Below are 41,529 nucleotides of genomic sequence, written 5' to 3'. Positions count from 1 at the left end.
CGGATGAAATCTAGCGGGGGTCAAAATTGAATAAGTATTCGCCCGCTAGTGGGGTCAATATTCCACGCCGAAACACAGCTACGCGCCAACTCGCAAGCCGCGCCCGCCGCCGTGTGCAAGGTTTGCCGAAGGCGGACAGCGCCGACCGCGCCATGCGGTGGAAGCTCGTTGAAGCCTTTCTTGCCGCGGCGCGAGGCGGCAACTTCGAGGCGCTGGTATCCGTGCTGGATCCAGACGCCGTTTTCCGGGCCGATTGCGAAGCTACCCGCCAGGGTTCGCTTCCTGAGATCCGCGGCGCAAGGGCCGTGGCAGAGGCTTTCAAGGGCCGAGCGCACAGTGCGTTGCCGGCGGTTGTGGATGGGTGCCCTGGCCTCATCATAGCTCCTGACGAACATCGGCATTTTGTGCTACGCTTTTTCTTTAACGACAGAAAAATCATCGCAATTCGGGCGGTTGCGGACCCTGAGTGCCTCGCACGCCTCGACCTGAAACTGTCGCCGGGTTGATAATTGGTAACTAGTCCCCTCAGCCACTTCATTAGAGGAAATGGCGCATGGTGGAAGGGATCTGTACTTTTATTTCACGATTGGAATACCGGGCCTGCTACACTGAATGCCAACGGGCTCACCAATCGCAGTATACTCATCCGAAAAACCTTCATTTTTCGCAACGGCAGCGGCAGCAACGAGGTCGCTAGCCGTGGGAGCGCTAGCACCTTCGTTCCAGACATTGGTGTAACAGTCAAACGATTTCCAAAGTGATAGTTTCACTTTTCATGCTTCAACCACGGCTGATAGGCGGTAACCGGTCGGTCGGCTTGCGGGCGGAGAGAGGGTCGAAGTGGTCTGCAAAAATCTGTCGTGTAAGTCGGGCTTTGACACCCGACCATTGCGACAGGAATTCCCGTGAGAATTTAAAGACAGTTCTTCCTAATGCAACATTGAGGAATTTCGAGACAAATAGCCGAATAACAAACAGAGTTCGGCGATTGTGCGAGTGCGAAACGATCCATCAAATGCAGGGATCAAATACCTAATTTCTTGGCGAACGGAGCAGGCAGAACTCTTCGCCCCGGAAGCGAAGTGCAACATAGCTACATTGGTTCATGTGATCGATCAAACAGGCTTGCTCGGGAGTTGACATTTCTTCCATCGTGCAGCGCTCTGCCGCACATATCTGACTATAAATCTGACCGGTAGGAACATGCGCGACGAAAAGCGAGGTCTTCGGTCCTTTCGGGTTGAGAGTTTCATATGCGGCTATCAACCTCTCGAAAGCCTCGCGATCGTGCCCCACAGGGTCAAGGTCGATCCCCATCTCGCCAACCTCGCCCACCATTTTCATGTAGCGCAGATGTTTTGATTCAGAACAAATAAGTCGATCAGCCTTTGCGGGGATCGAAAACGTCAAGATAGTGGCACTGAAGATAACTGCCATCTTCTGCATTAATTCTCTTTCCATAGGCGATTAAGGGCCGTGTAAAGTTTTGGCTTTGCTGTCAATTCCGGCCATCTTAACGTCTGCGTCAGGGAAAGTCATTCATAACGACAAACGGCCACAATGAGGTCGGGAACAGACTGTCCGATTTTGCCGACCATGAATAAAATAGCCGCCATAGAACGTGACCCATCGCCAAGACCGTTATCGGCCCCATACCAGTCATGGCTATCGAGCAGGGATTAGGAGAGCCTGCTCGTAGCCCTGGACTTAAAGATATAAACATTTCTTTATGTGCTATTGACATTATGTGGCCGATGCAGGAAGGTTGCAGTGCCTAGGTTCTCCGGCTGTCGTGTTCGATACGTCGGAGCTAAGAGGGAAGTCCGTGCCCCGTCTCATTCGGGAAAGTCGGCGCTGCCCCCGCAACTGTAAGCGGCAAGCCGACGTCCAGAATGTCACTGGGGTTCTCCTTGGGAAGACGGACGATAGCAATGACCCGCTAGCCAGGAGACCTGCCTTGGCAAAGTAACGTCCACGGGCGGGGTGTCCTGGTGTGCCGTAGCAAAGACCGTGTAACGGTCTGTGTTGCTATGTGTCCGCTGACCCATGCCCCCAACTTATTGGGGTAGGTTATGTCTCAAACCGCAATTCCAGTCGCCGCCAAGGGCGAGCCGGTCGTAGATCGGTCGCATATCACGACGCATCACGACTTTACGTTCCGCGTCATGAGCCATCGTTTTGATGAGAACTATCACCCTTTGGACAATACGCGTATCACGACGAATTTTGCTAATTTGGCCAGAGGAGAGAACCGCCAGGACAACCTCCGTAACGCCTTGAGAATGATTGACAATCGTTTCAACGCGCTGGCGCATTGGGATAACCCGGGAGGCGATCGCTATTCCGTTAAACTCGAAATCATTTCGGTTGAAATGAAAATCGGTCCTGAAGGCAAAAACGATGCCTTCCCACTGATTGAGATACTGAAGACGAATATCGTGGATCGAAATACCAACGAGCGTATTGAGGGTATCGTCGGAAACAATTTCTCTTCTTACGTGCGGGATTATGACTTCAGCGTATTGCTGCCAGAGTACAATAAGAACCGATCCGAATTCGCAACGCCGGACAATTTCGGCGATCTGCATGGAAATCTGTTCAAATGTTTCCTCAATTCAGCTGCTTACAAAGAAAATTTCAATAAACCACCCGTCATATGCCTGAGTGCATCAAGTAGCAAAATCTATCATCGGACAGACAACCAACATCCTATACTTGGTGTCGAGTACCGGCAGAACGAGTTCTCGCCGACCGATGAATACTTCAGAAAAATGGGGTTGAAGGTTCGATTTTTCATGCCTCGATATAGCGTTGCACCTTTGGCTTTCTATTTTATCGGAGATTTGCCGGGTGATTACACGAATCTTGAGCTTATCAGCACTATCAGTACGATGGAGACCTTCCAAAAGATTTACCGACCAGAGATCTATAACTCCAATTCTCCAGCAGGTGCATGCTATCAACCGAACTTGAAGCAGCAGGACTATTCGCTGACCCGAATTGTCTACGACCGAGAAGAGCGTAGCAGGCTGGCTGTTGAGCAGGGAAAGTTCGCGGATGAGCACTTCATCAAACCATACAAAGAGATTCTTGAACAATGGTCTGCCAATTACGCTCATTGACGAACTAAAGATAAAAGGTCGCCCATCATGAAAAGACTATTGCCCACCTCAACGGCTGGAAGCTTACCGAAGCCCTCCTGGCTTGCACAACCTGAGAAACTTTGGTCACCCTGGAAATTACAGGATGAGGAGTTGATTGAAGGCAAGCGAGACGCTCTGCGTTTGTCCTTGGATGATCAACGACGTGCGGGTATCGATATCGTCAGCGACGGTGAGCAGACGCGCCAACATTTCGTCACGACGTTTATTGAGCACCTCAGCGGCGTTGACTTTGAGAAACGGGAAACCGTCAGAATTCGTAATCGCTATGATGCGAGTGTGCCGACAGTCGTTGGGGCTGTTTCTCGCTCAAAGCCAGTTTTTGTCGACGATGCAAAGTTTTTGCGTCAGCAGACCAAACATCCCATCAAATGGGCGCTGCCGGGTCCCATGACTATGATCGATACGCTCTATGATTCGCATTATAACAGTCGTGAAAAGCTGGCCTGGGAATTCGCCAAAGCTCTCAATGAAGAAGCCAAGGAGTTGGAGGCTGCTGGTGTCGATATCATCCAGTTCGACGAGCCTGCCTTCAATGTGTTTTTTGATGAGGTAAATGACTGGGGCGTTGCCACGCTGGAAAAGGCAATGGAAGGACTTCAGTGCGAAACTGCCGTCCATATTTGCTATGGTTACGGTATCAAGGCCAACACCGACTGGAAAAAGACCTTGGGATCGGAGTGGAGGCAGTATGAAGAAACCTTCCCAAAACTGCAGAAATCCAGTGTCGATCTGATCTCTCTCGAATGCCACAATTCGCATGTTCCCATCGATTTGATTGAACTCATTCGAGGTAAAAAGGTGATGGTAGGGGCCATTGACGTGGCAACCAACGCCGTGGAGACCCCGGAGAACGTCGCCAACACTTTGCGGAAAGCATTGCAATTCGCGGATGCCGACAAGCTCTATCCTTGCACAAACTGCGGCATGGCACCTCTGTCTCGTCAAGTAGCGGTCGGGAAGCTGCAGGCCCTGAGTGCAGGCGCGGAAATCGTCAGAAGAGAGCTTTCGGCTTAGTGTTGGAAAGCCGGGCTGCTCCATGTCACACAGCTGAAACCAAGACATTGTTGCGTGCTGAAGCCAGAAGGGTCGCAGGTCTCTTGCCCGTTTCAGCACCTGTTGCTTTTGGTCTAGCTGATGAGATCCGGTCGTCGTACACACCCTCAGATTGGGGAGGAGATAGCTTGTTCGCAGAGTTTTGCAAGTCTGTTTTATCACTTTCCCTGTATCGAGATCAGCTACTATTCGTACAAAGCTGTATTATCCGTTGGCTTCTGTTCCAGCCGTTTGGACCGATGTATGGAAACCATCTGACGCAGGTTTTCCTTCGCTTCACATCTGCGGTCGGGATAGCGGATCCGGCTTGCCGATGTTCTGCGCGATTGTCTCAACAACCGGTAAATCCGGTGCTGACACGCTTTCTCCGTCCAGTATCCTGCGGGCGCGATCCTTGTCGATATCACCTACCCAGGATGCGATGACCACGGTTGCCACGCAATTGCCGATATAGTTGCCGAGTGCACGCGCAATGCCCATGAACCAATCCACTGAGAGCACAAGGACCAGCCCGATAGCAGGAATGCTGGGGATGGCTGCCAGCGTCGCAGCGAGGATGACAATCGCCGAACCTGGCACCCCATGAGCACCTTTAGACGTTACCAAAGCGACACCAAGAATCGCCAGAAGATCACCTAACGCGAGAGGCGTATTCGTGGCTTGGGCGATGAAGACAGCAGCAAGTGTCAAATATATCGAGAATGCATCAAGGTTGAACGAATAGCCGGTTGGGATGACGAGACCGACCATGGTGTCTTTTATTCCAAGATGTTCAAGTTTGCGCATGGTCTGGGGTAAGACTGCGTCGCTCGAGGCTGTACCCGCAACAATACTGACTTCGGTGCGCAAATAGCGGAGCAGCTTCACGATGCTGAAACCGGCGGCCCTCAATATGGAGCCGAGTACGATGGCGACGAAAAGCGCAATTGTCAGGTAGAACAGAACCACGAGGTAGCCGAGTTGCGCCAATGATCCGATACCGTACCTGCCGACCGTGTAGGCTATGGCGCCGAATACGCCAAGCGGTGCCAGGCGAACGATAAATGCCATGATTTTGAAGACGACGTCGCCAGCCATCTCGATGATGTGAAGAAGCGGTCTGGCGCGCTCGCCAACTTGTGCAAGTGCGCAACCGAAGAGGATAGCCACCAGGAGTACCTGCAGGATATCACCCTGGACGAAACCACTCACGATCGTAGTGGGTATGAGCTTCATCAGGAACTCTACCGTGCCGCCGCTAGAGACTTCATGGGCCTTTTCAACGTAGGTGGAAAGGGCAGACGCATCGAGCTTGCTTACATCGATGTTCATGCCATGGCCCGGACCAAATACATAAGCAACAATGATGCCAAGCGCGAGCGCGATCGTGGTGACGACCTCGAAATAGATGAGAGCCCGGACGCCGACGCGCCCAACCTTGGTGAGGCTGCCAGCACCCGCAATTCCGTGTACAACCACGCAAAAGACAATCGCTGGGACCAACATCTTGATCAGCTTGATAAAACCATCGCCAAGCGGTTTCATTTGCATCGCCAGGTCAGGTATGAAGAAGCCAGCGGCGACACCAAGAACAAGCGCGATGCACACCTGTCCAAACAAGGACTTTGACCAACTCGGCATTTAGATTCCTCCCAATCAAAAAGGGGGAGTAATTTTCGCGAAAGCCCTCGAACAACGGCCTCCACCGTTTCCTCCATTCGCAGCATTCATCGTCAGTCCCCCTGACATGGCAATAGTTGCCGAATAAATTATCCGTGTCTAATATCAATTTATGAGAAATCTATAGGGTCACGCTATGAGAATGCGTCAGCTCCAGTGTTTCGTCGTTCTTGCGGAGGAATTGAGTTTCACTCGGGCTGCGCAACGTCTCAATATGTCCCAGCCGCCACTCAGTACCCAAATCCAAACGCTTGAACGTGAGTTGGGTGTGGAGCTCATCAACCGCACGAGCCGAAAAGTGGCATTGACCCGCGCCGGTAAGCTTTTTCGGCAATATGCAACCAATATGCTTGTGCAGTATGAGCGCAGCCTGCAGGAAATGCGCGAAATACATCACGGACAGGAAGGCTTGATCGAAATTGGGACGACAGGCTCAATCCTGCGCGGTGGCCTGTCGGAGTTGCTCTCCAACTTTGCCCAAGCTTATCCGCAGATCACCTTGCGCATACATGAACAGTCGCCCCAGACCCAGATTGATGAAGTTCGCCGGCGACGCACGGACGTCAGCTTCAATCGATCTATACCTCATGGAAGCGAACTTGCCTATGAGCATGCATGGCAGGAGGAATTGGTGGCGCTGGTGCGCAGCGACCACAAACTAGCTGGAAGAACCAGCATATCAATGACGGATTTGAAAGATGACCCGTTCGTAATACTACAGCCCGAGAGCTCGGACTTTGCGGCCTATGTCATGTCCTATGTCGTGGCATCCGGATACAGACCGCGTATTTCGCAACAAGTAATCGACGCACAGTCTATTCCGAGTCTGATTGCAGCTGGTTTTGGTGTCAGTATCGTTCCTGCCGGAATTGCCCATCTGACCTCGGGTCCTTTAGTTTTCCTGCCTATTCGTCCGGATCCACCAGTTTCGGATATTTACATGATCTACCATGCGGATGATCCGGCACCGGCATTGCAGTTATTCTTAACTAGAGTATGCCGGGAGCTCAACAGTACGTGTTCGGGCCGAAAAGTTAGATGATACCAGTTGTTGTTCTGTCCCTTGGTCACTCAGGGCACCAAGTAATTGTTTCCGCAGCGAAAATTATCGAATATTTACTAGAGAAAACTCCCAGGTTACCGATGACCTTGATCATAATTTGAGCAATTTTTGCAGTTGGAGCTTCCACGACGCCCATTTGTCTTTGGTGGCAAAAGAGACGTCATTGCCATGCCGACGGCTAGCAACACCAAATCATGGGCGAATGTCAACTAAGGTGTTGGAAGCAGCATGGCAAGCCTTTCCCCTTCGCGGCTCGCTTGTTCGTCCTGAAGCGTGCGTGATGTCACGGCACCCAGACCTGTAAGGCTGCATCAAGTGACCTGCGCCCATTGCCAGCAAGCCAGGACGCGAAAGTCAGCAACTCGGGATTAATTTCACGCATGGCCTCCAGATCGACCCGCTCGGCAAGCGGTCCATCTTCCAGGCTCTTTGCCATATGGGCGAGATCCGCGTTTGCGTCGAGAATGTCCTGGGAAAACCGTTCATAGGTTATCGGGCGACCGGCTGCTTCGCTAAGGGCGACCTCAAGCTCGCGCCCGGTCAGGCGGTCGCTCGCGATCTTAAGTGTTCTGGCACCAAAACGGGGTTTGTCGGCAAGTACGACAGCAACGATCTTGCCGATGTCTTCCACGGCGGTAAGCTGAATAGAGTGGTCCGGCCTGATGAGGGAAATCAGGCGGCCTTTGTCCAGACCGAAGCCAGGTCGCACGAGCATTTCCATGAAAATCATTGGCCGGATGATGGTCGTAGTCATGTCGAGCTGTCGAATATGGGCTTCAATGCGATGTTTGGCGTCGAAACGCGGAACGCCTGTCAGTTCATTCCCCACGCTGGCGCCCGACGAATAAACAAAATGACTAATGCCGGTTTCGGCAGCGATATCCGCAATCGAAATGCCATAACGAATTTCGTCCTCGGCGGCCAGGTTTCCCGGCAGTACGCTAAAGACGCCATAGGCGTCTTTAATCGCCGACCGGATAACATCGGTCTCTTCAAGTGCTCCCTGTACAAGATCTACCCCTGCATTCCGTAGTTGCTGAGATGCAGCTTTGCTGGAATCCTGAACGAGCGCGCGAACGGGCCATCCCGCCTTCAACAAGGCTTCGACGACAGATCCTCCCTGCCTTCCGGTAGCGCCAAAAACCAGAATGTGATGCTTGCTATTGGTCACTTGAAACCCTCGCGTTGGACAAGGACAGTCTATATATACAAATGTAGGTTTGCCGGAAGACGGCACATTTTTCAGCGTGAGGCACAAGGATGATACCCTTGAATGAACAGTTCGATGCCAGCACACCGCGTGGATCAGGCAACGACAGGCAATTCCGGCCCATTCCGTCAAATGGCGTTTGCAGCCTGCTGAGTGACAAATGGACAGTGCCGGTTCTTTGGCGTCTATCTCTCGCTGAAGATAATAGGCTCCGCTTTTCAGCATTGAGAAGAGAGGTCAGTGAAATCACCCAGCGCATGCTAACACATACGCTGCGCAATCTCGAGCGTGACGGCTTCGTTATACGACACTACTTCCCTGAAGTGCCGCCACGTGTCGAGTATGAGCTGACGGATATCGGCCATGGAGCCTTGCAAGCCCTGGAAGGGTTCAACTTCTGGGTTCACAACAATCTGGATGTCATCAAGGCGCGCCGACGCGTTTACGACCAGACGGAGTTGTAAATCCGGATTCCCATGCCGATCTCAATGCTCAGTGGTCGCTTCAGGTTAGTAGTGCTTGGCTACGACCGCTTTCCGCAATTTCGATTGGTTCCCTAAATAGCCGACTTTGGCTCGAATCGGTCGGACCGTTAATCGCCTCCATTTCAGTGATTAGCGTGGCATTCCCACAGTTTCCACAGCGGTAATGCCCTTTTCCTGTATTAACGCCTGAGAAGGGGTGGCATGTGGTCGGTCCGCTTTTGTGCCAGCCCATCCGATAGCAAGACCATGGGATTTGCGTCGAAAACGTACTGGACGAGTTTTCAAGCAGCCTTGGCCGTTCGTGCAACCTCTTCCGGGCCACGACGTAGGGGCGTGATTCATTGCCTTTGTTCGCGTGGCTTTCAGTGGCAAGAATGTCGAAGCCTGCACCGCATATATGCTCGCCCAGGTCCGCCGCCTGGAAGACGCCGGCGTGGGGTGCTTTGCCAATCGTGCGCATTGCGGACAGCAAGGCCAACCGAATAAATGGGTTCATATCTCCGACACACGGTGTCTTGGAGATGAACAAGCCGCCTGATGCAAGCAAGGCATGGATGCTGCGCAGCGTGCCGGGCAGGTCACGGACCAGATGGAGATAGTTGAATCCTAGGACTGCATCGAGCCCCGCTTCAGACATCAGCCAGGCCGTCTTAAAACTCGATGGGTTTGAGGTTCCTCAGGCGTTCCCTGTTATTCGATGCGGACTTGCAGGCATTTGGCTTATCGGCGATTTGGGCGGCATATGACATCAGCGGAGCACTTTTGGGTAAACTTCGTGCGGTTTATAAGGCGGATTTGTGCCGATCATGCCCTGACAGCTGCCATCAGGCCGGGCACGCCGACAAGGCTAATGGCCCTTTTGTTATTATTGGCGAGCGCCGTCAGGCTGAACGGTGAGGTTGCCTCCGGAACCGCTGTTGTCGCCAACGCGTTCCTCCTTGGCATCGCCGTTGTCAAGGCGCTTCATGTAGTCGGCTAGCTTCTCGTCGGCCTCGCGGATGAATTTCTACAGAGCACCACGCGTGAAGTTGCGGTCCTTGTTGTTGACCGCATTGATGCGCGTGCCGTCCATCGCCAGCAACTCCCGCCCGAACAGGCCGAACGGTCGATCCGCCGAAAGGTGGCGATTGTACGGAAATCCGGTTTCAGATGCCGCAGCAGCCAAATCACCTCGATGTTGTGATGACATTCCACCCCAGTCGTCGACTCGACCGAACGCGGTTGAGATAGCCGTATGTGTACAATCTGAGCAGATCGGCGGGATCGAAGCCCGACCGGTCGGTATCCTTCGCGTCAACCCGTAAAAAGCCGGCAGCCTTGAGATCGAGGCCGTCAACGAAGGCCTCGATGAAGCGGACCGGGTTGTCCGGTCTCACACAATCATCGACTGCTTCCGGCAGAAGCAGTAATTGCGAGCGGTCTGTTCCAGAAAGATGTGCCATAGTAAAGTATACCATCACCCGCTATCTGCAGGAATCCACAATGAGTTTTCAGACCGGGGAACCGCATGGGACATTTTAAGCTTGTTTATCAGAGCTATCCGCTCGACCTTCCAGTCGAAGAGCCACGCATCACCTTGCGGGCCTCAAGTGGATCTTGGCCTGGTCAGGAGCTGGAGAACTACGTCGTGCTGGATTTAGAAGTGAAATCTCCGAAATTCTTCTTCGATCCCAACAATGACCCCGAGGATGACGTCTCCCAGTGGTTGAACCCGGGTCTGGATACACAGTGGCTCAAAATACCATTGAAGCGCTTCGAGAACCGTGACTATCGCAGCCTCCAGGAAATCCGGGCCGACTTCCAGGGCGAAGGAACTCGAAACGCTTTGACGAGTGAAGATTGGTGGGAAGCCCAGGTCTTATCACCACCTACGGCGATGAGTTTTTCGCTCGTGCGGAAATTTCCATCCGTCACGACGGTGGTGGCATGTTTTCGGTTCAGCTTTCAGGCGCCACCCAGTTTGCCACTGCCTTTGACATAGCCTTTAGTGCTCCCCTGACCGTCAAGCTGGTCGGATATCGCAACTCGTCGACCAAAGATGATCTTTTAGGCTGGTTCAACAGCTTTCTCAGAAAAGACGACTTCATCTTCACGCCGCTGCAGCGAGGTGAAGACCTCTATCTCAATGGTGCGGTCAAGTAACAGCCGCGCCAATCGCGCTGAATGCTTCGAGAATGATCGTCACAGCACCGTCCCGCTTGTGGCTTCAATTCGGGTGTACCCGGCTTTATTGATCATCATCGCTTCTCTCCCTCGGGCTGGGGCCCTGTTGCGGCGGCACGCAGCCGCGAAGTCCTGGATAGCGATCAACGGGGATCGCCGGTTCACGATCGGAACGTCAGCCCCCTTCACGTAGCCCAGACCCTCGACGATCTTTCCGTCCCGCACGCGCATGATGTTGACGCCTCGAACCCGGTCCGCTTCGTGCTCGCTCCAGCAAAGCTGCCAGCGGATGATCCCGCGGTCATCTATCGCGGAGATCTCCTCAGCCTTAAAGACAAGGTTGGCCGACGACGCGACTCCCTTCCAGAAAGTGAGGCAAGCCTCGCGCCCCTCGTAGAGCGTGCCATCCGGGGCCGGCGCCGTATTTTCGAGAACACAGCCGTCGCCGATGAGATCATCGAGGTCTTCGGGGCGATGCTGCTCGAATGCGTTGTGGAAGCGTTCCACGATTTCGCGGGTAATTTTGCTGTCACTGGTCATCTTCTCACCTCATTGAGCGATGGAGCCGCGTCCATTCCGCGCAGACATGACGGACCACGGCTCGATTCGAACGGATATTGTCGGCTTGGTTCTCTCTCACGTGCCTTGCGACTGGCCACATGCGGCCGTTCATTCCGGCAGCGGCGCCGACTTACCAGGCGTCTTGGCGTAGGCCAGGGCTTCGATGACCCTCCCGTCACGAACACGTATCAGGGTGACGCCGCGGATCGAGCCGCCGTCGCCGAAATGGAACCGCCAACGGATGTTTGCGCGGTCACCCATGACGACAGTGTCTTCGACCTCGAAGCGGTTGACGCGGTCTGCAGCCATGGCCTGCCAGAACGCCAGGTTGACATCGTAGCCTTCGTAGCGCGTGCCGTTCGGTGCCGGCTGGATTGACTCCATGACGCAATCCGGCGCGACCAGTTCCTCGAAAATCTCGGGATCGTGCTCCTCAAACGCCTGGTTGAATCGGCGGATGACTTCGGCTGTGTCTTTCGTATGCATGGCCTCCTCCCATACAGACAGGTCTGTCTATGTGTTGTAATATACAGACCTGTCTGTTAGGGTCAAGCGATGAGGCAGAAAAAATCTGAAACCCAGTCCGAAGCGGGTTCCGCGCGTCGTCGATTGCTCGACACCGCGACCCGGCTTTTCTACGAAGGCGGCATCCATACCGTGGGCATCGACCGCATCATTGCGGAAGCCGGCGTGGCCAAGGCGACCTTCTACAATCACTTTCCATCGAAGGACGACCTCGTCGTCGCCTATCTCCAGGAGATCGATAGGGTCGGGCGGGCAGCGGTGGCCGCGCTTCCGAAGCAATCGCCCCGGAAAATGATCTCAGCGATCATGGAGCGCATCAGCGAGACTGTGACTGCGGGCCCCTGGCGGGGATGTCCGTTTCTGAACGCGGCAGCCGAATATCCAGATCCGGCCAGCGCCGTACGGCAGTCCATCGATGCGCGCCGCGCCTGGTATCACGATAGCCTCCAGAGCCTTCTCGCAAAGGACGGCGATCCGGCTCCTTCCGTCACCGCGTCCCTCCTCGTCGCGCTTTCGGACGGTCTCCTGGAAAGTGCCTATCTGGATGATGCCGAACGTGTCCCCGCCCTTGTCCGCGAGGCGGTAGCCAGACTGCTCGATCGCCGATGAACGCCACTCGCCAACAAAGCCGCACCGGTCTTCGCCAGTTCCTCGATTTCGAGCAACAGCGCGATTGGATGGAAGGCAAAACGATCCTGCGCGACGCCGACGAGCGCCTGGAATCCCTCGAACTGCGTTTCAAGTACGCCGCCCGGTTCGAGAAGCTGCTGCGTATGCCACAGGCTCCAGAGGTTCTGGAGATTCTTAGGCGCTACAGTCGCGACTGCATCCCGATCCCGCGCCGGACTGAGCGGCACTACTGGTCGGTCTCCTGCCTGCCGTCGACCCCTGGCAAGGCGCTCGTCCGCATCAATGCGAGCTGGATGGAATTGTTCTCGCTCTATGCGGATGGCGACGATATCCGTGCGCTGTTCGTGGTGCATCTTTCCGATTTCACCACCGACCATTCACGCGACCGCGGCCAGGTGGACGGCGCTTTCCTGGAACGTTGTGTCGTGGCCCCGGGAGACGTCAGCTATTTTTTTCCCCGCGGAGAGGACATGTTCGGCGTCAAGGTCCGCGGCTTTGCCTCCATCGGCAAATTCCTCGCGACGAGCCGGGCGTTGCGGGCCATCCGGGCATTCAATCTGAGGCACATGAACCGGGGCCGGAACGCCTATCAGGCGAGCCACTGCTACAGCCTGGCCGATCACATGCTGAGTGACGAGGGGCGCTGAAGCCGCGAACCGCCGTTGAAAACTGTAGTCTAAATGGCCAAGGAACCATTTCTAGCGACGCAGCCCAGTCTGAGCTAGCAGCGGTGGTATTGCAGCCTTATTTGCTTTATTCTTACATAAGGCGCAAGGTGGTCATCGATAGCAATTGAAACGGGTGCTGTCATTCGGGCTTCAAATGCCTGACCCGCAACAAAGGAGGACATAATGTCTTCCATCGCCTTGAATTCCAGAAACATTACTATGATTTCGCGCCTTCTTAGGGAGGCTCGCAAACCTGGCGACACGCAGGATTTGCGCACTGACGCTGCACGATATCTCGCACGCCGGTTTCAGGAGGGAACTCGTGATGAAGGTCGCCTGCAGATCGCCCTGAAACAGTTCATCCAGAAGCATAAAGCAATGGCAAAGTCCGCTGGTCGATATGATGACGGCGGCGGCGCGGTAAAAATGGAAAAATAATTTCCCTTTCATTTCCTAACCCTAGCAAAAAGTTTCGATGATTTTGACGTCGGAGTATGCTTTGTCGGCTACGATGCAATGACCTCGGTTCTGTTTCTAATCGATAAAACCGCACTGCAGCGACAGAATTATCGCTTCTTGCTGTCTTCGACGTCTCTCGGAATCTGATCTACAATGTTGCCCGCGACGTTCACTCCCAGGCTCCGCCAACCTCCTATCGGATCACTGTGGAGGACATGAAGTAGCTCCTTCTGCAAATCTTGAAGTAAAAGGTGAATCTATAAGCGGCCACATTTCTGCCTCAGTTGCTTTACTCGAATATAAGGCGCAAGGTACGTTTCTCGACAGCTTTTGAAACGGGCGCTGTCGGTTTTGAGTGTAGACTCAAGCCCCAATACAAGGAGGACGAAATGTCTTCCAAAATTATCCGACCATATTTTGGCCCGACTGATTTCCGCATGATGCGCGAAATATTGCGACGCGCTGGCTATCGGCTTTACGATACTGCAGAAAACCGGGCCGCTCACCTGGCCGCAGCAAAGTTGCTCATTCAAGAATTTCAATCTGGTCGCTCGCCATCGCGAGCGATGTCGAAGCTTTCTCGGCGGCATACAACTGAGAATAGGGACGAATCCCCAGCCGTGATTTGAACCATCAACGGATTGGCACAGTATGCAAGAAATAGTAAATTCCTCAAAACAGGAAGTTTTCAAAATGCCCCGTGGTCAGAAAAGAAGTAACCGAGAAATAAGAAAACCAAAGCAAGACAAGTCCAAGGCGAAAGTTACGTCAAATGAAGTTGTTGCAGGACGCTTCCCTACTCCTACCAATGACTTGGTCAAAACCAAACGGCATTAGTTATAGCTGTGCCGCTTTACCAAGAAAGACGAGGCGATAAGCTCCTCTGGAGAACCACTCAGTACGTTCATCTAGACCCTAAACAGGAGCCGAACTCGCTTTCCCTCGTATTCATGCTTAAACAGCAGAGCAAAAGACGTAATACCCTGCCGCTGCCTCGTACTTCGTTCAAACTTCGAAAGATGCGGATGGTCGGAATTTATAAATCTCAATGATCCAAGTCCAAATAATTTTGGATGCTTTGTTATATATTGATCTGATTGATTATTATTGGACATATCGCAACATCCGTTTGAGGATATAACTATGGCAACCTCTACTATTAGTTCAACAGGCGATCTGTATTGCGAAGGCAGGAATCTCGGATCTGTTCACTACAGCATTTCCCTGCTTACAGAAGGCGAAAAGACGTTCACAACAGGGACGATGTGGGCGAGCATGGAGATGCTCCGGCAAGCTTATTCAAGCGAGATTGTTCAGTTAACGTCGGAAAAAGGTGAAGGCTTGCTGAGCGTGGACGTACGAAACGTCAGCATCCATGGAAGTGCAGACTTCATTCTCGTGGGAAAGCATACGTTTTAGAGCTTCGCATGACTGCTTGGTAATTAATAGACGTAGGAGCCGAACACCCAGACGACCAGCCCGACATCGATGCATATTATGAGAAACGCGATCAGATACACGCTCACTTTACGATCCAACGATTTCCCAACTGACATTTTCTCCTCGCCAGATCTGTCACGTGTCATTGAGACGGTACCAGCCCCGAAAGACCCTCACGAAATATGCCTCTCGGTCCCGAAGCGACGTTGCCGCATTAGAGCTCAAATAACTTTTCAACCAAGGTAAATACGTCGAGGGCATGTGTTTGGCTAAACATCTTGCGCTGAACGGTTCGCGGACCCGGTTTTCTATCCGCACAATATTCCGGATCGCGGGATAGAGCTGGTCGCGGCGAACCCCGGTCCTTCGCACTCTCACCTCAACGTCTGATATTGGGGAACGCAAAGTATCAGCCATGGGCAAGCCTCAACCGGAGCCTCTTTCGAGGAGGCCATTGCAGGACTGAGGACTTTGCCGTGACTTGCGGGGCCGTATAGCCACCTTCATTCTCCCAGGCTTCCAGTTCTCTTTGATTGGATTGTGACAAGCGTTGGGCGCGAATTGCCAAAAGCATGTCCAGCATCTGGACGGGATCGTGGCGCCCGTCGCTGAATATCTCACAAAGGTGTTTGGCGGCTTCCAGGCGGGTCTCTGGCTTTTCGCACCCCTCCAACGAATAGCCTGAACGTTGCAGAAAAGCGCGAAGCAAAGGGAAGTCTTCAGGGCCAAAGTAGGGCAGGTGTGAAGCGGAAGACATCGCGTGTCCCCCTTCATTTTTGGGGCCGGAGATTGTTCCCTCCCGACGACAGCGCCCGTTTCAATAGCTGTGGATAATAAACAGTGCGCCTTTTCGAGTTAAAGCGCAAGCAGTCATTTGATATTTATGTATTTAGAAATAATCAGCCCAAGAATCTGTTGGATATTCATGATCCGGAGAAAATCAACGCGTCGCCTTATACTCTTGCATCCTCTCGACTTCATGAATGAATTGTTCAGCATACTGAGCTGTATTAACATAGTCCTGTTCATTGGAGCCAATGATATGATGGCGCGTGAACACCGCCTTTAGTCGATCCAGAAATTTGGGTTCAGTTTCAGCCAGATGCCCGATGAGAACCTGAAGTATTTGCTCGTGTGCAAGAACCTTTCGTTCTAGAGCTGTGGTGTCATTAGCCATTGCGTTTACTCCTCGGTAAAGAATGGCGCGGCGACCGGGAACGTGAGAATCCACCGCAAGAACGCCGAAGAATGTTCGCAAGCTGCGTCCAATCCTTTGATGGTGAGTTCATCTGTTCATGAGCGTTTCTTAGGTCGCTTCTGCTGGCCGTCGTGTCCTTATCGTGACGTGGGCGTACAGAAGTTTCCAATCCAATGTTACGATTACGTTGTTTTTTCATGATAGCCTCCTCATTAGACTTCCGGCCATATTAAAGTGCCTTTGCGAGTTCGTTGCCGCACGCAGTTGCCAGCGCGGTGTTGGGTTGCTCTGTTCCCAGCGGTGTGGCCCAACCTGACTTCTCGATAAGGCTACGGCGAGAGTAAGCTGGGGCGGCCTTAAACTCAGCCAGGATGTTCACAACAGCCGGATCGTTTCTTGATTTTTCAAGACAGTAAGGTGTCAGGGCGAGCGCCACCCCGTCCGATATGTTGGATACAATCAGGCGCTCAGAAGTGCCGTGCGTGACCCAACCTCCGACGGAAAACCCAATAGCAATTGCCGCAATGGCACCAACCAATGCTCCGCCGAGGGCGGGCTTTAACCATTCAAACCTGTTCATGATGGTATCCGATCTTCAACGATCGAACGCACATAATTATGCGTTGGATTTTGAATATAGCACCATCTATATCAATTTTCGCGAGAATTCTTCTAGTTTGTTAATTTTAAGTTGTATGCCTACGGGTAGTTCTCATAGTCACCTAATTTTTGGAACAAACACATTTTCTGCAAGTAGGGTGTGCGGCGTCTGTAGCGGCTTGGCTCGCTTCGGCAGGCGAGGACTTTTCAGGTTGATTCATTTGCCATCATCCCCCATAATTTTCTGACGTTAATGTTGTGGGGTGTTCCTTTGGCACATGCAGAAGGGAGGCCACTATGCCGCTATTTAACGAAGCGAGCCGGATATATAATCCGCTTGAAGTCAATTTTATGCGGAGCTGTTCTAGCAATGCAGCGATAATGCTCGAAGAAAGCGATCGCACCTATTCTCCATCAGAATTAGCATCCGGCATCATCATGTTATACGAGAGCGGGTTGAGAGACCAATCGTACATCTGTGAGCTATCCGCGCGTCTGGCGCACCAGAAGTATCAAAAGCGCCACTCGAAAGGTGTTTACCCGGTAGCTAACTGCACTCCTCACTTAACGCCGGGTCATGGCGCAGCGCTGCCTAGCTCGTCCCTAAAGCAGGGCATTTTTCATTAACCGCAGGGTTGCACGAAGCTCAGCGGATAAAGCGCACGGGGAGGACATGCACCTCATTTGCCAAGCGTGGCCCGGGATGTTTCTGGACATCCCGGGCCTTATGCAAAATACCTATTTCGATTTGGCAATTATCGGAACATAGCCGCTGCACGTTTGTTCTACCGAAAAAGATGAAGGCGTTGGGTGCATGCCAGAACGGCCAAACATATACCATACCGCTAGTCGTTTTACGGCGGGCGTGAGACATCGTGATCTCCCCTCACAAGCAATAGCAGACGCGTTGAAAGACGGATTGATGACGACATCCTCCAACATTAACGAAGATACCTTTTTGGAACTTTTAGTGCGCCTGGAAGGTGCAGAGAAAAAACACGGCGATTGAAAAGCTACTTGATTTTCACGTTTTCCTGAATAAAATTTTGCCTGCCGATGACATATGACTTCTAGCCCCGCGCGGTTCTCGCTGCGGGGTTCTTTTTTTATGCAGAGCTAAATTTCCGAAGATGAAATCATTCGGAATGTTTCAGATCAAGTATCTCGCCCCTAAGTGACCTTAATTGTACGCTTGCTATCAAACCACAAACAGTCCACCCTAAATTGTCAGTGAATTGATTGAATACGGGCTCTGCTGACATGGGTTCAATTGCCCTTGCCCGCAATTTGAAAGGAGGACGCCATGTCTTCCAATATCTATAATGGCGATTTTCACTCAAACCATCGCATTCTGAAGCAGATGATTATTAAGGCCGGCTATCTCACGTCCAGGATGAAGCCCCTACCAGGACCTAATTACAATGAGTCAGCGATAATCCTGAAGAATTTTATGGCTGGAGTAATGGGCGACATTCAAACGGACCCAGGTCCACAGACGGAAATGTCTTCCGCCTATGGGACGGCTTAACAATTATCGTTTGAGAGCGCCCAAACCGGGCCTCTCAAATAATAAATTTGAAATCATTATTTCACTGTAAAAACAACGAAAATATTAAGCGATTTAAGTATTTTTCATCAATTTAATGAACCGTAATATATTAATAGTTTGACAAATTTTATTTAAACAAATAAAATAAAACTATCGAGATTTTCTTGCTGAGCTTTGATCCCTGCGCGATTAGAACCGTGCGCTGAACGAAAACTCCCTTTAAAAAATCGTTTCATCTCTGCGTTTTTCAAACGCAGCTATCAATATTGCTATGAAAGGGGTTCACATGAACACCGGCACAGTTAAATGGTTTAATGCAGCAAAAGGCTTTGGCTTTATTCAGCCTGACAATGGCGGCTTGGATGCATTTGTTCATATTTCTGCAGTTGAGCGCGCAGGCTTGCATACGCTCAATGAGGGCCAGAAACTGACTTATGACCTGGAACAGGATCGTAAGTCTGGGAAAATGACTGTTTGTAATTTGCAGGCAGCGTAAATGAGGCTTCTTCTTTCTTGTGACCACGGATGTACTGGCACGAATGAAAGAACTAGCTTTGGGCCAAGCAATGCTTGGCCTTTTTTTATTCGCCTCATAAGGAACTTCTCACTTGACGCAAAATTCACTGATTTATTTTACGAAAGATACCCTTTTCATGCGAATTCCATCAGGTAGAGAGTCAATCGCCTCACGCACAGACAAAGCTGTACGTTCTATCTTGGACGCTGAGGTAAGTGAGCGGGATGCCAAGACTCTCCGCTTGCGAAAACAACGTCTTGAGGGAAAGAGCATTATGCCGTCGACCTCAAAAAGGGTGGGCGTAACAGCCGGTAGCGTTAAGCTCACAAGTTCATTGATGACCAAGGACAAGGGAATGACACCTAAATGACCAAAGCGCGGCTCATTGTTGTCGCGGCATTTGATCGTAATGGCGCCGGTGAATTAGTTTCTGCATTCGACCCAATGGCTTTTGAAACCGAGGGTCGTGCTTTACGCGCAGCGGCGGAATTGCAAGGAAAGCACATTGGAGTTGTAGCCTGGAGCCGCGAAGCAGATCCTGATATTGGAGAATATGGCCCTCCCGCAATTTTGTTTCAGTATGGCGATATCCCAGATATGGATTAGCGCTCTTTAATTCAAGAATGGCCATACATTCAGTTTGCCAGAAATCGATAGCAAGTCTTGGAGATGTCGGCGAGCGCGAAGGCCATGCTTTTGTGCTTAATTGGGCTTTGTTGATAAAGTGGGTTCTCGCATGCCGAAATTATCAGCTATGTGGCTCATATATTCAAGCAGGACTGGCTCAAGCATCGGATTACCTACATTCGCCTGGCGGCATTAACCGAACGAGATGAACGGCAGGTTCCTTATATGAAAGCGAAAAGCTGACCGACAGTTCCCGGCCCTACGCCACGAAGCTTGAATTTGCGCGTTCTTCCACCAGCAAATGGTGGCCGAAGGAGAACTGTAAGCGATGTTCTGTCCCCACGTTGCCCGAAGTCGCCTGATCTGTGATCGACCTTCTCCATGGACGAGCGAGAAGGAGTTTCTCCATGGAGACTACGTTGGAGGTTCTCATGACGCCGCAGGGGCGACGTGAGGTTCATCGTCAATGGCCGGACGAGGTCAAGGCTCGGATCGTCTCGGAGAGCTTGCGACCAGGCGCGACTGTGAATGAAGTAGCGGGGCGCTACGGTCTGAAGGCCAACCACCTGTCATCCTGGCGAACACTGGCGCGGCAGGGCAAGCTCGTTTTGCCCGAGCCAGAAGACGCGGTCGAGTTCGCTGCCATGGTTGTAGAGACGCCCGCGCCAGAGCCGCCAGCCGCCAAGCAGGCCTCCCGCGCCGAGATTGTCATCGGCCCTTTCACCATCCGACTTGAGGAAGAGGCGTCTGCTGCCCGGATCGCCGCCATCGCGCGTGCCCTGGCGGCGACGACATGATCTTTCCATCGAATCGCGTTCGGATCATGGTAGCGACCAAACCAGTCGACTTCCGCAAGGGGCATGACGGACTGGCGGCGCTTGTGAAGAACGAGCTGCACAAGGACCCGTTTACCGGAACAGTCTTCTTGTTCCGCTCTCGCAAGGCGGACAGGTTGAAGCTGATCTACTGGGATGGCAGCGGAATTGTGTTGGCCTACAAGCGGCTGGAAGAGCACACCTTCACTTGGCCCGGCATACGGGATGGCCTGATGACTCTGACCCACGCCCAGTTCGAGGCGCTGTTCGCTGGCCTCGATTGGCGGCGGGTTCGTGCCGTCCAGACGAGAACGCCGGAGACCATCGAATAGCTGCGGCACGATGACTCAGCACGACAGATTCCGAAGGCAAATCGGGACGGGATTTGGTAGTTTCCGGGTATGTTGGTTGCCGCCGATCTTCCCGATGACGTTGCTGCCCTGAAGGCGATGCTGATTGCGGCCCAGGTGCGCGAGGCGTCCAAGGACTTCGCGATAGCGAGCAAGGACGAGCACATCGCTCGTAGGACGAGCGGATAGAGCGACTTGAGAAGCTGGTCGCAGCCTTCAAGCAGGCCGCCTTCGGACGCAAATCCGAGAAGACCGATCCCGACCAGTTCGATCTGGCCCTGGAAGACCTGGAAACGGCCATGGCTTCCATCCATGCTGAGGATGAAGGGGACGCTCCCACTGGAAACAGGATTGCCAAGCCACGCGCGATCAATCGCGGCTCCCTCCCAAAGCATCTCCCGCGTATCGAAGAGGTAGTCGAGCCGGAAAGCCTGATCTGCGCCTGCGGCGGATGCCTGCATTGCATTGGCGAGGATGTCTCCGAGCGGTTGGACGTGGTCCCGGCGCAGTTCCGCGTCCTCGTCACCCGTCGCCCCAAATATGTTGGGGTGGACGGCCCCCGAACGGCATCAAAAAGTGCCAGAGTGAGTCGTTGGATCTCAAACATAGGGGACCGTCCGTGGACAAGATTATCCGTGTCGGTATTGACACGTCAAAGAATGTTTTTCAGTTGCATGGGGTAAACATTGCCGAGAAACCGGTGTTGCGCAAGAAGTTGCGTCGCAAGGAAATGGTGGATTTCTTTACGAAATGCCCACCGACCGTGATTGCGATCGAGGCTTGTGGCGCTTCCCATCACTGGGCTCGATTGCTGACCTCGCTCGGGCATGAGGTGAAATTGATCGCGCCGCAGCTCGCAAAGCCCTATGTCAAAAGAAACAAGAATGACGCTGCTGATGCTGAGGCGCTATGCGAGGCGATGAGTCGCCCGACGATGCGGTTCGTACCAGTGAAAACCGCCGATCAGCAAGCTTCGCTAATGTTGGTCAACATGCGTGAGCGGGCTGTCGCCGAGCAGACGCGGTTGGTCAATACAATCCGTGGCCATGCGGCAGAATTCGGGTTGATCGCCGCCCAGGGCATCTCTCATATTCCGCAGCTTCTTGAACGTATCATGGTCGATGAAAATATTCCCGCTTTGGCTCGTGACCTGTTCGCCTCTCTCGCCCAGGAGTTTGCACAGTTACATGAACGCGTGAAAGAGCTGGAGGCAAAACTGATGACCATATATCGCGGCAACGAATGCTGCCGCCGTCTTGCAAAAATCCCCGGTGTCGGGCCGATCGGGGCAGTACTGCTCGTGATGAAAGCGCCATCACCTGAGCTGTTCGCCTCTGGAAGGCAGTTTGCTGCCTGGATGGGCTTGACGCCAAAGGATCATTCGACTGCCGGCAAAGTCAGGCTTGGGGTTATAACGAGAGCCGGTGACGAGGCTTTACGCAAGACATTGGTGGTAGGCGCCACCGCTGTGCTTCAGCAAGTCCGTGCGGGACGTGGGCGCAACGCTTCTCTCTGGCTAGATCAATTGCTCAAGCGGAAGGTGCCGAAGCTTGTGGCTGTCGCACTGGCAAACAAGATTGCACGCATTGCCTGGAAAATGATGGTGAGTGGGGAGGCATACAGACAAACTGCGCAGCCAGCCAGCGTGGCATAGAGGTCAGCTCGTTTAGGCACGTGGTATGACGCCGCCGTAATTAGCTGACACGTAAACTTGCAAGAAACGACGGATGGTATGGTCGATCGATCGAGGCTGATATTACTCCGTGGCATGCAATGATCGCTGTGGTCGCAAATCGGCGGCGGCAGATCGCAAATATGTTTGGAATATCAGTCGCGAAACCCATCTTGGCCAGCGTTCATGTGCGAGCGCACCAACAGGCCGGACATATGCACGCAAGCGATTCGATCAGAAATCATCAAAAACATTCTTGCAGGAAGGGGGCCGTCCAAATATGCGTGCCGTGCCTGCACCGATGGCGTCGTCCAGGCTCCGGCACCTGCACGCCTGATCCAGGCGGGGCTGCCGACGGAAGCGACCGTCGCCCATGTCTTGGTTTCCAAATATGCCGATCATCTACCGCTTTATCGGCAGGCTCAGATCATGGGTCGCCAGGGCCTCGATCTCGACCGCTCTACGCTGGCCGACTGGGTTGGTCGGGCCACTTTCGAATTACGTCCCGTCTTTGATGCGTTGATTGACGACCTGAAGCGCTCGACCAAACTGTTCATGGACGAGACCCGTGCTCCGGTTCTCGACCCCGGCTCGCGTAAGACCAAGACCGGATACTTCTGGGCGCTGGCGCGTGATGACCGTCCTTGGGGCGGCGGTGCCCCACCAGGTGTCGCCTTCACCTACGCTCCCGGTCGAGGAGGCATTCATGCCGAACGGATATTGCAGGGCTTCTCCGGTATCCTGCAAGTCGATGGCTATGCCGGATACAACAGGCTGATCGCACCAGACCGCGTTGAACCAGACATTCAACTCGCCTATTGCTGGGCTCATGCTCGTCGCAAGCTGGTGGAGATCACCCGCAACGGAGCAGCATCTATTGCCGAGGACGGCATCAAACGGGTCGGCGAACTGTATCGCATCGAGGCCGAACTGCGCGGTCTTGATCCGGAGGCTCGCTTCGCCGGGCGACAGGAACGGTCTGCGCCACTCGTTGCCGACATGCGAACCTGGCTTATCCATAACCGCGCCCGCGTCGCAACGAAGTCCCCGCTCGGCGAGGCTTTGGCCTACATTGCCAAATACTGGGATGGTCTGAAGCTCTTCCTTACCGACGGCCGCATCGAGATTGACAACAACAGTGTCGAGCGGACCATCCGGCCGATAGCCCTCAATCGGAAGAACGCACTCTTCGCTGGGCACGATGCCGGGGCCGAGAACTGGGCGACCATCGCCTCGCTCATCGAGACCTGCAAGCTCAATGCCGTCGATCCGCTGGCTTATCTGACCGCCACACTCACTGCCATCGTCAACGGCCACAAGCAGAGCCAGATTCATGAGCTTCTGCCTTGGAATAATTCGCCCTTGAAGCGCACTAACAGGCAACAGTAGCGGGGCAGATGGCTGCGCACGAAGGTATGCAGCCACGTTGTTCAGTGTAGTGAGGCGCTTGCCGCAAGCCGCTCATCCTTGTCGTGCAGCGCGAAGCGGTCAATCATATCAGCACTCGCTTCGTTGAAGCCGAGAACCTCGACCTCGTCGCCCGCCTGACGGAACTTCAATACGATCTTGTCCAACGCGCCAATTGCGGTGATGTCCCAGAGATGGGCCTTTGTGAGATCGATGATGATCCGCTTACCCTTATCCGTGAAGTCGAACGCATGGATAAAGGCTTCCGCCGACGCAAAGAAGACCTGCCCCACCACTGCATAGGTGACACTGTTTTGTTCGGGATTCTCCAGGCGCGTGACCCTGAATAGACGGGCTACCTTGCCAGCAAAAAAGATGCCGGACAGCAGGACGCCAACAATCACGCCTTTCGCCAAATCATGCGTTGCGACGACGGTGATGACCGTCGCCAGCATGACGACGGAGGACGGAAGCGGATGGCGTCTCAGGTCGAGGATCGACCGCCAGGAGAAAGTGCCAATGGAGACCATGATCATGACCGAGACCAGCGCGGCCATAGGTATGATGCGCACGAGATCGTTGAGGACGACGATGAGGAAGAGCAGGAATGCTCCGGCGACGAAGGTGGACAGCCGTCCACGGCCGCCCGAGGATATGTTGATCACCGACTGGCCGATCATCGCGCAGCCGCCCATACCGCCGATCAGCGCGGAGGCAATATTGCCTGCACCCTGACCGACACATTCCTGGCTCTTTTTGCTTGGTGTGTCGGTCATATCGTCGACGATCTGCGCCGTCAGCAGGGATTCGAGCAGGCCGACGGCGGCGAGCGTCACCGAATATGGGAAGATGATCTGGAGCGTCTCCCAGGTCAGAGGCACCTGCGGAAGCATGAGGAAGGGGAGCGTGGACGGAAGTTCGCCGAGATCGCCGACGGTGCGAAGGTCCATGCCCGCCCACCATGCAAGCGCCGTGAGCACGGCGATAGCAACCAACGGTGAAGGGATCGCCTTTGTGACGTATGGGAATAGGTAGATGATGGCGAGGCCGCCCGCGATCATCACGTACGTGAGCATCGGGACCCCGACGAGTTCGGGCAATTGGGCCATGAAGATCAGGATTGCGAGTGCGTTGACGAAGCCCGTGACGACGGAACGGGAGACGAAGCGCATCACGCGGCCGAGCCTGAGCCATCCCGCAACGATCTGGATGATGCCCATCAGGATGGTGGCGGCGAACAGATACTGAAGGCCGTGCTCCTTGACCAGCGAGATCATGACAACGGCGGTCGCCGCCGTGGCGGCAGAGATCATGCCCGGCCGACCGCCCACAAAGGCCGCCACGCAGGCGATTGCGAAGGAGGCGTACAGGCCGACCTTCGGATCGACGCCCGCGATCACGGAGAAGCCAATCGCTTCCGGGATAAGCGCGAGGGCGACGACGATGCCCGAGAGCACGTCGCCACGGATGTTGGAGAACCACTCCTGCCGGTAGTTTGAAAGAGTTCGCATGGGAGATTTTTCACAGTTGATGCAACGGGCCGAGCGAAACTCGGTCCTCGAAAACGGAATAGGTTGCGTTGCTGTGTTGTCTGGCGGATTGGCGGCCAGAAGAGCCACCCGGAGTTTCACCGGGTCCTTGTGGATGAAGCTAACTAGCTCACGCTGTCCGCTTTTGCAATTATATCTCGCTCTGAACTCGCCACGTCACATAGGACGCGGCGGTCAAGGTGCGGATGTGACACCGGTTACGGAGAACTCAAATGGGTATCGCACACTATGATCCTGCTGCACTGGGCGCTCCGTATGGAACGCTGGCAGGAGGGCTTAAGTAAAGAAGCCGCTCAAACAGCGGCAGATTTCGGCAATTCGTTTCTTCCTTGATAGAGAGGGGCGGATGCGAGACCGAGCGTTGTTTGATCTCGCGATCGACAGCAAGCTAAGTGGCTGCGATCTCGTCAAGATCAAAATCAAGATCAAGATCAAGATCGGAACTCTGGTCACGGGCCAGGATATCCGAACACGAGCAATGGTTATTCAGCAGAAAACTGGACGCCCTGTACAGTAGATTATGGCGGAAGTCAGAGGAAGCTTGCTCGCCTGGTTTCAGCGAAGAGTCGGCACTATAGATGATTTCATTTCCGAGCCGGGTCGATCAAACTGATCATCTCAGTACCCGCCAATATGCCGGGCTGGTCGATGAGTGGGTCACCGCGATTGGGTTGCGTTGTGAAGATTACGGTGCGCACTCTCTTCGACGCACGAAGGCTGCGGTGATCTAGAAGACCACCGGAAATCTTCGTGCGATCCAGATCCTGCTCGGTCACACCAAGATCGAGAACACAGTCAGGTATCTGGGTGTAATATCGAAGATGCTCTGGACCTCGCCAAGCACACGGAGATCTAAGAATCCGCTGCGTCGTACCGGACGATGCCGTTCGTGCATAATCGAGCGGCATCGTCCAGTCTTGGGAGCAGCTATGCGCCCGTATCCCGTCATTCACGCGGCCTTGACGATTATCGAAAACAGACTTTTTGATTTGGTCGGCGCTACGATCGAGATGGTTGAGGAACCGGGCCGTATCGATGATTGCGAGAGAACTCTGCAGCTTTGCACCGATTGTGGATGTGGTAACCGACAATGCGTCATCCCTAAACTAGCCCAAGCAAGGGGAACAAGCCTTTCGCCAGACGATAGCACGTCCTCCTTGATCCATTGGTTAGAGCGAAGACTAGTCCACTGCTTTGGCTACTGCACGTCCTGCTACAAACCTGCTTCAACCATCCAAAGCTCTGCGTCCGCCCCACCGGGGATACGCAGCGGGGCAGATGGGTCGGTGGCAGCTCGCCAAATCGCCTCTGCTACGTCAGATGCATAAGTCACGGGACCTGTGTCTTCCTGCACGCTCTTTATGAATTGCTGGAGAAGCGGCGCATAGTCCGGGTCGTCCATGCCACTCAGATGTGGTCGGGCATTGGCGCCAAAGCTCGTTTCTGGAGAGCGGCCTGGCAAAACGATATGGACGCGCACACCAAATGGCTCCATTTCTAGTGCTAGTGACTCGGTGAAGGCGTTTACGGCGGCTTTGCTTGCGCGGTAGACCCCGACGACCGGCAATGTCTTGACCGTTACCGTGGAGGTGACGTTAATGACGACTCCCGCCCGGCGACGGCGCATTTGTGGCACGACAGCCTGAACCATCGCCAAGGTTCCGATGGTATTTGTCTGAAACAGTGTCTGAACGGTTTCTGGTGCTGTCAGTTCAACTGGAGCAGGCGCGCCGAGGCCGGCATTGTTGACAAGAACGTCGATGCGGCCTGCCGATTCCACTGCCTGCGCGACGCGTGTCGAATCGGTGATATCCAGCGCAAGTATGCGCAGGCGCTCGCAGGACGGTAGCAAATCTTTGTTTGGTGTTCGCATCGTCCCGATTACTTCCCAGCCCCTTTCGAGGAACAGTTTTGCGGTTTCCAGACCAAAGCCGGACGAGCAACCAGTGATCAATATCGTAGGCATAAACATCTCCCTATAAGGTCACGATGCTATGGTAGCGAACAGATAAAGGACTTAATATGAGACATAGTCTGAATTGCTTTAGCGTGGGTCCTGATAATGGCCGTTGATCCTCTAGCCGAAATCGTCACTTTGCTACAGCCTGCCGCCCGCTTCTCGAAGCTGGTGGAATGCGTGGGTTCGTGGCGAATTCGTCGCGAGGCGACAGGAGAACCTTTCTATTGCGCGATCCTGGAGGGGAGTTGCCGCGTGACGTTCGGCGGCCATCGGTCATTTGTGCTTCAGGCCGGTGACTTCGTCCTTGTGCCGGCGATGCAGGACCTGATTAACGAGAGTATCGATGCGCCGACCAATCTGTCCGCCATGTTGCCAACTCAGGTTGACGAAGGGCATTTCCGGGTGGGACGCCGTGACGGTCCCGCCGATCTGCGCATGCGGATCGGCCATTGCAGCTTCGGCGCGTCGGATTCAGCCCTACTTGTCTCGCTGTTGCCGGATGTGGTTCTCGTTCGCGATCGGCCCCGACTTGCCACGCTGATGCAGCTAGTCGATGAGGAAACGCGTGAGCAATGCGCGGCACGCGAGATCGTGCTGGAGCGGCTTCTAGAGGTGTTGTTGATCGAGGCGCTGCGATCCGGAACGGGAACTACAGCCGCGCCTGGCCTGAGTCGCGGATTGGCTGACGAACGCCTGGCAGCTGCACTTCATGCGATGCATGCTCGTCCCGCACATTCCTGGACTGTCAGCGATCTTGCAAAAGAAGCCGCACTGTCTCGTTCTGCATTCTTTGCGCGTTTCAACCACATCGTCGGCCAGTCCCCGATGGGGTATCTGCTGGCTTGGCGCATGGCGCTCGCAAAACAATTGTTGCGGAACAGGAATCTCGGAGTCGAACAGGTGGCAGAACGCGTGGGCTACGGGTCGGCAAGCACCTTCAGTGTCGCGTTTGCGCGACATGCGGGAATGCCCCCAGCTCGATATGCGCGCACGACAACCTAAGAAGCGACGATGGTCGCAATCGCCAACTGGCACCGAGGCTCGTTTTGTTCGGCCAATAGGGAAAGGGGCACGAGTGGGTCAATTTCCACGGATCAGACATCTGCTTATATGCGCAATTCCGGTCATTGGAATGATTTTCAGCCACCCCAAAAGCGGACGGGTCTGCCGACACCTCAGTAAACGTTTGAAGGGGTGGGAAACGGAAAGGCAGCTTTCTGACCGGCAAAGTGTGAGAGAGATCTTCCGGTACTGCAAATGGCTGCCGGGCAAGGCGGACTCTCCCTCCCAGCGTATGCGACAGAAATGTCGAAGATTTTTTAGTGTCTGAAATCTTGACGATACAGCTAGGAATTGGGCGATAAAGGGAGGTTCGCGCCAAGGGTTATTCAAACCCGACTTTCGCATCTGTAACGGTAATCCCCGATGATTAACGGTCCCAATTCTTGAGATATTTGGCTGGCGATGTGCCGAGCGCTTTCTTGAATATAGTGATGAACGCTGACACTGATTCATATCCAAGGTCGCCAGAAACCTGCTGCACCGTTGCCCCAGCTGCAAGACTTCGGAGTGCGATGATCAACTGCAACTGCTGTCGCCAACGACCGAAAGTCAGGCCGGTCTCCTGTTGAACGAGACGAGCGAGCGAATTCTCGCTCATCGCCACTCGCTCCGCCCATTGCGCTATCGTGCTACGGTCGGAAGGATCGTCGACCAGTGCCCACGCGATGCGTCCAAGTCGAGGTTCATCCGTCAATGGCAGATGCAGATCCTCTACTGGCATACGCGGCAGAGCCGATAGAAGCAGTGTGGTGATGAGTTCAGCATCGGCCATCGCGACTGCGGACTGGTCAGCCATCTCTATGATAAGCTCCCTGACAAGCGGAGACAGGGAAAGCGTGCAGCATCGGTCTGGAAGATTGGCAGCGCCTGGTTCAATGAACAGGAAGAACAAGCGAGCATTGGCGGTCGCCACATTGCTGTGCAGCATACCCCCTGGAACCCAGACGCCACAATGAGGAGGTACCATCCAAATCCCGCTCGGAACACGACAGGTCACTCCTCCCCGCGAAGCCAGAACGAGCTGGCCCTTGCGATGGCGATGCTCGGGTGCTTCGCGTTCATTCTGCGACACATCGATCCTTACAGCACTCGCCCGTGCCGCGGACTTGTCAAGATCATTATCGTCTCGAGCCCAGGAGAGGGTCATCGGAAGTTGGCAGGATTTCGTTATCATATGGGAGAATAACTAAATTCCTCAGCCTGATTTGTCGATAAATTTTCGAATGGACATGACGTTCGGAGACCTCAATGGCATTTCAACAACACGATCCCCATTATACCCGACTCTCACAGTTGCCGAGGGCCGGGAGAGTTCAACAACACCTCCTCCCTTTGCTGAAGAGAGCAAGCTTCGTCCTCTCCAGGTTCCGTGCCCTAATGATTTCTCCGGCGACAAATACGCCGGCCATGTCATGTGTGGATCCTGCGGAAGCTTATCTGCATGCCTGCGTTGCGGCTGCGCCTTTTTGCTATGTCTCACCTGCGATCTACGGTCTCACCGGCACCATTGACGAGCGAGGCGTTACCGGGAGCAGTTCACAGCCAGGAGATAAGGTGTGAGCGTTCGGTCGATTGTCACCACCGATACGGTCGTCTTTTCAGTGAAGACATTCCTGGCAGCAATGCTTGCCTATTTCATCGCGATCAGCTTCGACCTTCCCCGACCGTTCTGGGCGGTGGCAACCGTCTACATCGTCGCTCATCCGCTTTCGGGCGCGATCTCATCGAAGTCGGTCTATCGATTGCTCGGAACCCTCATCGGCGGCGGTGCAACTATCGTCATGGTTCCGAACTTGGTGAACGAGCCGATACTGCTTTCAGCGGCGATCATTGCATGGGTATCGGCATGCACTTTCTTCAGTCTTCTGGACCGCACGCCCCGAAGCTATGTCCTGTTGCTGGCCGGATATACGGTGCTTCTTGCAGGACTGCCGTTGGTCACAGCTCCGGCGAACACGTTCGACACGGTCATGTCTCGCATTGAGGAGATCGGTCTCGCAATTATATGCGCGTCGATCGTCAGCCATGTCGTCTTTCCAGCTCATGTGGGTACCGTTCTCGTCAATCGGATCGACGGATGGATGGCCAGGGCGTGGTCGCTCCTCACAACAATGGCGGTCGGAGAATGTGGTGAAACCCAGAGCAGAGTGGCACGACTAGGCCTGGCTGCGGACGTAGCAGACTTGCGGTCATTTACAACCCATCTTCAATATGATGGCTCCAGATATCGACGTGCGATATCGTTAGTGCGATCACTGCAGCACCGCTTGGTGTCTCTCCTTCCACTCTTGGCAGAAATCGAGGATTTACGACGATCACTGGTCAAGCTCAACACGCCCGGCTCGGCAGATGCTTTGTCGTTGATTGCCGCTGTCGGTTCGGCGATCGGCTCTCGATCAAAGAATCCCACAAGGAGTTTCAAGACAGAGATCGATGCGCTCGACCGTTCTGATGCGCCCCACTCTTGGGAAAAGCACCTTCTTGCCAACGCCGCTAGGAACCTGCGGGATATTCTTCGGATCTCCGACGACTGCGGTACCCTTCGCGAAGCCATAGAAGATGAGAACACAGCGAGAGCGGCTCGCCGCTTCGCTGCTGTCGACCAGACGCCAACCCAGCATCGTGACGTCGGCATGGCTTTGTTATCAGCGGTAGCAGTCGCGATTTGCCTGTCGTCATCGACCCTTTTCTGGATCGCGAGCGGTTGGTCTGACGGAATGACATTGACACAGATATCAGGCGTCCTTTGTTGCCTCCTCGCGACGATGGACGATCCGGTTCCTGCAATGCGCAAGTTTGTTGGCGTGACAATCGGCGCGTTCGTCGCAGCGTTCGTCTATGGCTTCGCGGTCCTTCCGATGATCGACGGATTTCTGCCGCTCGCCGCAGCTCTCGGACTGTTTCTGATTCCGGCTGGGATATGCCTCGCTGAGCCTTCCCTGGCCATCGTCGGGATGGGACTATGTATAAACTTTCCTCTTCTTCTCATGCTCCAGTCACGCCAGAGCAGCGACTTCGTCTTATTCGTGAACACAGGAATCGCGACCATTCTTGCGATGATCTGGACGATTGTGGTCTGCAGGCTCTTCCGCTCCGTTAGGGCGGAGACAAACGCCAGAAGGCTTTTTTCCGTTGTACAGAAGCATGTCGCGGAAATCGCGGCCGGCAGACATACCGAGCCCCATGTCACGCACCATCGCGTCATCGATGTTGCCGGCCTCTTTGCTTCCAGAGCTGCAAAACTTCCACTGAGTTCCGATGCTGCAAATGCCGACCTTACGCGGGATCTGCGGACGGGACTTCATATGATGGCTATGCAGAAGTTTGTCGATGAAGCGTCCAGCTCTATTCGCTGCAAAGCGGAAGCAGTCTTCGAAGCACTCGAAGACGTGTACGAACTGAAGTCCGGTGGCCGCCGCGGACCTTTGGAAAATGCCCTGAGGATTTTGGATGATCTTATTCTTTCCGCTCCGGGCACGATCACATCAACTGCGGAAGGGCAGCTTCTGGTGAGCGCGGTCGCTCTTCGCCTTTGCCTCGCCCCAGACGCTGATCCGCCGGTTTTAACAACACCACCTTCAGGGAGGATTGCTGTGTGACCGGACAATTCGATCTTTACGGCGTCTTCCTGCCGTTGTTCGCGGCGCTGGCCCTTTTCGCGTACGGCGTGTTCCGCGTTCTCGCGTCGGTTCTCGACAAGGACGGATTTTACCGACTGGTATGGCATCGCCCTCTGTTCAATCTAGCGATCTACGTCACCCTCCTGGCTGGGTTTTCAGTCGCTTTCAACTGGTTTCAAAGATGAAGAATGTCACCATCATTTCCGCACGGGTCTTTTTGACACTTTCTATGGTCGGCTGCGCAGCGATACTGAGCTGGCACCTATGGTCCTTCTACATGGAAGCGCCATGGACGCGCGACGCTCACATCCGTGCTGATATCGTGCGTTTCGCGCCAGATGTCTCCGGCCCCGTCACTGAGGTTCTGGTGTCGGACAACGCTCGGGTGGAGAAAGGGACGCCGCTGTTCCGTATAGAAACAGACCGATTCAAGCTTGTACTCCGCGAAGCGGAAGCTCAGACAAAGAGCATGAAGGCCGCGGCGGAGCTGGCGAAGACGGATTTCGAACGATATCAACTGCTAGCCTCTAAAGAAGCCGTCAGCCTGAAGCAGCTGCAGCAGGCGGAAAGCCAGATGCATCAGGCAAGCGCAGCGTATCAATCAGCACTTGCAGCGCGGGATCTGGCCAGACTCAACCTTGAACGGACAACCGTGAAGGCACCGGCATCAGGGGCGATCACCAATTTCTCTCTGCGCAGGGGAAACTATGTTTCTGCTGGAAGTGCGGTCGGTGTGCTGGTTGAAAGAGAATCCATCTACATCGCAGGATATTTCGAAGAGACGAAGCTTCCCAGAATCCACGTCAACGATCTGGTGAGGATCGATATTATGGGTGAGCCGGAACCGGTGATCGGACATGTCGCAAGCATCTCCGCCGGGATCGAGGATCGGGAGCGAAGCGACTCTGTCGGCTCCCTCGCAAGCGTGGCTCCGACATTCTCATGGGTCCGTCTGGCCCAGAGGATTCCGGTACGGATCGAGATCGATGACATTCCCGATGCCGTCCGGCTTATTGCGGGTCGCACTGCAACAGTGACGATTGAACCGACGGGCAACTAATAATGTGAACTTATCTGACCCGGCGAAAGGCATAATCCGGTCGATAATATTATCCTGTCGAAAGTTTCCAAAAACCTGCGACTGTCAATTGCCATCTAATCTGCAGCGAGGCAGCTGAATAAAATAATGTCTCCAATGAGGGGCGAAAGCCGCTGGTCAGTAACGCGCGCCCATTTCATTCAATAGCGTAGCCTTCACACCTTTCTCAAAACAGTCGTTCCGTCTATTTTTCCCAGAGAAATCAGCACCGGTGTTTGCGGTCCGTGTTTTAAGAATTACGTTACAGGAAATATTCAGAATATATGAACCAACGTCCCACTGACGGCCAGGGCCGCGACGACGATCCACGGCTGGACTTTCCAGACAGTGAGTAGGAGAAACCCGCCCAACGCTAATGCGAAATCCCGTGGTGAAAAAACCGCGCTTGTCCAAACCGGGTCGTAGAGGGCTGCGCCGAGGATGCCGACGACGGCGGCGTTCGCGCCGCGCATGGCTGCCTGAGCGATCGGTCGCAATCGCAACGCATCCCAATAGGGGAGCATTCCGTAGACCAGTAGAAGACCCGGCAGGAAGATCGCAACGACCGCGATGAAAGCGCCCGCTAGACCATTGGGCATCGGCCCCATGACCGCGCCGAGATAGGCGGAAAAGGTAAATAGCGGTCCTGGTACTGCCTGCGCCAGGCCATAACCGACCAGAAAGGATTCGTTGGTGATCCAACCAGGTGCCACCACCTGTGCTTGCAGCAAGGGGAGCACGACATGTCCTCCTCCGAACACCAAAGCGCCGGAACGGAAAAATGCGTCAAAAAGTGCCACCACCTGATGGCCGCTCGTCATGACCAGCAACGGCGGGATCACGAAAAGTGCAGCAAACAGAAAGAGGGCTAGCGCCCCGTTGCGACGCGAAACCGGAAAGCGGAGATGGCCCGTTGGCTTGGAAAGTTCTCTGCGGCAGAGCCAGAGCCCGGCGATGGCGCCCAGCGCAATCGCACCGATCTGGCCGAATGAGCCGCCAATGAAAATTACTATGGCGATCCCGGCCAAAGCAATTCCGGCGCGTTCCCGATCGGGGGTAAGGCTCTTCGCCATGCCCCAGATCGCCTGCGCGACCACGGCGACTGCGACCAGCTTCAAGCCGTGCAACACGCCTTCCGCAGCAGTTCCAGTAAATGCCGCTACGCTGAGTGCGAGGGCAAACAGGATTGCGACCGACGGCATCGTGAAAGCGAGCCAGGCGGCGAAACCGCCGAGCAACCCATTGCCGCGCAGGACACCGAGCGAGAATCCAACCTGGCTCGAAGCTGGCCCGGGTAAGAACTGACAGAGTGCGACTAGATCGGCATAACCTTCCTCGTCGATCCACTTGCGGCGCACCACCAGTTCATCGCGGAAGTATCCAAGATGAGCGATTGGACCACCGAAGGATGTCAGCCCGAGTTTGAGAAACACTCGAAAGACTTCAGGAGCCGATCCAGCAGCCGGTTGCGCGGCACGGGCTGAATTATCATGTGCGGTCATCACGATCTCCGGACGATACAAACGTTTTCAATGGAGCGAACGCAGGTAAATGGGCTCAGCGATGTTCTAGCATCTCGCCGATCAACTCGCGGACCTTGCCGCGTGCCATCTCCAGTGCCTCCCGGCCGAGCGGCGTCGCTCGATAGATGTGCCGGACGGAACGGCCCGCACGTTGCTTCTCGGAAATGAGATAGCCCTTCTTCTCCATCGAACGCAGCATCGGATAGAGCGTCCCGGCACTCAGCTTGTATCCATGATTGGCCAATTCTTCGATCATAAACTGTCCATAGACCTCGCCTTCGACCGCATGATGCAGAACGTGAAGGCGAATGAGTCCATTCAGCAGATCTTGATGTTCCATATACCCACATGATCCCAATGCATCCATTCCATCGAGTATCGTTATCGAATTTCGATAATATAGAGTGACTGTGTCACGGCGATGAACGAATTGCACTCCTGGCAAACTGGCAGAAGCAGGCGATTTGGACATAGCAGAAAGTCCCTCGATGGTTTGAAATGGGCGGTCTGCGGTTTGGCTTGGGCCTCGATTGTTACTGTATCGATCTGCTTGATTCTTCCGGGTTGGGCGAAATGCGCTTTACTGCCGTGGTTTCGTTCCAACCGCGTTTGCCTGTAAGCTGACATCAACGAAGCAACTTCAATCCTGTGAGGATCGCGACGCCTAGAGCGGCAGTAAGAGCCAGAATAGTGAGGCTCCAGCTCGCACCAAATTGCGTTACACTGGAAGCCATCGCTAACGGTGCAGTGGCGGACACGATTAATCTGGCTGATATGATTTTGCCCTGCATGGAACCGTAACCATCACTGCCGAACAGTGACAAAGGCAAGGTTCCTGAGACAATACTGAAGAGGCCGTTTCCAAAGCCAAAAAGGCAGGCAAACATCATCGTCGCAATAATGGACGGAGCTCCGAATAGCAGAAAAATGAGGGCTAGTCCCATCAATGCGGCCGAGACAACTGCCAGATTGATCGGCGCAAGGTTCTTGCCCCCGAGCATGTTGATCAGGCGGCTGGCCACCTGAGATGGTCCGAACATCGCGCCAATGAAAGCTGCAGAACCTGCAAGACCGAGCGCACCCAAAATCGGCACCATATGGACCAGAATAGCCGCTGCAACGAGAGCCTGCGTCGAGAATGCGACGAGAACCAGCAGGAAACCTTTGCGCCGTAGATGGGCAGGCAGATCACCTGAACAGGCGGCTGCGACTGTTCCATCCGTTGATCGCTTTCGACCACTCTTTGCAATGGAACGTGCGAGCATAAGGTGTACCGGCACGCAGAGAAAAAAATGGAGGCAAGCGAACAGCAAATAGGTCTGTTGCCAGGTGAGCCAATGCTGAAGGGTTGTTGTGATGGGCCAGAAAATTGTCGAGGCAAAGCCTGCAATCAGTGTCAGATAGGTGATGCTACGCTGGGCAACATTTGGCGCCAATTGCACCAATAATGCAAAGGCTGCTCCATACTGGACGAGGTTTGCGGCGATTTCGATGATCGTCAGCGTGCCTGCAAACACTAACGCATTTGAAGAAAGTGAACACAGTATGAGAGCGACGGCGGCCAGTATCGAACCTATCGTCATCATGCGACCTGCGCCGTAACGATCAATCCATTTGCCTAACCAGGGAGCCAGGAATCCTCCTGCCAGCAGGGCGACTGACAGTGCTCCGAAAATCCATTCGTTGGAAACGGAGAAGTCTCGCGCCATGGACGGTGCAAGAATGCTGAAGGAATAATATAAAGTGCCGTAACCGATATTCTGGGTCAGTCCGAGACCGGCAATGGCCGCAATGGGAAGCCGTTCAGCGCTCATATTGATTTCAACGAAACACGCCTTTCGAGTTTGACTGCCTCTTCCTTGCGCTCGCTATACCGGTCTGTGAGATGATCCGCGATGCCACGCGTCAGAAGTGTAAACTTCATCAGTTCTTCCATCACATCGACCACGCGATCATAGAACGATGAAGGTTTCATCCGTCCAGCGTCGTCAAATTCCTGCCATGCCTTTGCGACGGATGACTGGTTTGGAATGGTGATCATTCGCATCCAGCGTCCAAGAATGCGCATCTGATTGACAGCATTGAAGCTCTGCGATCCGCCTGATACCTGCATCAATGCCAGAGTTCGGCCCTGCGTCGGACGAATTGCTCCACCCGGCAAAGGAATCCAGTCGATCTGCGATTTCATGACGGCGCTCATGGCTCCATGACGTTCTGGACTGGTCCAGACTTGCCCTTCTGACCAAAGCATTGCCTCACGCAATTCCTGAACCTTCGGATGCTCTGCCGAACCATCGTCAGGCAAGGGAAGACCATTGGCATGAAAGATACGCGTTTCAGCGCCCAACGCATCGAGCAGACGCTGTGCTTCCAGCGTCAGAAACCGGCTATAGGAACGATCACGAAGTGAGCCATAGAGCAAAAGGATACGAGGCTTATGCATTGGAAAGTCGGCGCGTAGTGCATCCACGTCGGGCAATGCGAAGGAATTCTGATCGAGGTTCGGCAGGTCCATCTCAGCGGGACTTTCTTTCATAGGTGATGACTTCTCCGTCCTCTTTGGTGAATGACGACACCGGGTTTTCCAGAATGTCGAGAACCAGTTCTGACGGACGGCACAGTCTGGTGCCAAGTGGCGTTTCCACGATTGGACGATTGATCAGGATAGGATGCGCCATCATGAAGCCGACCAGTTCGTCATCGGTCCAGTTTAGATCGGACAATCCCAATTCGGCATATGGTGTGCCTTTCTCGCGAAGGAGCTGACGGGGTGTCATCGCCATTGCTTGAAGTAATTCGACCAGTTGTTCTCGCGAAGGCGGATTTTGTACATATTCAATGACGACAGGTTCTTCGCCGCTGGCACGGATCAAGGCTAATGCGTTGCGAGACGTGCCGCAGTTCGGATTGTGATAGATCGTCACTGGCATCAGGGTTTTCCTGTTTCGGTGACTGGCTTTTGACTGGCACCGCGTTCGTACCAGCCCTTTGAGCGGTTCAAGATCCAGACGACAGAGAGCATGACGGGCACTTCAACAAGAACGCCAACCACTGTTGCGAGTGCCGCGCCAGATGAGAAGCCGAAAAGGCTGATTGCGGCTGCTACTGCCAGCTCGAAGAAGTTGGATGCGCCAATCAACGCCGAGGGACCGGCGACGCAATGTTGCTCGCCTGAAATGCGATTCAACAGATAAGCGAGGCCAGAATTGAAATAAACCTGGATGAGGATCGGCACGGTCAGCATCGCTATGATCATGGGTTGTGCGATGATCTGCTCTCCCTGAAACCCGAATAGCAGTACGAGTGTCGCCAAAAGCGCAATCAGAGACAGCGGCTGTAGTGTCTTCAGCATTGCATCGAAGACTCGTTGTCCTCCGCTGGCGAGAATGCTTCTGCGCAGGATTTGAGCGATAATCACCGGAATGACGATATAGAGGACAACCGACAAAACGAGCGTATCCCACGGGACAGTAATTGCCGACAGTCCGAGCAGTAGCCCGACGATAGGGGCAAATGCCACAACCATGATCGCATCGTTCAGTGCGACCTGCGACAGCGTGAAATGCGGCTCGCCATTGGTCAGGTTGGACCAGACGAACACCATTGCCGTGCAAGGGGCAGCCGCCAGAATAATCAGTCCGGCAATGTAGGAGTCGATCTGGTCTGCAGGCAGATAAGGGCGAAACAGCCAGCCGATAAATAGCCAACCGAGAAGCGCCATAGAGAATGGTTTGACGGCCCAATTGATAAAGAGCGTGACGCCGATACCACGCCAGTGTTCAGTGACCTGTCTCAATGCGCTGAAATCGATCTTCAGCAACATGGGGATGATCATGAGCCAGATAAGAATGGCGACTGGAATGTTGACCCTGGCGACTTCAGCAGACCCGATTGCATGGAATACTGTCGGAAAGAAATGTCCCAGAGCTACGCCAGCGACAATGCAAAGAGCCACCCAGACAGTGAGATATCGTTCGAATGTGGACATCAGTTGTTCTCCACATTTGTCTGTGTGCTACCTTCGATGGTGCCGATTTCTTTCAGATGATTTTGAAGCGCCATGCGGTCTATCGTGGCGTGGGGAAGGCTCAGGAATGCTGATATCCGGTTCTTCATAAAGCGGGCCGCCTGTGCAAAGGCGCGCTGTTTTTCCGCGCCATTTCCTTCGACAGCGGCGGGGTCTTCAATGCCCCAGTGGGCTGTCATGGGATGGCCGATCCAGACAGGACAGGCTTCCCCGGCAGCGTTATCGCAGACAGTGAAAATGAAATCCATCTGAGGGGCGTCGGCACCTGAAAACAGGTCCCAGCTTTTTGAGCTCAGGTTCTCGGTGGAATAGCCGAGAGCGTCCAGTTCCTTGATTGCGAGAGGATGAACGTCGCCTTTTGGCTGACTACCAGCCGAATAGGCGTGAAAACGTCCTTCGCCGTCTTTGTTCAGAATTGCTTCGCCCAAAATTGAGCGTGCGGAATTGCCCGTGCACAAGAAGAGCACGTTGTAGACCCGATCCGTCATTTTATCAGTCCGTTTGTGTAAGGCCGAATTCAGCGGCCTTGTGTTACTGGGCGATCGTCTTTGGTTCGCAACAGGGTGTCAGGCTTTTTATAAGAGGTGCGCAGAGCTCGGCACCGCCGCCACAGCAGTCCTTGATCATGAAAAGGGTCAGTTCTCGAAACCGATCGAGATCAGCGCGATAGATGATCGAACGGCTTTGACGTTCGCTTTTCACTAGACGAGAACGAGACAGCGTCGCGAGATGAGCAGACATCGTATTCTGTGGCACATCCAGCATACGCGCCAGTTCACCGGCGGGGATTCCCGCTGGTTCGTGCTTCACCAACAGCCGGAAGGTATCGAGCCTTGTCGACTGGGCGAGGGCGGCCAGCGCCGTAATTGCATCTTTATTTTCCATACATCCAGAATAATGGATGTATTGGTGCTGTCAATTAGAAATTTGGATGCTTAACGGCATTTGGGCGCTTTCTGAAATAGGGCTGTTGATTATGAAATGGCGCGCCCCTTAGCGACGTTGACCAATGCGTCGCTGCTACAGACACCATCTTCGTAAGCATCCAAAATACGACGCGCCATCACGTCAGCCTGTGAGCTATGCGGCTGAATATCGCTGCTGCGTACGCTGGTCTGGACAATATCGCGCAGAAACCGAATTTCCTCCAGCGAATAGAACCCGGCGCGGGAAGCTAGTTTGCCCACCATCATCAAATCTCCTGCCTCATCGTTTCAATAATGGACGCCAATGCCGCGCGCATTGACACGGATCAAAGCGTCGCTCGCGTTCTCGTTTCAGCATGCATCAGAATCTGAGACAGAAATGGAAACAAGATGCAGATTGAGCCGCGGATCCAGCTCCGATCACTAGATGTTGGATGAGATCATGTCCGATAGACCAGGGCGCAGCTTTGCCTCGGAAAGAGTCAGGCGTTCGGCCATTGAGTATCGCTTGGAACCGGAAAAGGATCAGGAGGCACGGTTCGCCGACATGCTTGTTGGAGAACTTAAGCGACGTCTCCGCGCTCGTGAATCGAACGCTTGGCGATCATCGCGGAACCGCGAATGCTGGGCACGTCCCGCAGGAAGTTTTCGCCAGCTCTCAAGCAGGCCGTAGTTCCTGAATTCGCAAAAGACCTGACGAAGGTGTGTCGGCAAGATCTCGGGGCGATCATAGCGGAGCTTGGTATCTGATAGAACCGTGTTAGTGAACTATACGTCTTAGACGAGGGCGCCTGATCAAGAGTGGAGCAACTACGATGTAGCATATTCTTCTGGCGACCGACGGTTCGGAAAGCGCCCAGTGCGCCGCCGAGGTGGCTGCGCACTGGGCGCAGACTTTGCGCGGAAAATTGTCGATAGTCACCGTTGAAGGAGGCATCACGAAGGACATGGAACAGTTTGCAGGAAGCGAAGGAAGCCTAGCAGATGCAGTCGAGGGATTTGCGACACAGGTGCTTTGTCAGGCAAGGGGCATCGCGACTAAAACAGGAGTCACCGCTGTTGAAGTGCGGACGGGCTGGGGCGATCCGGTGGAGGTGATCCTCGAAATGGCCTTTCCCGACAATGTTGATGCCATCGTTGTGGGGCGGTGGGGCGGAGGGGACGTGGCAGGCTAGCGGGCCTTTTGCTTGGCAGTGTTTCGCAGAAGCTGGTGAGCCTGGCTCCCTGCACAGTGGTTGTTGTGCCGTAAACTCGACCCGATGCCCGATGAATGTCAGTTGATCGGCGCGGCCAGGATGCCGGATAGGATATCGGCGGGGCTTCGGTCGGCATCGAAGCGGCGCCAGGTAATCTCACCTGCGTTCCTTTTCAGCTGTCGAGAGAGGATGTCGACCGTTGCGTCAGATGGGCCACCACGCCGTTGGTCGACGCGGCGCCACAGCACGTCGGGAGAGACATCCAGCCAGATGCTGATGAATGGCACATGCTGTCCCATCGCTACTTTTTCGATACGGGTGCGATCCGCCGGTCTATCGAAGACGGCATCCGCGAGGACGGTTCCACCCCCGGCGAGGATGAGTTCCGCACGCCATACCATCTCACCATATACTCGGTCGGAGACTTCCGGCCGATACGCCTCCTCCGGCAGGCGTGTTTCCGGCGGCACTCCGTGCAGTGCCTTGCGGATGCGGTCACTCTCCACGATGCGGGCTCCCGGCGGCGCTCCGATATGGGCGGCGAGCGCCTCGGCGATCGTGGTCTTGCCCGAACCGCTCAGCCCGCCAATGGCGATGAGGTGGGGAGGGCGCTTCTCAAGCAATTCCATGGCAAGGTTGTCAATCGGAACGGAATATTCACCCCCTTTACTTGTCCAATATTGACCCCCCGATTACGGATTAGCACTTGGCCTGCCCGACGCTGGCCGGGGTTGCAAAGGGTAGGCCAAGTGCGGGTGATTAGCTGTTTCGG

At 54.3% G+C, this 41,529-nt stretch carries 48 protein-coding genes, 4 pseudogenes, 1 riboswitch and 1 other annotated feature; of the genes and pseudogenes, 27 read left to right on the top strand and 25 right to left on the bottom strand.

Annotated features, from left to right (window positions below; all coding sequences use genetic code 11):
- Positions 1–26: 26 nt before the first annotated feature.
- The gene (locus tag FG152_RS24775) at positions 27–506 is read left to right on the top strand and encodes a sigma-70 family RNA polymerase sigma factor family protein (protein ID WP_181152418.1); all 480 of its coding nucleotides are present in this window, start codon (positions 27–29) and stop codon (positions 504–506) included.
- Between the two features lie 526 nt (positions 507–1,032).
- Here FG152_RS24775 and FG152_RS24770 read toward each other — a convergent pair.
- A complete protein-coding gene (locus FG152_RS24770; protein ID WP_036589286.1) occupies positions 1,033–1,446 on the bottom strand; it encodes a hypothetical protein in 414 nt (137 codons plus the stop codon).
- Positions 1,447–1,759: 313 nt separating this feature from the next.
- Positions 1,760–1,974, top strand: a riboswitch (cobalamin riboswitch).
- Positions 1,975–2,072: 98 nt separating this feature from the next.
- On the opposite strand from FG152_RS24770, the gene FG152_RS24765 reads away from it, so the two are divergent.
- Both FG152_RS24765 and FG152_RS24760 read left to right on the top strand, forming a co-directional pair.
- Complete coding sequence (locus tag FG152_RS24765) at positions 2,073–3,122, top strand: DUF1852 domain-containing protein (RefSeq protein WP_080692132.1); 1,050 nt, start codon at positions 2,073–2,075, stop codon at positions 3,120–3,122.
- Positions 3,123–3,149: 27 nt separating this feature from the next.
- Entirely contained in the window at positions 3,150–4,178 is a 1,029-nt protein-coding gene (locus FG152_RS24760; RefSeq protein ID WP_036589288.1) for a methionine synthase, read from the top strand.
- A 315-nt stretch (positions 4,179–4,493) separates the two neighbouring features.
- Here FG152_RS24760 and FG152_RS24755 read toward each other — a convergent pair whose 3' ends face one another.
- On the bottom strand, positions 4,494–5,837 hold the full coding sequence (locus tag FG152_RS24755; RefSeq protein WP_105529399.1) for a C4-dicarboxylate transporter DctA: 1,344 nt from the start codon (positions 5,835–5,837) through the stop codon (positions 4,494–4,496).
- 175 nt (positions 5,838–6,012) lie between these two features.
- Here FG152_RS24755 and FG152_RS24750 point away from each other — a divergent pair, with 175 nt between their 5' ends.
- Positions 6,013–6,918 (top strand): LysR family transcriptional regulator, encoded by a 906-nt coding sequence (locus tag FG152_RS24750; protein ID WP_036589293.1) that lies wholly within the window; start codon positions 6,013–6,015, stop codon positions 6,916–6,918.
- 304 nt (positions 6,919–7,222) lie between these two features.
- On the opposite strand, the gene FG152_RS24745 is transcribed toward FG152_RS24750, so the two are convergent.
- Complete coding sequence (locus FG152_RS24745; protein WP_036589296.1) at positions 7,223–8,110, bottom strand: NmrA/HSCARG family protein; 888 nt, start codon at positions 8,108–8,110, stop codon at positions 7,223–7,225.
- An 89-nt stretch (positions 8,111–8,199) separates the two neighbouring features.
- Here FG152_RS24745 and FG152_RS24740 point away from each other — a divergent pair, with 89 nt between their 5' ends.
- Positions 8,200–8,613 (top strand): winged helix-turn-helix transcriptional regulator, encoded by a 414-nt coding sequence (locus FG152_RS24740; RefSeq protein WP_036589298.1) that lies wholly within the window; start codon positions 8,200–8,202, stop codon positions 8,611–8,613.
- A 328-nt stretch (positions 8,614–8,941) separates the two neighbouring features.
- Here the strand turns inward: FG152_RS24740 and FG152_RS24735 are convergent.
- The 4 genes and pseudogenes from FG152_RS24735 to FG152_RS24720 all read right to left on the bottom strand — a co-directional run.
- Positions 8,942–9,262 (bottom strand): annotated as a pseudogene (locus FG152_RS24735) (class I SAM-dependent methyltransferase); the annotation flags it as partial.
- Positions 9,263–9,438: 176 nt separating this feature from the next.
- The gene (locus FG152_RS24730; RefSeq protein ID WP_255354083.1) at positions 9,439–9,561 is read right to left on the bottom strand and encodes a hypothetical protein; all 123 of its coding nucleotides are present in this window, start codon (positions 9,559–9,561) and stop codon (positions 9,439–9,441) included.
- A 79-nt stretch (positions 9,562–9,640) separates the two neighbouring features.
- Positions 9,641–9,799, bottom strand: a complete 159-nt coding sequence (locus tag FG152_RS24725) for a hypothetical protein (RefSeq protein WP_235784230.1) — start codon at positions 9,797–9,799, stop codon at positions 9,641–9,643.
- A 1-nt stretch (position 9,800) separates the two neighbouring features.
- Positions 9,801–10,076 (bottom strand): transposase, encoded by a 276-nt coding sequence (locus tag FG152_RS24720; RefSeq protein ID WP_235784231.1) that lies wholly within the window; start codon positions 10,074–10,076, stop codon positions 9,801–9,803.
- Positions 10,077–10,473: 397 nt separating this feature from the next.
- Between FG152_RS24720 and FG152_RS24715 the strand changes: the two genes are divergently transcribed.
- Entirely contained in the window at positions 10,474–10,776 is a 303-nt protein-coding gene (locus FG152_RS24715) for a hypothetical protein (protein WP_235784232.1), read from the top strand.
- Positions 10,777–10,815: 39 nt separating this feature from the next.
- On the opposite strand, the gene FG152_RS24710 is transcribed toward FG152_RS24715, so the two are convergent.
- Both FG152_RS24710 and FG152_RS24705 read right to left on the bottom strand, forming a co-directional pair.
- Positions 10,816–11,337: a nuclear transport factor 2 family protein gene (locus FG152_RS24710; RefSeq protein ID WP_105529398.1), complete on the bottom strand. Its 522-nt coding sequence runs from the start codon at positions 11,335–11,337 to the stop codon at positions 10,816–10,818.
- A 129-nt stretch (positions 11,338–11,466) separates the two neighbouring features.
- On the bottom strand, positions 11,467–11,844 hold the full coding sequence (locus FG152_RS24705) for a nuclear transport factor 2 family protein (protein ID WP_036589300.1): 378 nt from the start codon (positions 11,842–11,844) through the stop codon (positions 11,467–11,469).
- 69 nt (positions 11,845–11,913) lie between these two features.
- On the opposite strand from FG152_RS24705, the gene FG152_RS24700 reads away from it, so the two are divergent.
- The 5 genes from FG152_RS24700 to FG152_RS24680 all read left to right on the top strand — a co-directional run bounded on the left by FG152_RS24700 (position 11,914) and on the right by FG152_RS24680 (position 15,059).
- A complete protein-coding gene (locus FG152_RS24700; RefSeq protein WP_043061640.1) occupies positions 11,914–12,492 on the top strand; it encodes a TetR/AcrR family transcriptional regulator in 579 nt (192 codons plus the stop codon).
- Positions 12,489–13,160, top strand: a complete 672-nt coding sequence (locus FG152_RS24695) for a hypothetical protein (RefSeq protein ID WP_036589303.1) — start codon at positions 12,489–12,491, stop codon at positions 13,158–13,160. The genes FG152_RS24700 and FG152_RS24695 overlap by 4 nt, the downstream gene beginning before the upstream one ends.
- Before the next feature lie 204 nt (positions 13,161–13,364).
- A complete protein-coding gene (locus tag FG152_RS24690; protein ID WP_036589305.1) occupies positions 13,365–13,619 on the top strand; it encodes a hypothetical protein in 255 nt (84 codons plus the stop codon).
- A 410-nt stretch (positions 13,620–14,029) separates the two neighbouring features.
- Positions 14,030–14,269, top strand: coding sequence for a hypothetical protein (locus tag FG152_RS24685; RefSeq protein ID WP_144405822.1), 240 nt, complete (start codon positions 14,030–14,032; stop codon positions 14,267–14,269).
- 514 nt (positions 14,270–14,783) lie between these two features.
- Positions 14,784–15,059: a hypothetical protein gene (locus tag FG152_RS24680; RefSeq protein WP_036589308.1), complete on the top strand. Its 276-nt coding sequence runs from the start codon at positions 14,784–14,786 to the stop codon at positions 15,057–15,059.
- Between the two features lie 430 nt (positions 15,060–15,489).
- On the opposite strand, the gene FG152_RS24675 is transcribed toward FG152_RS24680, so the two are convergent.
- From FG152_RS24675 to FG152_RS24665, 3 genes are all read right to left on the bottom strand, one after another.
- Positions 15,490–15,837 carry a hypothetical protein gene (locus FG152_RS24675; RefSeq protein ID WP_036589312.1) on the bottom strand — a complete coding sequence of 116 codons (348 nt, stop codon included), beginning with the start codon at positions 15,835–15,837 and terminating at the stop codon, positions 15,490–15,492.
- 183 nt (positions 15,838–16,020) lie between these two features.
- The gene (locus tag FG152_RS24670) at positions 16,021–16,257 is read right to left on the bottom strand and encodes a hypothetical protein (RefSeq protein ID WP_051517915.1); all 237 of its coding nucleotides are present in this window, start codon (positions 16,255–16,257) and stop codon (positions 16,021–16,023) included.
- Between the two features lie 250 nt (positions 16,258–16,507).
- Complete coding sequence (locus FG152_RS24665; protein WP_036589314.1) at positions 16,508–16,858, bottom strand: hypothetical protein; 351 nt, start codon at positions 16,856–16,858, stop codon at positions 16,508–16,510.
- Positions 16,859–18,181: 1,323 nt separating this feature from the next.
- Here FG152_RS24665 and FG152_RS24660 point away from each other — a divergent pair.
- From FG152_RS24660 to tnpC, 8 genes and pseudogenes are all read left to right on the top strand, one after another.
- On the top strand, positions 18,182–18,406 hold the full coding sequence (locus FG152_RS24660; protein WP_036589317.1) for a hypothetical protein: 225 nt from the start codon (positions 18,182–18,184) through the stop codon (positions 18,404–18,406).
- Between the two features lie 307 nt (positions 18,407–18,713).
- Positions 18,714–18,923 carry a cold-shock protein gene (locus tag FG152_RS24655; RefSeq protein ID WP_029928430.1) on the top strand — a complete coding sequence of 70 codons (210 nt, stop codon included), beginning with the start codon at positions 18,714–18,716 and terminating at the stop codon, positions 18,921–18,923.
- 387 nt (positions 18,924–19,310) lie between these two features.
- Positions 19,311–19,550 (top strand): hypothetical protein, encoded by a 240-nt coding sequence (locus FG152_RS24650; protein ID WP_036589319.1) that lies wholly within the window; start codon positions 19,311–19,313, stop codon positions 19,548–19,550.
- 428 nt (positions 19,551–19,978) lie between these two features.
- Entirely contained in the window at positions 19,979–20,368 is a 390-nt protein-coding gene (gene tnpA, locus FG152_RS24645; RefSeq protein WP_036589321.1) for an IS66-like element accessory protein TnpA, read from the top strand.
- Positions 20,365–20,718 (top strand): IS66 family insertion sequence element accessory protein TnpB, encoded by a 354-nt coding sequence (gene tnpB, locus FG152_RS24640; RefSeq protein ID WP_036589322.1) that lies wholly within the window; start codon positions 20,365–20,367, stop codon positions 20,716–20,718. Before tnpA ends, tnpB begins: the two co-directional genes overlap by 4 nt.
- Before the next feature lie 69 nt (positions 20,719–20,787).
- Positions 20,788–21,278, top strand: a pseudogene (locus tag FG152_RS24635) (IS66 family transposase); the annotation flags it as partial.
- A gap of 77 nt (positions 21,279–21,355) precedes the next feature.
- Positions 21,356–22,390, top strand: coding sequence for an IS110 family RNA-guided transposase (locus FG152_RS24630; RefSeq protein ID WP_036589325.1), 1,035 nt, complete (start codon positions 21,356–21,358; stop codon positions 22,388–22,390).
- 282 nt (positions 22,391–22,672) lie between these two features.
- A pseudogene (tnpC, locus tag FG152_RS24625) lies at positions 22,673–23,797 on the top strand (IS66 family transposase); the annotation flags it as partial.
- Positions 23,798–23,838: 41 nt separating this feature from the next.
- Here the strand turns inward: tnpC and FG152_RS24620 are convergent.
- Complete coding sequence (locus FG152_RS24620) at positions 23,839–25,326, bottom strand: SulP family inorganic anion transporter (RefSeq protein WP_105529397.1); 1,488 nt, start codon at positions 25,324–25,326, stop codon at positions 23,839–23,841.
- Positions 25,327–25,400: 74 nt separating this feature from the next.
- Positions 25,401–25,456, bottom strand: a sequence feature (sul1 is cis-regulatory element that is thought to sense ions involved in sulfur or methionine metabolism; They are found in Alphaproteobacteria).
- 121 nt (positions 25,457–25,577) lie between these two features.
- Between FG152_RS24620 and FG152_RS24615 the strand changes: the two are divergent.
- A pseudogene (locus tag FG152_RS24615) lies at positions 25,578–26,221 on the top strand (tyrosine-type recombinase/integrase).
- A 357-nt stretch (positions 26,222–26,578) separates the two neighbouring features.
- Here the strand turns inward: FG152_RS24615 and FG152_RS24610 are convergent.
- On the bottom strand, positions 26,579–27,331 hold the full coding sequence (locus FG152_RS24610; protein WP_036589330.1) for an SDR family oxidoreductase: 753 nt from the start codon (positions 27,329–27,331) through the stop codon (positions 26,579–26,581).
- A gap of 96 nt (positions 27,332–27,427) precedes the next feature.
- Between FG152_RS24610 and FG152_RS24605 the strand changes: the two genes are divergently transcribed.
- Positions 27,428–28,327, top strand: a complete 900-nt coding sequence (locus FG152_RS24605; RefSeq protein ID WP_036589331.1) for an AraC family transcriptional regulator — start codon at positions 27,428–27,430, stop codon at positions 28,325–28,327.
- 427 nt (positions 28,328–28,754) lie between these two features.
- Here the strand turns inward: FG152_RS24605 and FG152_RS24600 are convergent, their stop codons facing one another.
- The gene (locus FG152_RS24600) at positions 28,755–29,561 is read right to left on the bottom strand and encodes an AraC family transcriptional regulator (RefSeq protein WP_051517916.1); all 807 of its coding nucleotides are present in this window, start codon (positions 29,559–29,561) and stop codon (positions 28,755–28,757) included.
- Positions 29,562–29,943: 382 nt separating this feature from the next.
- On the opposite strand from FG152_RS24600, the gene FG152_RS24595 reads away from it, so the two are divergent.
- The 3 genes from FG152_RS24595 to FG152_RS24585 are packed head-to-tail and all read left to right on the top strand — an operon-like array spanning position 29,944 to position 33,067.
- Entirely contained in the window at positions 29,944–31,986 is a 2,043-nt protein-coding gene (locus tag FG152_RS24595) for an FUSC family protein (RefSeq protein ID WP_036589332.1), read from the top strand.
- Positions 31,983–32,192, top strand: coding sequence for a DUF1656 domain-containing protein (locus FG152_RS24590; RefSeq protein WP_036589334.1), 210 nt, complete (start codon positions 31,983–31,985; stop codon positions 32,190–32,192). Before FG152_RS24595 ends, FG152_RS24590 begins: the two co-directional genes overlap by 4 nt.
- Positions 32,189–33,067: an efflux RND transporter periplasmic adaptor subunit gene (locus FG152_RS24585; protein WP_036589337.1), complete on the top strand. Its 879-nt coding sequence runs from the start codon at positions 32,189–32,191 to the stop codon at positions 33,065–33,067. Before FG152_RS24590 ends, FG152_RS24585 begins: the two co-directional genes overlap by 4 nt.
- A 293-nt stretch (positions 33,068–33,360) precedes the next feature.
- Here FG152_RS24585 and chrA read toward each other — a convergent pair whose 3' ends face one another.
- The 9 genes from chrA to FG152_RS24540 form a co-directional block, all read right to left on the bottom strand.
- Positions 33,361–34,587: a chromate efflux transporter gene (gene chrA, locus FG152_RS24580; RefSeq protein WP_036589379.1), complete on the bottom strand. Its 1,227-nt coding sequence runs from the start codon at positions 34,585–34,587 to the stop codon at positions 33,361–33,363.
- Positions 34,588–34,642: 55 nt separating this feature from the next.
- On the bottom strand, positions 34,643–34,948 hold the full coding sequence (locus FG152_RS24575; RefSeq protein WP_036589338.1) for a PadR family transcriptional regulator: 306 nt from the start codon (positions 34,946–34,948) through the stop codon (positions 34,643–34,645).
- Between the two features lie 286 nt (positions 34,949–35,234).
- Complete coding sequence (arsK, locus tag FG152_RS24570; RefSeq protein WP_036589342.1) at positions 35,235–36,422, bottom strand: arsenite efflux MFS transporter ArsK; 1,188 nt, start codon at positions 36,420–36,422, stop codon at positions 35,235–35,237.
- Complete coding sequence (gene arsH, locus FG152_RS24565; RefSeq protein ID WP_036589343.1) at positions 36,419–37,144, bottom strand: arsenical resistance protein ArsH; 726 nt, start codon at positions 37,142–37,144, stop codon at positions 36,419–36,421. The genes arsK and arsH overlap by 4 nt, the downstream gene beginning before the upstream one ends.
- Positions 37,125–37,538, bottom strand: coding sequence for an arsenate reductase (glutaredoxin) (gene arsC / locus FG152_RS24560; protein ID WP_036589346.1), 414 nt, complete (start codon positions 37,536–37,538; stop codon positions 37,125–37,127). Before arsC ends, arsH begins: the two co-directional genes overlap by 20 nt.
- Entirely contained in the window at positions 37,538–38,596 is a 1,059-nt protein-coding gene (arsB, locus tag FG152_RS24555) for an ACR3 family arsenite efflux transporter (protein ID WP_036589348.1), read from the bottom strand. The genes arsC and arsB overlap by 1 nt, the downstream gene beginning before the upstream one ends.
- Positions 38,596–39,123: an arsenate reductase ArsC gene (locus FG152_RS24550; protein WP_036589351.1), complete on the bottom strand. Its 528-nt coding sequence runs from the start codon at positions 39,121–39,123 to the stop codon at positions 38,596–38,598. The genes arsB and FG152_RS24550 overlap by 1 nt, the downstream gene beginning before the upstream one ends.
- A gap of 43 nt (positions 39,124–39,166) precedes the next feature.
- A complete protein-coding gene (locus tag FG152_RS24545; RefSeq protein ID WP_036589353.1) occupies positions 39,167–39,520 on the bottom strand; it encodes an ArsR/SmtB family transcription factor in 354 nt (117 codons plus the stop codon).
- 89 nt (positions 39,521–39,609) lie between these two features.
- Positions 39,610–39,828 carry a hypothetical protein gene (locus FG152_RS24540; RefSeq protein ID WP_036589355.1) on the bottom strand — a complete coding sequence of 73 codons (219 nt, stop codon included), beginning with the start codon at positions 39,826–39,828 and terminating at the stop codon, positions 39,610–39,612.
- A 330-nt stretch (positions 39,829–40,158) separates the two neighbouring features.
- Between FG152_RS24540 and FG152_RS24535 the strand changes: the two genes are divergently transcribed.
- The 3 genes from FG152_RS24535 (at position 40,159) to FG152_RS24525 (ending at position 40,810) form a co-directional block, all read left to right on the top strand.
- Positions 40,159–40,311, top strand: a complete 153-nt coding sequence (locus FG152_RS24535) for a host attachment protein (RefSeq protein WP_353368261.1) — start codon at positions 40,159–40,161, stop codon at positions 40,309–40,311.
- Between the two features lie 74 nt (positions 40,312–40,385).
- On the top strand, positions 40,386–40,736 hold the full coding sequence (locus tag FG152_RS24530; protein ID WP_080692137.1) for a universal stress protein: 351 nt from the start codon (positions 40,386–40,388) through the stop codon (positions 40,734–40,736).
- Positions 40,709–40,810 (top strand): universal stress protein, encoded by a 102-nt coding sequence (locus FG152_RS24525; protein ID WP_080692138.1) that lies wholly within the window; start codon positions 40,709–40,711, stop codon positions 40,808–40,810. Before FG152_RS24530 ends, FG152_RS24525 begins: the two co-directional genes overlap by 28 nt.
- A gap of 24 nt (positions 40,811–40,834) precedes the next feature.
- Here FG152_RS24525 and FG152_RS24520 read toward each other — a convergent pair whose 3' ends face one another.
- Positions 40,835–41,386 (bottom strand): P-loop nucleotide/nucleoside kinase family protein, encoded by a 552-nt coding sequence (locus tag FG152_RS24520; RefSeq protein WP_051517917.1) that lies wholly within the window; start codon positions 41,384–41,386, stop codon positions 40,835–40,837.
- Positions 41,387–41,529: the final 143 nt, after the last annotated feature.

It is taken from the genome of Ochrobactrum sp. XJ1 (assembly GCF_024701725.1).
Taxonomy (GTDB): domain Bacteria; phylum Pseudomonadota; class Alphaproteobacteria; order Rhizobiales; family Rhizobiaceae; genus Brucella; species Brucella anthropi.
Note: the sequence above shows the minus strand (reverse complement) of the source record. Positions and strands in the feature narration are given on the sequence as shown.

Bases quoted from the DNA above. Each gene is read 5' to 3' on its own strand.
- FG152_RS24770 (WP_036589286.1), bottom strand. From the start codon at position 1,446: ATGCAGAAGATGGCAGTTATCTTCAGTGCCACTATCTTGACGTTTTCG.
- FG152_RS24765 (WP_080692132.1), top strand. From the start codon at position 2,073: ATGTCTCAAACCGCAATTCCAGTCGCCGCCAAGGGCGAGCCGGTCGTA.
- FG152_RS24760 (WP_036589288.1), top strand. From the start codon at position 3,150: ATGAAAAGACTATTGCCCACCTCAACGGCTGGAAGCTTACCGAAGCCC.
- FG152_RS24755 (WP_105529399.1), bottom strand. From the start codon at position 5,837: ATGCCGAGTTGGTCAAAGTCCTTGTTTGGACAGGTGTGCATCGCGCTT.
- FG152_RS24750 (WP_036589293.1), top strand. From the start codon at position 6,013: ATGAGAATGCGTCAGCTCCAGTGTTTCGTCGTTCTTGCGGAGGAATTG.
- FG152_RS24740 (WP_036589298.1), top strand. From the start codon at position 8,200: ATGATACCCTTGAATGAACAGTTCGATGCCAGCACACCGCGTGGATCA.
- FG152_RS24720 (WP_235784231.1), bottom strand. From the start codon at position 10,076: ATGGCACATCTTTCTGGAACAGACCGCTCGCAATTACTGCTTCTGCCG.
- FG152_RS24710 (WP_105529398.1), bottom strand. From the start codon at position 11,337: ATGACCAGTGACAGCAAAATTACCCGCGAAATCGTGGAACGCTTCCAC.
- FG152_RS24705 (WP_036589300.1), bottom strand. From the start codon at position 11,844: ATGCATACGAAAGACACAGCCGAAGTCATCCGCCGATTCAACCAGGCG.
- FG152_RS24700 (WP_043061640.1), top strand. From the start codon at position 11,914: ATGAGGCAGAAAAAATCTGAAACCCAGTCCGAAGCGGGTTCCGCGCGT.
- FG152_RS24695 (WP_036589303.1), top strand. From the start codon at position 12,489: ATGAACGCCACTCGCCAACAAAGCCGCACCGGTCTTCGCCAGTTCCTC.
- FG152_RS24690 (WP_036589305.1), top strand. From the start codon at position 13,365: ATGTCTTCCATCGCCTTGAATTCCAGAAACATTACTATGATTTCGCGC.
- FG152_RS24685 (WP_144405822.1), top strand. From the start codon at position 14,030: ATGTCTTCCAAAATTATCCGACCATATTTTGGCCCGACTGATTTCCGC.
- FG152_RS24680 (WP_036589308.1), top strand. From the start codon at position 14,784: ATGGCAACCTCTACTATTAGTTCAACAGGCGATCTGTATTGCGAAGGC.
- FG152_RS24675 (WP_036589312.1), bottom strand. From the start codon at position 15,837: ATGTCTTCCGCTTCACACCTGCCCTACTTTGGCCCTGAAGACTTCCCT.
- FG152_RS24670 (WP_051517915.1), bottom strand. From the start codon at position 16,257: ATGGCTAATGACACCACAGCTCTAGAACGAAAGGTTCTTGCACACGAG.
- FG152_RS24665 (WP_036589314.1), bottom strand. From the start codon at position 16,858: ATGAACAGGTTTGAATGGTTAAAGCCCGCCCTCGGCGGAGCATTGGTT.
- FG152_RS24660 (WP_036589317.1), top strand. From the start codon at position 18,182: ATGTCTTCCAATATCTATAATGGCGATTTTCACTCAAACCATCGCATT.
- FG152_RS24655 (WP_029928430.1), top strand. From the start codon at position 18,714: ATGAACACCGGCACAGTTAAATGGTTTAATGCAGCAAAAGGCTTTGGC.
- FG152_RS24650 (WP_036589319.1), top strand. From the start codon at position 19,311: ATGACCAAAGCGCGGCTCATTGTTGTCGCGGCATTTGATCGTAATGGC.
- tnpA (WP_036589321.1), top strand. From the start codon at position 19,979: ATGGAGACTACGTTGGAGGTTCTCATGACGCCGCAGGGGCGACGTGAG.
- tnpB (WP_036589322.1), top strand. From the start codon at position 20,365: ATGATCTTTCCATCGAATCGCGTTCGGATCATGGTAGCGACCAAACCA.
- FG152_RS24620 (WP_105529397.1), bottom strand. From the start codon at position 25,326: ATGCGAACTCTTTCAAACTACCGGCAGGAGTGGTTCTCCAACATCCGT.
- FG152_RS24610 (WP_036589330.1), bottom strand. From the start codon at position 27,331: ATGCCTACGATATTGATCACTGGTTGCTCGTCCGGCTTTGGTCTGGAA.
- FG152_RS24605 (WP_036589331.1), top strand. From the start codon at position 27,428: ATGGCCGTTGATCCTCTAGCCGAAATCGTCACTTTGCTACAGCCTGCC.
- FG152_RS24600 (WP_051517916.1), bottom strand. From the start codon at position 29,561: ATGATAACGAAATCCTGCCAACTTCCGATGACCCTCTCCTGGGCTCGA.
- FG152_RS24585 (WP_036589337.1), top strand. From the start codon at position 32,189: ATGAAGAATGTCACCATCATTTCCGCACGGGTCTTTTTGACACTTTCT.
- chrA (WP_036589379.1), bottom strand. From the start codon at position 34,587: ATGACCGCACATGATAATTCAGCCCGTGCCGCGCAACCGGCTGCTGGA.
- FG152_RS24575 (WP_036589338.1), bottom strand. From the start codon at position 34,948: ATGGAACATCAAGATCTGCTGAATGGACTCATTCGCCTTCACGTTCTG.
- arsK (WP_036589342.1), bottom strand. From the start codon at position 36,422: ATGAGCGCTGAACGGCTTCCCATTGCGGCCATTGCCGGTCTCGGACTG.
- arsH (WP_036589343.1), bottom strand. From the start codon at position 37,144: ATGAAAGAAAGTCCCGCTGAGATGGACCTGCCGAACCTCGATCAGAAT.
- arsC (WP_036589346.1), bottom strand. From the start codon at position 37,538: ATGCCAGTGACGATCTATCACAATCCGAACTGCGGCACGTCTCGCAAC.
- arsB (WP_036589348.1), bottom strand. From the start codon at position 38,596: ATGTCCACATTCGAACGATATCTCACTGTCTGGGTGGCTCTTTGCATT.
- FG152_RS24550 (WP_036589351.1), bottom strand. From the start codon at position 39,123: ATGACGGATCGGGTCTACAACGTGCTCTTCTTGTGCACGGGCAATTCC.
- FG152_RS24545 (WP_036589353.1), bottom strand. From the start codon at position 39,520: ATGGAAAATAAAGATGCAATTACGGCGCTGGCCGCCCTCGCCCAGTCG.
- FG152_RS24540 (WP_036589355.1), bottom strand. From the start codon at position 39,828: ATGATGGTGGGCAAACTAGCTTCCCGCGCCGGGTTCTATTCGCTGGAG.
- FG152_RS24520 (WP_051517917.1), bottom strand. From the start codon at position 41,386: ATGGAATTGCTTGAGAAGCGCCCTCCCCACCTCATCGCCATTGGCGGG.